The sequence below is a fragment of the Cobetia amphilecti genome, assembly GCF_020217465.1.
In the GTDB taxonomy this organism is placed as follows: Bacteria; Pseudomonadota; Gammaproteobacteria; order Pseudomonadales; family Halomonadaceae; genus Cobetia; species Cobetia amphilecti.
The window spans coordinates 3,625,228-3,682,898 of sequence record NZ_CP084115.1; the positions used below are offsets into that span (position 1 = coordinate 3,625,228).

44 protein-coding genes and 3 tRNA genes (2 of these 47 only partly in view) are annotated in these 57,671 nt (G+C 63.3%); 21 read left to right on the forward strand and 26 right to left on the reverse strand.

What is annotated here, in order from left to right:
- Nucleotides 1-313, reverse strand: partial view of a diacylglycerol kinase gene (locus LCW13_RS15100; protein ID WP_043334615.1) — the 5' portion only. The gene continues 59 nt to the left of window position 1, outside the view; the window shows 313 of its 372 coding nt (coding positions 1-313); it begins with the start codon at nt 311-313; its stop codon lies off the left edge, out of view.
- Between the two features lie 287 nt (nt 314-600).
- Here LCW13_RS15100 and nhaB point away from each other — a divergent pair, with 287 nt between their 5' ends.
- Nucleotides 601-2,133, forward strand: coding sequence for a sodium/proton antiporter NhaB (gene nhaB / locus LCW13_RS15105; RefSeq protein ID WP_225347319.1), 1,533 nt, complete (start codon nt 601-603; stop codon nt 2,131-2,133).
- Between the two features lie 197 nt (nt 2,134-2,330).
- Nucleotides 2,331-3,308, forward strand: coding sequence for an MDR family oxidoreductase (locus LCW13_RS15110; RefSeq protein WP_225347320.1), 978 nt, complete (start codon nt 2,331-2,333; stop codon nt 3,306-3,308).
- Between the two features lie 304 nt (nt 3,309-3,612).
- On the opposite strand, the gene dacB is transcribed toward LCW13_RS15110, so the two are convergent.
- The 3 genes from dacB to LCW13_RS15125 all read right to left on the reverse strand — a co-directional run bounded on the left by dacB (nt 3,613) and on the right by LCW13_RS15125 (nt 6,017).
- On the reverse strand, nt 3,613-5,166 hold the full coding sequence (gene dacB / locus LCW13_RS15115) for a D-alanyl-D-alanine carboxypeptidase/D-alanyl-D-alanine endopeptidase (RefSeq protein WP_225347321.1): 1,554 nt from the start codon (nt 5,164-5,166) through the stop codon (nt 3,613-3,615).
- Nucleotides 5,167-5,233: 67 nt separating this feature from the next.
- The gene (locus tag LCW13_RS15120; RefSeq protein WP_043334608.1) at nt 5,234-5,563 is read right to left on the reverse strand and encodes a DMT family transporter; all 330 of its coding nucleotides are present in this window, start codon (nt 5,561-5,563) and stop codon (nt 5,234-5,236) included.
- Nucleotides 5,564-5,567: 4 nt separating this feature from the next.
- Complete coding sequence (locus LCW13_RS15125) at nt 5,568-6,017, reverse strand: PACE efflux transporter (protein WP_225347322.1); 450 nt, start codon at nt 6,015-6,017, stop codon at nt 5,568-5,570.
- A 141-nt stretch (nt 6,018-6,158) separates the two neighbouring features.
- Here LCW13_RS15125 and LCW13_RS15130 point away from each other — a divergent pair, with 141 nt between their 5' ends.
- Entirely contained in the window at nt 6,159-7,085 is a 927-nt protein-coding gene (locus LCW13_RS15130) for a LysR family transcriptional regulator (RefSeq protein ID WP_192839139.1), read from the forward strand.
- A gap of 6 nt (nt 7,086-7,091) precedes the next feature.
- Here LCW13_RS15130 and trmB read toward each other — a convergent pair whose 3' ends face one another.
- Complete coding sequence (gene trmB / locus LCW13_RS15135) at nt 7,092-7,781, reverse strand: tRNA (guanine(46)-N(7))-methyltransferase TrmB (RefSeq protein ID WP_225347323.1); 690 nt, start codon at nt 7,779-7,781, stop codon at nt 7,092-7,094.
- 478 nt (nt 7,782-8,259) lie between these two features.
- On the opposite strand from trmB, the gene LCW13_RS15140 reads away from it, so the two are divergent.
- The 9 genes from LCW13_RS15140 (at nt 8,260) to LCW13_RS15180 (ending at nt 21,148) form a co-directional block, all read left to right on the forward strand.
- The gene (locus LCW13_RS15140; protein ID WP_225348178.1) at nt 8,260-10,134 is read left to right on the forward strand and encodes a beta-ketoacyl synthase; all 1,875 of its coding nucleotides are present in this window, start codon (nt 8,260-8,262) and stop codon (nt 10,132-10,134) included.
- Between the two features lie 209 nt (nt 10,135-10,343).
- Nucleotides 10,344-10,853, forward strand: coding sequence for a pantetheine-phosphate adenylyltransferase (gene coaD / locus LCW13_RS15145; RefSeq protein WP_043334599.1), 510 nt, complete (start codon nt 10,344-10,346; stop codon nt 10,851-10,853).
- Between the two features lie 10 nt (nt 10,854-10,863).
- Complete coding sequence (locus LCW13_RS15150) at nt 10,864-11,121, forward strand: YfhL family 4Fe-4S dicluster ferredoxin (protein WP_043334597.1); 258 nt, start codon at nt 10,864-10,866, stop codon at nt 11,119-11,121.
- A gap of 562 nt (nt 11,122-11,683) precedes the next feature.
- Nucleotides 11,684-14,614 (forward strand): sensor domain-containing diguanylate cyclase, encoded by a 2,931-nt coding sequence (locus tag LCW13_RS15155; RefSeq protein WP_225347324.1) that lies wholly within the window; start codon nt 11,684-11,686, stop codon nt 14,612-14,614.
- A gap of 716 nt (nt 14,615-15,330) precedes the next feature.
- The gene (locus LCW13_RS15160) at nt 15,331-15,924 is read left to right on the forward strand and encodes an outer membrane beta-barrel protein (RefSeq protein WP_192839141.1); all 594 of its coding nucleotides are present in this window, start codon (nt 15,331-15,333) and stop codon (nt 15,922-15,924) included.
- 156 nt (nt 15,925-16,080) lie between these two features.
- Entirely contained in the window at nt 16,081-17,427 is a 1,347-nt protein-coding gene (locus LCW13_RS15165; protein ID WP_404813633.1) for an MATE family efflux transporter, read from the forward strand.
- Nucleotides 17,428-17,601: 174 nt separating this feature from the next.
- A complete protein-coding gene (locus LCW13_RS15170) occupies nt 17,602-18,912 on the forward strand; it encodes a short-chain fatty acid transporter (protein WP_225347325.1) in 1,311 nt (436 codons plus the stop codon).
- Between the two features lie 271 nt (nt 18,913-19,183).
- A complete protein-coding gene (locus LCW13_RS15175; RefSeq protein ID WP_043332919.1) occupies nt 19,184-19,708 on the forward strand; it encodes an acyl-CoA thioesterase in 525 nt (174 codons plus the stop codon).
- 114 nt (nt 19,709-19,822) lie between these two features.
- Complete coding sequence (locus LCW13_RS15180) at nt 19,823-21,148, forward strand: methylated-DNA--[protein]-cysteine S-methyltransferase (protein WP_225347326.1); 1,326 nt, start codon at nt 19,823-19,825, stop codon at nt 21,146-21,148.
- Nucleotides 21,149-21,161: 13 nt separating this feature from the next.
- On the opposite strand, the gene LCW13_RS15185 is transcribed toward LCW13_RS15180, so the two are convergent.
- Nucleotides 21,162-22,613, reverse strand: coding sequence for an aminotransferase-like domain-containing protein (locus LCW13_RS15185; protein ID WP_225347327.1), 1,452 nt, complete (start codon nt 22,611-22,613; stop codon nt 21,162-21,164).
- 157 nt (nt 22,614-22,770) lie between these two features.
- Here LCW13_RS15185 and LCW13_RS15190 point away from each other — a divergent pair, with 157 nt between their 5' ends.
- The 6 genes from LCW13_RS15190 (at nt 22,771) to LCW13_RS15215 (ending at nt 26,821) form a co-directional block, all read left to right on the forward strand.
- On the forward strand, nt 22,771-23,373 hold the full coding sequence (locus LCW13_RS15190; protein WP_043332923.1) for a LysE family translocator: 603 nt from the start codon (nt 22,771-22,773) through the stop codon (nt 23,371-23,373).
- A 133-nt stretch (nt 23,374-23,506) separates the two neighbouring features.
- The gene (locus LCW13_RS15195) at nt 23,507-24,112 is read left to right on the forward strand and encodes a glutathione S-transferase family protein (RefSeq protein ID WP_225347328.1); all 606 of its coding nucleotides are present in this window, start codon (nt 23,507-23,509) and stop codon (nt 24,110-24,112) included.
- 44 nt (nt 24,113-24,156) lie between these two features.
- Nucleotides 24,157-24,600 (forward strand): GNAT family N-acetyltransferase, encoded by a 444-nt coding sequence (locus tag LCW13_RS15200; protein WP_107335943.1) that lies wholly within the window; start codon nt 24,157-24,159, stop codon nt 24,598-24,600.
- Nucleotides 24,601-24,666: 66 nt separating this feature from the next.
- The gene (locus tag LCW13_RS15205) at nt 24,667-25,071 is read left to right on the forward strand and encodes a DoxX family protein (RefSeq protein WP_043332928.1); all 405 of its coding nucleotides are present in this window, start codon (nt 24,667-24,669) and stop codon (nt 25,069-25,071) included.
- On the forward strand, nt 25,071-25,655 hold the full coding sequence (locus tag LCW13_RS15210; RefSeq protein WP_225347329.1) for a DNA-3-methyladenine glycosylase I: 585 nt from the start codon (nt 25,071-25,073) through the stop codon (nt 25,653-25,655). Before LCW13_RS15205 ends, LCW13_RS15210 begins: the two co-directional genes overlap by 1 nt.
- A 50-nt stretch (nt 25,656-25,705) precedes the next feature.
- On the forward strand, nt 25,706-26,821 hold the full coding sequence (locus LCW13_RS15215) for a metal-dependent hydrolase (protein ID WP_225347330.1): 1,116 nt from the start codon (nt 25,706-25,708) through the stop codon (nt 26,819-26,821).
- A gap of 85 nt (nt 26,822-26,906) precedes the next feature.
- Here the strand turns inward: LCW13_RS15215 and LCW13_RS15220 are convergent, their stop codons facing one another.
- The 3 genes from LCW13_RS15220 to LCW13_RS15230 form a co-directional block, all read right to left on the reverse strand.
- Entirely contained in the window at nt 26,907-28,226 is a 1,320-nt protein-coding gene (locus tag LCW13_RS15220) for a sodium ion-translocating decarboxylase subunit beta (RefSeq protein ID WP_192839147.1), read from the reverse strand.
- Nucleotides 28,227-28,296: 70 nt separating this feature from the next.
- Nucleotides 28,297-30,132 (reverse strand): sodium-extruding oxaloacetate decarboxylase subunit alpha, encoded by a 1,836-nt coding sequence (gene oadA, locus LCW13_RS15225; RefSeq protein ID WP_225347331.1) that lies wholly within the window; start codon nt 30,130-30,132, stop codon nt 28,297-28,299.
- A gap of 205 nt (nt 30,133-30,337) precedes the next feature.
- Nucleotides 30,338-30,604, reverse strand: a complete 267-nt coding sequence (locus tag LCW13_RS15230) for an OadG family protein (RefSeq protein WP_225347332.1) — start codon at nt 30,602-30,604, stop codon at nt 30,338-30,340.
- A 256-nt stretch (nt 30,605-30,860) separates the two neighbouring features.
- Here LCW13_RS15230 and LCW13_RS15235 point away from each other — a divergent pair, with 256 nt between their 5' ends.
- Nucleotides 30,861-31,937, forward strand: coding sequence for a tRNA dihydrouridine synthase (locus LCW13_RS15235; protein ID WP_225348180.1), 1,077 nt, complete (start codon nt 30,861-30,863; stop codon nt 31,935-31,937).
- A 307-nt stretch (nt 31,938-32,244) separates the two neighbouring features.
- On the opposite strand, the gene LCW13_RS15240 is transcribed toward LCW13_RS15235, so the two are convergent.
- From LCW13_RS15240 to LCW13_RS15280, 9 genes are all read right to left on the reverse strand, one after another.
- Nucleotides 32,245-32,321: transfer RNA gene (locus LCW13_RS15240), tRNA-Arg, on the reverse strand.
- 96 nt (nt 32,322-32,417) lie between these two features.
- Nucleotides 32,418-32,494 (reverse strand) — tRNA-Arg (locus tag LCW13_RS15245).
- Nucleotides 32,495-32,516: 22 nt separating this feature from the next.
- Nucleotides 32,517-32,609 (reverse strand) — tRNA-Ser (locus tag LCW13_RS15250).
- Between the two features lie 463 nt (nt 32,610-33,072).
- Nucleotides 33,073-33,264, reverse strand: coding sequence for a carbon storage regulator CsrA (gene csrA / locus LCW13_RS15255; RefSeq protein ID WP_043332937.1), 192 nt, complete (start codon nt 33,262-33,264; stop codon nt 33,073-33,075).
- Between the two features lie 358 nt (nt 33,265-33,622).
- Complete coding sequence (locus tag LCW13_RS15260; RefSeq protein WP_225347333.1) at nt 33,623-34,870, reverse strand: aspartate kinase; 1,248 nt, start codon at nt 34,868-34,870, stop codon at nt 33,623-33,625.
- Nucleotides 34,871-34,979: 109 nt separating this feature from the next.
- On the reverse strand, nt 34,980-37,583 hold the full coding sequence (gene alaS / locus LCW13_RS15265) for an alanine--tRNA ligase (RefSeq protein WP_153636586.1): 2,604 nt from the start codon (nt 37,581-37,583) through the stop codon (nt 34,980-34,982).
- 242 nt (nt 37,584-37,825) lie between these two features.
- Nucleotides 37,826-38,470 (reverse strand): regulatory protein RecX, encoded by a 645-nt coding sequence (locus tag LCW13_RS15270; RefSeq protein ID WP_378080276.1) that lies wholly within the window; start codon nt 38,468-38,470, stop codon nt 37,826-37,828.
- 172 nt (nt 38,471-38,642) lie between these two features.
- Complete coding sequence (gene recA / locus LCW13_RS15275; RefSeq protein WP_043332943.1) at nt 38,643-39,710, reverse strand: recombinase RecA; 1,068 nt, start codon at nt 39,708-39,710, stop codon at nt 38,643-38,645.
- Nucleotides 39,711-39,925: 215 nt separating this feature from the next.
- Nucleotides 39,926-40,462: a CinA family protein gene (locus LCW13_RS15280; protein ID WP_404813635.1), complete on the reverse strand. Its 537-nt coding sequence runs from the start codon at nt 40,460-40,462 to the stop codon at nt 39,926-39,928.
- Between the two features lie 166 nt (nt 40,463-40,628).
- Here LCW13_RS15280 and mutS point away from each other — a divergent pair, with 166 nt between their 5' ends.
- Complete coding sequence (gene mutS / locus LCW13_RS15285; protein ID WP_153636588.1) at nt 40,629-43,208, forward strand: DNA mismatch repair protein MutS; 2,580 nt, start codon at nt 40,629-40,631, stop codon at nt 43,206-43,208.
- 279 nt (nt 43,209-43,487) lie between these two features.
- Nucleotides 43,488-43,811 carry a ferredoxin FdxA gene (gene fdxA, locus LCW13_RS15290; RefSeq protein ID WP_043333067.1) on the forward strand — a complete coding sequence of 108 codons (324 nt, stop codon included), beginning with the start codon at nt 43,488-43,490 and terminating at the stop codon, nt 43,809-43,811.
- Between the two features lie 1,262 nt (nt 43,812-45,073).
- On the opposite strand, the gene eno is transcribed toward fdxA, so the two are convergent.
- From eno to LCW13_RS15330, 8 genes are all read right to left on the reverse strand, one after another.
- The gene (gene eno / locus LCW13_RS15295; RefSeq protein ID WP_043332946.1) at nt 45,074-46,363 is read right to left on the reverse strand and encodes a phosphopyruvate hydratase; all 1,290 of its coding nucleotides are present in this window, start codon (nt 46,361-46,363) and stop codon (nt 45,074-45,076) included.
- A 102-nt stretch (nt 46,364-46,465) separates the two neighbouring features.
- Nucleotides 46,466-47,317: a 3-deoxy-8-phosphooctulonate synthase gene (gene kdsA, locus LCW13_RS15300; protein ID WP_153636589.1), complete on the reverse strand. Its 852-nt coding sequence runs from the start codon at nt 47,315-47,317 to the stop codon at nt 46,466-46,468.
- A 131-nt stretch (nt 47,318-47,448) separates the two neighbouring features.
- Nucleotides 47,449-49,089 (reverse strand): CTP synthase, encoded by a 1,641-nt coding sequence (locus LCW13_RS15305; RefSeq protein ID WP_043332948.1) that lies wholly within the window; start codon nt 49,087-49,089, stop codon nt 47,449-47,451.
- Nucleotides 49,090-49,283: 194 nt separating this feature from the next.
- Nucleotides 49,284-50,699, reverse strand: coding sequence for an FAD-dependent oxidoreductase (locus LCW13_RS15310; RefSeq protein ID WP_043332950.1), 1,416 nt, complete (start codon nt 50,697-50,699; stop codon nt 49,284-49,286).
- Between the two features lie 77 nt (nt 50,700-50,776).
- A complete protein-coding gene (gltB, locus tag LCW13_RS15315) occupies nt 50,777-55,228 on the reverse strand; it encodes a glutamate synthase large subunit (protein ID WP_054556504.1) in 4,452 nt (1,483 codons plus the stop codon).
- Nucleotides 55,229-55,735: 507 nt separating this feature from the next.
- Nucleotides 55,736-56,842, reverse strand: coding sequence for a 3-dehydroquinate synthase (gene aroB, locus LCW13_RS15320; protein WP_054556505.1), 1,107 nt, complete (start codon nt 56,840-56,842; stop codon nt 55,736-55,738).
- A gap of 69 nt (nt 56,843-56,911) precedes the next feature.
- Nucleotides 56,912-57,454, reverse strand: coding sequence for a shikimate kinase AroK (aroK, locus tag LCW13_RS15325; RefSeq protein ID WP_054556506.1), 543 nt, complete (start codon nt 57,452-57,454; stop codon nt 56,912-56,914).
- On the reverse strand, nt 57,454-57,671 hold the final stretch of the coding sequence (locus LCW13_RS15330) for a type IV pilus secretin PilQ (protein WP_153636590.1). It continues 1,840 nt past the right edge of the window; only the last 218 of its 2,058 coding nucleotides appear in the window; the start codon falls outside the window, past its right edge; the stop codon is at nt 57,454-57,456. Before LCW13_RS15330 ends, aroK begins: the two co-directional genes overlap by 1 nt.

The following is a 57,671-nucleotide window of genomic DNA, read 5'->3' on the forward strand; positions in this document are numbered from 1 at the left end:
TGATCATCACCGCCGCCGAGCCCATGTCCTTGGCGCGCCCGGACAGTTCATGGAATTCCGGGCCGATGCGGTCAATCGCGGATTCCACCGCCGAGTTGAGCAGTTCGACCATCAGCACGATCAGCGTGGAGCCGACCAGCAGCAGCCACTCGACATGCGAGTCGCCGATCCACCAGGCAAACGGCAGCAGCAAGGCGCACAGCACGATCTCCTGGCGGAAGGCCTCTTCGTTGCTCCAGGCGGCCTTGAGGCCCTTGAGCGAGTAACGCGCGGAATGCTTGAGGTGGGTCAAGCCGGTATGCCGTGATTTCATCTTCGGGTCTCGTACAGAAGCAGCACGGAGGCTGCAAAGGCCGATCTTTCAATCGGACGACGTCTGCCAGCAACACGCCTCGGGAGAGCTCGCAGCACACCGGCCAGCGACAGCGCAGCGCTGCCTGCGCGATTTTCACGACCAAAGGCTACCCGAGACCTCATCGACGGGCGTGCTCTAATACCGCCAGGCGCTCGATGACGGCGGCGATGATAGCAAAGCACGCGCTGAAGCGGCATTGCCGATCCCGTCCTCCAACAACAACAAATCAACGCCGGGAACTGCCCATGCCTTCGCTATCACACGACACACGCCAGACGCTCAGCCGCGGACTGGCGCGCAACTTCCTCGGCCAGTCGCCACGCTGGTACAAGCAGTTGATGTGCCTGTTTCTGATCACCAATCCGCTGCTGCTGTGGTTCAGCGGTCCGCAAGGTGGCGTGATCGTCGGCTGGCTGCTGCTGGGGGAATTCATCTTCACGCTGGCGATGGCGCTCAAGTGCTATCCCCTCCAGCCGGGCGGCCTGCTGGCACTGGAGGCCGTCGTCATCGGCATGGCCTCGCCGGAGGCCATCATGCAGGAGATGGAGCGCAACCTGCCGGTGATCCTGCTGCTGATGTTCATGGTGGCCGGGATCTACTTCATGAAGCCGCTGCTGCTGTATGCCTTCACCAAGATCATCCTCGGCGTGCGCTCCAAGACCTGGCTGTCGCTGATGTTCTGTCTCTCCAGCGCCCTGCTGTCCGCCTTTCTCGATGCCTTGACGGTGACGGCGGTGATCATCGGCATCGCGGTGGGCTTCTACTCCGTCTATCACAAGGTGGCCTCGGGCAAGCATTTCGACACCCAGCATGACCATGCCAACGATGTCAGCGTCGAGGCCGTGCACAGTGAAGACCTCGAGGATTTCCGCGGCTTTCTGCGCTCGCTGTTGATGCATGGCGCGGTGGGAACCGCGCTGGGAGGCGTCAGCACCATGATCGGCGAGCCGCAGAATCTGGTGATCGCCAAGGCCGCCGAATGGGACTTCATCGACTTCTTCCTCGCCATGGCGCCGGTCACCGTGCCGACCTTCTTCGCCGGCCTCGCCCTGTGCGTGCTGCTGGAGCGTGGCCGCTGGTTCGGCTACGGCCAGCGCCTGCCCGCCAGCGTACGACGCATTCTCGAGGATTATGACCATCACCAGGGTTCACGGCGCACGCCGCGGGAACGCGCCGCGCTGATCGTGCAGGCCGTGGTGGCCGTGCTGCTGGTCCTGGCGCTGGCACTGCACATGGCAGAGGTCGGGCTGATCGGACTGGCGGTGATCATCCTGCTGACCGCCGGCAACGGCATCACCGATGAGCATCAGATCGGCCGCGCCTTCCAGGAATCGCTGCCCTTCACCTCGCTGCTGGTGGTGTTCTTCACCATCGTCGCGGTCATCCACGAGCAGCATCTGTTCCAGCCGTTCATCCAGTGGGTACTCAGTCTGCCCATCGAGGAACAGGCCGGTGCGCTATTCCTGGCCAACGGCCTGCTCTCGGCCATCTCGGACAATGTCTTCGTGGCCACGGTGTACATCACCCAGGTCAAGAATGAGTTCGTGGCCGGCAATATCAGCCGCGAGCACTTCCATGCGCTGGCGGTCGCGGTGAACACCGGCACCAACCTGCCCAGCGTTGCGACCCCCAACGGCCAGGCGGCGTTCCTGTTTCTGCTCACCTCCGCCATCGCGCCACTGGTCAGGCTCTCCTACGGGCGCATGGTGTGGATGGCGCTGCCCTACACGGTGCTGATGACGCTGGTCGGGCTGGCCACCGTGCGCAGCTTCATCTAGTCAGCGCCGCCTGTTACCGGGGCCAGCCGCACCTCCGGCTGGCCCCGGTTGCGTCAGTCTCATCCCAATGTCGATATCGCGAGACTTCCCCACAGCGTCGCTTGCAGGCACTGTGAGATGACGCGTCTCGATCAGACGCCGTGACACCTTCAAGCAGGAAGACCGCCAACACCAACGCCATCCACAAGGAGACAGCCATGTCCCGCGCACTGATGCTGCACGAAGAGACACCTCGCGCTCGAGTCGTCGACCTCTCCGATGATCAGCTACCTGACCTGCCTGTCACGGTGGCCATCGAGCGTTCCGGACTCAACTACAAGGACGCGCTGGCCATCACTGGCCGTGGCAAGATCGTTCGCGAGCTGCCCTTCGTGCCGGGCATCGATTTCGCGGGTCGCGTCGAGGCCTCCGACTCGCCGGATTATCAGCCGGGCGATGAGGTCCTTCTGACCGGCTGGGGCGTGGGCGAGCGCCATTGGGGTGGCCTGGCCGAGCGCATGCGCGTCAAACCCGAGTGGCTGGTCAAGCGTCCTGCCAATCTGAGCGCCGAGCAGGCCATGGCCTTCGGCACCGCCGGCCTGACCGCCATGCTGTGCGTGATGCGTCTCGAGGAGGCCGGCCTGACGCCCGAGCAGGGCCCGGTGATCGTCACCGGCGCCACCGGTGGGGTCGGCAGCTGGGCCGTGCAGATGCTGGCCGGGCAAGGCTTCGAGGTTCACGCGATCAGCGGCAAGGCCGAGCAGCGCGAATGGCTCGAGTCACTGGGCGCGAGCGAAGTCCATCTGCGCAGTGATTTCGAGGACAAGGGCCGTCCGCTGGAAAAGAGCCGCTGGGCAGGCGCCGTGGATACCGCCGGTGGCCAGGTGCTGGCCAATCTGCTGGCGCAGATGAATTACGATGGCAAGGTGGCGGCCGTGGGCCTCGCGGCGGGCGCCGACCTGCCCACCAGCGTGATGCCGTTCATCCTGCGCGGTGTCTCGTTGCTGGGCGTCGATAGCGTCATGATCAATGCCGAACGCCGTCAAAAGGTCTGGCAGCGTCTGGCCGACCTGCCGGACGAGATGCACGCCCAGATGCAGCTCGAGACGGTCGGCCTGGAAGGCCTCGCCGAACGCGCCGAGGCGATGATCGACGGACGCGTCAGCGGTCGCGTGCTGCTCGACCCGACGCGCTGAAGACACTCGACGCACGACCCGCGACGGAAAATTTGCCCTCGCAGCGCCAAAAACGCTTCAAGTCCTTGATTGTTGCGGTGCAATAGCGATTTTGGCGTTAGCCAACGCCGTCACACAACGCTATGCTCTTGTTATCTCGTTGCGCCCTGTCGAGCGTCCCGAGTGCCCTCCCCTCAGCCATGCCGGGCGTGTGGAGGACCACCCCGCCTTCGGGCGGGGTTTTTTGTGTCTGTCACTCAGGCCATGAACACGAAAGCCCCGCCGATTGGCGGGGCTTTCGTGTCATGCGCTCGCGATCAGGAGCTCAGTTGCGCTCGATCATCGCGGTCAGGTCCTCGGCGACCGGATCCAGCACCTGCGGCCAGGACAGATAAGGCACCGCCGCCCGGCCGTTGACCATCACCGCGAAGGCGCCCCAGCGGCCACTTTGCGTGCGGAAGTATCCCGAGATGGCGCGCACCGGCACCGGGTTGTTGAGGGTGCCCGTCTTGACCATCACGTGATTGCGGAAGGTCTCGCTGCCACGGCGGATGAAGCGCATCGGGCCATTGACCGGTGCCTGCAGGCCCGCCACGAAGGTGGGGAACAGCGCCGGGCGGTGATACATGCTGTCGAGCAACGCCACCAGCCCACTGACGCTGGTGCGGTTCTGGGAAGTCAGGCCGCTGCCGGAATACATCGTCAGCGGGCCGTGACCGGGAATCGCGCTGGCGAAGGTCTCGAGCTTGGCGCCGCCCTGGCGCAAGGTGGCCTGACTGCCGCCGACCAGCGCCAGCGTCAGCTGGTCCGCCATGAAGTTGTTGGAGTAGTTGAGCATGCGCGTCAGCAACTCCTGCATCGGCTTGCCTTCGACGCTACCGAGCTGCGCGGCGCTGGAGGGCGGCGCCGTCGAGGTGATGTCCACCCCGCCGGTCACCGTGATCCCGGCGCGCGCCAGGATGTCGCGCATCAGCTCACCGGTGTACAGCGCAGGATTGGAGACGGCGCGGTAGATGCTGCGCGGCTGGCTGTCGGCGGCGATGGTGCCGGTGACGACCAGCGTATCGCGACCATTGCTGGTGGTACGCCGGGCATTGATGGCGCTCTTGCCCCCCGCGCCGACCGTGGTGACCTGGTTGTCGAAGATCTCGGTGGGCTGGGTGGTGTCGCAGCTGGCCAGTCGCGCCGGCGCCTGACTGCCCGCACCCGGCATCACCTTCACGCACCAGCTGGCATAGTTGCTGGCCGCGGACGACAGCAGCGCATCATAGGCATTGCTGGAACGCCGCGAGGCATTGCAGCGATCGGTACTGATGCAGGGCACCGGCCCGAAACGCCACTGACTGATCAACAGGCGCCCTTCGACGCGGCGGATGCCCCGAAAGCGCAGCTCCTCGGTCAGCCGCCACAGCTCTTCACTGGTCAGCGCCGGGTCGCCGCTGCCCTCGAGCACCAGGTCACCGGTCAAGACGCCGCCGCTGATCGTGCCCGTGCTGCGCAGACGCGTGGAGAAACGGTACTGCGGGCCGAAACGGTCCAGCGCCGCACCGGCGATATAGAGCTTGGACAGCGAAGCCGGCGTCAGTTGCTGGTCGGGATTGACCGAGGCCAGCGTCTCGCCGGTATCGAGCATGCGCGCCTGGGCACTGACGATGAAGCCCTTGTCAGTCAGTCGCGTCAGGTTGTCAAAGCCCGCCGCCTGCGCCGGGCCCGCCACGACAAGCGTCGCACCGGCCGCCATGGCCAGTCGGCGCAGCGAGCGCGTGAAACGCAGCGACTTGCCCGCTGCTGCGGGGCGCGCCGCCGCCTTCAGCAAGGGCAACAGGGGAGACAGTCGGGAGGGTCGCGCAGAGGTCGGTGCAGTGCGAAATAGGGGCATGAGGCATCCAGTGACGTCGTCGGTGAGCATCCATGTCACAGCCGGGAGGCGCCGTGATGCCCCTAGCTTAATGAGGACTGGCGCTGGAAAACAGATGCAGGACAGCGACACCGCCCACGATCATCGCCAACCCCAGGATGGCCGGCAGGTCCGGCATCTCGCGATAGACCACCGCACCGAACACGGTGACCAGCACGATGCCGAGCCCGGACCACACCGCGTAGGTCACGCCCAGCGGCAGATCACGCAGTACCAGCGTCAGGAAATAGAAGGCGATGCCGTAGCCCACCACCACGATCACGCTGGGGCCGAGTCGCGAAAAGGACTCGGAGGCCTTGAGCGCGCTGGTCGCGATGACCTCTGCCAATATGGCCACTGCCAGGAAGACATAACTCATCGAATCACCTCGTGTTGTGGGGGGCCAGCTGCTGCTCACGCGCGGCCTTGCGCGCCAGCAGACGACTCATCACGGCATCGAACAGCGGATTGAAGATCATGGCCCAGACCAGGAAGAAGGCAACGAAGCCCAGATCCAGCAGCAATGCCTGCCACAGCCCCAGGTCGAGCCAGGCGGCCACGATGAAGACGGTCACCAATACCAGGCCGAGCTCGAAGCCGAGTGCCTGAGCGATGCGCTGGGTCGCGCTGCGCTGGCGGGTCGGCACCCAGCGATCGAACATCCAGTTCCAGACCGTACTCCAGATCACCGCCAGTGTGGACATCACCACCGCCAGGCTGCCCATGCTCGCCAGGTCATGCCCCGTGACCAGCGCCGACAGCGGCGCCACGAGCAGGATACCGCCCAATTCCAGCAATACTGCCTGAGCCAGACGTTCTTTCTTGGAACGCATGTCATACCTCCTCTCGATCACCGCGTGTGATGCCGGGTGGGCTGCACGACGCGGATGGAGGAGGCATTCTAGAGAGATACAAGATGGTTTAAAGTTGGTATCCATCTATTATTCAGATGGATCAAGGCACGAGGCGAGGCAATGAACTGGACACTGGAGCAACTGCAGACACTGCGCTGCGTGGCGGAGACGGGCTCGTTCTCGGCGGCGGCGCGGCGTCTGGGTCGCGCGCAATCCGCGGTCAGCACCGCCATCGCCAATCTGGAGCTGGACCTGGGCTGCGAGCTGTTCGATCGCCGCCCTCGTACGCCGGTGCTGACGCCCGCGGGCGAGGCCATGCTGCATGAAGCCAACAGCGTGCTGATGCAGTGCCAGCGCCTGGAGGCACGCGCCCGCACCCTCAGCCAGGGGCTGGAAGCCAGCCTGACGCTGGCGATCGATGAGGCGCTGGTAGAAATGCCGCCGGTGATGGCGGTGCTGGAAAAGATGGCGGTGCAATACCCGACGCTGACGCTGAATCTGCTCAATGGCGCGCAGGATGAGGTGGCCCGCTGGGTGGAGCAGCACCAGGCCAATCTCGGCATCCTGTTCTATCAGCCGCTGGGTGTCATGGCGCTGGAGCGCGAGGCGCTGGGGCGACTGGAGCAGGTGCTGATCGTGGCACGCGATCACCCGCTGGCGCAGCTCGAGAGCCCGACCCACAGTGATCTGGCCGATCACCGCCAGCTGATGATCGGCCAACGTCAGCAACTGGAACCCGGCCACGAGGGGCCACGCTCACAGCGCTTCTGGCAGCTCAACAGCTTTTATGCGATGGCAGAGCTGACGACACGCGGACTGGGCTGGGCGCAGGTTCCGCGCCATATCGCCCACTACCCGCCCTTCCAGCAGCGCCTGAAGATTCTGGACTTGAGCGCGCTGGGCGCCACCGCCGACATCGATATCGAACTGATCTCGCGCCGCGACAGCCCTCGTGGCCCCGCGGCCAGCTGGCTGCGCCAGTCCCTGCGCGACACCTTCCACAACAGCCACGCCGCTATCGCCAACCAGAACCTGCCACCGGCGTGATTCGCGTCAGACCTGCAGCGGGTAGCGCTCGGGCGTGTGTTCCAGCTGGCATTCGAGTCGCCACAGCGCCTGGCCAGACTCGTGATACTTGCGCTCGAAGTGCGTCAGATAATCGCCCTGCGGCTCGAAGGCGTGCGCCGTCACCTCGACACCGGTGGCATGCTCGATGGCCTGGGCGAATTCCCGGGCGTAGATCTCCCAGTTGGTGCGCAGCTCCAGCTGGCCGCCCAGCGCCATGATGATTGGAAACACCGGGTGGCCCTGCCAGCGCATCTTGAGATGGCGCGCCTTGGGATAAGGATTGGGGTACAGCAGGGTGTGATGCGCAGGTGCCCAGCCCGCGGCAAGCGCCAGGCGCCAGAAGTCGACGAGGTCCGCGCGCACCAGCAAGGCGTTGTCCGGCAGCTCGCCATGCTTGCGACTGAGGCGGTCTTCGCTGCGATCCACGCCGATGACGGCATGGTCCGGATGCGCCAGTGCCAGCTGACGGGTCGATCGCCCGACGCCGCAGCCACTGTCCAGCCACAGGGGCTTCGCCTGAGCCGACAACCACTGTTGCGCTTGCAGGAACGCTTCGCGGGTATGCTCCGCCACGGGTTTGCGCAGCGGATGCGCCATCGCACGGCGCACGCGACGCTCGATATCCTCGTGGGGGCCGGTCTGGGGAGAATCGATCTGGCGGGAGTTGGCGTACATCAGCAGTTCCGATAGCAACGGGCAGGAAAATCACGCGCGGAGTCTAGCAGATGCGCCTGCATCGGGCTGCGCCATATGGCGCACAGCCCATCCGGGGCTGGCGGCGCAGGAAGGCCTGGACACAAAAAAAGGCGCCTGCCTCGCGGCACGCGCCTACACCAACTCAAACAGCCACGACAGAATGGCAGCTTGCGATTCGAAAATCAAACAAACGTTTAATCACGATCATCCCGTGCCATGACGAGTGCAAAAACAGGCCAGTGGGACTCGCACTGAGCGCAGAGATATCGCACAGTGTTCGCAGCAAGCGCTCGCTGGCGCGCCCGCGTAGAGGCGGGGGTGCATGACGCCTGTATTGAGGGGGTGTTATCATCCGCCCATCATTTGGACGAATATCCGCAGAGGTATCGCCCAGACCAACGACTCACAGTATTTTTACGAGGAAAGCGGCTTGTCACACTTACCGGTGATCGTCGGCATGGGCGGCGTCAATGCCGCCGGCAGAACTTCGGGCCATCAGGCGTTCCGACGCACGGTGCTCGACTCCCTGCCGGAGACAGACCGTCAAGAGACCCTGCTGGGTCTCGCGTCGCTCATGAACCTCGCCCGCTGCGATGATCAGGGCCAGTGGTTCGATGCCGAAGGCCAGCCCGCCGAGGCTCAGGCGCTTGCGGAGCGTCTGGCAGACCAGGTGCTGTCCCACACCCTGATTCGTCGCATTGAAGACGAGCGCTTCAACGCGACCGGCATTCCTGCCAATCGTCAGTCAAAGCTGACGCTGGGCCAGGACTTGACCTTCACGCTGCGCAGCCGCCAGCTGCCGGAACAGCCGCCTGCTGACTGGCAGATCCGCGAGCTGGACAACCGTCATGTCGAAGTCACGGTACCGGCCGGCGAATTCGATGTCCTGCTGCCCGATCATCGTCAGGCGCTGGTGCGTGCCGCGGGTCAGCTGCCCAGCGGCTTCGCGCCGGAGCAGCTCTATCGCAGCGTGCATCACCCGCGCGGTCTGTCGATGACCATCTTCGGTGCCAGCGACTGCCTCGGCGACAGCGGCCTGGACTGGGATGCGCTGCGCGATAGCCTCGATCCGGACGATATTGCCGTCTACGCCGGCAACTCCATCGGCCAGATGGACGCCGAAGGCTGGGGCGGACTGATGAAGTCCTTCGTGGCCGGCGAGCGCGCCACCTCCAAGCAGATGCCGTTGGGCTATGCCCAGATGCCCGCCGACTTCCTCAATGCCTATGTGCTGGGCAATGTCGGTGGCGCCGGAGCCGCGATGGGCGCCTGCGCAAGCTTCCTCTACAACCTGAAGCTGGGCCTGAACGACATCCGCAGCGGCCGTCGCCGTGTGGTGATGGTCGGCACCGCCGATGCGCCGATCACGCCGGAAGTCATCGAGGGCTTCCGCAGCATGGGCGCCCTGGCCGATGACGAGAGCCTCAAGGCCCTCGACGCGCTGGAAGTGCTCACCGACAGCGATTACCAGAAGGCCTGTCGCCCGTTCGCGCGCAATTGTGGCTTCACCATCGCGGAAGCGACCCAGTTCGTGATTCTGATGGCGGATGATCTGGCGCTGGACACCGGCGCTCGCATCATCGGCAGCATGCCGGACGTGTTCGTCAATGCCGACGGCTGGAAGCGTTCCATCTCGGCGCCCGGCGTCGGCAACTACATCACCCTGAGCAAGGCGGTGGCGCTGGCGCGCGATATCGTCGGCGATGAAGGCGTGCGCCAGCGCAGCTTCGTCCACGCCCATGCCACCTCCACGCCGAAGAACCGCACCACCGAATCCCACGTGCTCAATGAAGTGGCTCGCGCCAACGACATCCAGGCCTGGCCTGTGGTGGCGGTAAAATCCTTCGTCGGCCACAGCCAGGGCAGTGCCGCGGGCGATCAGGCGGTGTCGGCGCTCGGCAGCATGGCGACCGGCATCCTGCCGGGTATCCCGACGCTGGATGCCATCGCCGATGACGTGCATCACAGCCACCTCGACATCCGCCGCGAGGCGCGCGAGTTCACCGCAGACGTCGCCTTCATCAATGCCAAGGGCTTCGGTGGCAACAACGCCAGTGGCGTGGTGCTGTCGGCAGACGTCACGCTGAAGTTGCTGGCGGCGCGGCATGGCGAGGAGGCACTGGCTGCCTGGCGTGAGCGCAGCGGTCTCTGCGAGCAGCGTCGCGCCGACTATCTGGACAAGGCACAGCGCGGCGAATTCACGCCGACCTATCGCTTCGGTGAAGGCGTGCTCGAAGGTCCGGAGCTGGAGATCACGGATCGCGAGATCCGTATCCCCGGCTATGCGAAGCCCGTCTCGCTCAAGGTCGACAACCCCTTCGGTTCGCTGTAAGCCAGGCTGGCTGCCCCCCGGGTAGCGCACTCGCTGACGAATCCCCTCCCGCGACTGGCAAGCCGCGCGAGGGGTTCTACACTCGGCGTACCGGGGGAGCCGGCGGCGCGACAGCCACTGCGTCCCGGCCTTCTGCGGCTCCTCATCCTTCGTCGTCCACTGCAGCCGGTCACCAGGCTGACCCGCTGCCGACAGAGCTCGAGTTCGTCATGCCCAAGAACATTGCCGTCTATCCCGGCACCTTCGACCCGATCACCAATGGCCATACCGACCTGATCGAGCGCGGCGCGCGCCTGTTCGACAAGGTGGTGGTCGCGGTGGCTTACAGCCCCAGCAAACGCCCCGCGCTGCCGCTGGAGATGCGCATCGATCTGGCACGCCGGATTCTGGCGCATCTCGACAATGTCGAGGTCATCGGTTTCAGCTGCCTGCTGACAGAGCTGCTTGAGCAGCAGAATGCGCGTATCATTCTGCGCGGCCTGCGTGCGGTCTCCGACTTCGAGTACGAACTGCAGCTGGCCAACATGAACCGGGCCCAGGCACCGCACGTCGATAGCCTGTTCCTGACCCCGGAATTACAGAACTCCTACATTTCATCGACCATCGTGCGCGAGATATCGCGTCATGGCGGTGATGTGTCGCGTCTGGTGCATCCGCTGGTGGCCGAGACCCTCGCCCGGCATTTCTCCGCTACCGACGACGACACCGCCACAAGCTGAGGACAGCATCATGGCCCTGATCATCACTGATGAGTGCATCAACTGCGACGTCTGCGAGCCGGAATGTCCCAATGGGGCCATCTCGCCGGGGGAAGAGATCTACGTCATCGACCCGGACCTGTGCACCGAATGCGTCGGACACTTCGATGAGCCGCAATGTCAGCAGGTCTGCCCTGTCGACTGCATCCCGCTCGACCCGGCCAACAAGGAAAGCCAGGAAGAGCTGATGGACAAGTACCACATCATCACGGCCGCACTCGGCAACTGATTGCCGCCTGCTCCGGCAGCCGTCATGGCGATGACATGGCCTGTACTGCGCCACATCCGTCGTGACGGCTGCTGCTTGCTTCTTGCCTGACACCTCCTGCTTTCTCCGCAAGCCCTCTCTATAAGCTCTTTCCTCAAGCCCTCTCCACAAGCCCTTTCCTCAGGCTCGGCCCTGACTGACGCTTCAGCGCCAGACTCGCCAACGCGGCGCCTCTTGCTGCAAGACACCAACGGGTAACGTAACCGACTGGCACTAACACCGACTGGCAAAGGCGCGACGGGCAAAGACGCCGGCTGGCGACACACTTCGTTGCGATCAAGACCTCCCCCCGGCGCGCTGCCCGTCCTGCCGGCCTCTCTAATGACCCCGCTGCTGGCCCCGCTGCTGACATGGCCAGACTGCATCGTGGCTCCCAGCCTGCTCTCGGCCCCTGCCTAAACGGCTACGCAATTAATACCAAACGCTACTCTAGGTTATTTTCTGTTAGGATAATGTAAACAATCTATTCTATCCTGTAGTTACGCAGTCACCGGTCATCCCCTTTCACGCGCACGGATTGCCCATGTCCTCTCGCTCTCTCTCTACCGTTCTCAAGCGCCCCTTCCTGGGGACACGCACACAGCTGCCCAATGCCGGCACGGCGATGTTGCTTGTCATGCTGGCGATCATGGTGGTCTTGATCGTGGTGCCGCGTCCGCAGCTGTTCAGCTCGGTCGGACATTACCTCGTCCCGCATTCACTGCTGGAAATGGGCGCGATACTGGTCGCACTGATGTCTGCCGTCTCCATCTTCCAGGGGCACCGTCGGACGCTGCCGACCAGCTTTCTGGTCATGGGATGCGCCTTCATGCTCTCCGCCTTCTTCGACATGGTGCATATCTTCAGCTACGACGGCATGCCCGACTTCGTCAGCGAAGCCTCCGTCAGCAAGGCCATCCACTTCTGGCTGGCAGGGCGGACCGCCTTCATCATCGCGCTGCTGGCCCCCTGCCTGCTGACAGCCCGCCCCGTGCCGCGTCGCTATCTGCCCGTGGCCTTTGGCTTGACGCTCGCCATCGGGCTGGCGGTGAGCTGGATAGGCCTCTTTCATCTCGACTTCCTGCCAGAGACCTTCATCGTCGGCAGCGGCCTGACCGCCTGGAAGATCGGCTACGAGTGGGCCCTGGCGCTGAGCGCTGTGCTGGCCGCGGTACTTCTGCTCGGCGCGCGCCGACTGCCTGAAGGCACCAATGCCGGCTGGCTGGCGGTCGCGGCGCTGGCCACGGGGATTTCCGAGCTGTGCTTCACGCTCTATGCCACTGCCTTCGATGTCTTCAATCTGCTCGGCCATCTGTACAAGGTGGTGGCCTACGCGATGATCTATCACGCCATCTATTCATCGCGCATGGTCTACCCCTATCAGCAGCTGCAGAAGATGAGTGACGCCCTGGGCGAGGCCGAACAACGCTGGCAGTTCGCGCTGGAAGGCTCAGGCGCCGGCGTCTGGGACTGGAAGCAGGATACCGATCACGTCTTCTACTCTCCGCAGTGGAAGGCGACGCTCGGCTTCCAGGAACACGAGATCGGCAGCAGCTTCGATGAGTGGAAATCACGCATCCACCCGGATGACATGCCGCGCACCCTCGACGACCTGAAACAGCACTTTGAAGGCCACAGCGCAGAATATCGCAACGAGCACCGCATGCTGACGCGCAACGGTGAATGGAAGTGGATCCTCGATCAGGGACGCGTGGTGGAGCGTGCCGAGGATGGCCGGCCCCTGCGCATGATCGGTACTCACAGCGATATCGACTGGATCAAGGAGCAGCAGCAACGCCTGATCAGCAGCCGTGCCCGCCTGCGCTCCATCTATCACTCCGCCCCGGTGGGCATCATCGTCGCCGACCGGGATGGCACCATCGCGGATGCCAACTCGGCCATGCATGCCCTGCTGGGCAAGAGTGATGCCGAGCTTTTCCAGCAATCGCTGTGGGGGCTGTTCTCACTGGATGAGATCAGTCGCATGAAACGTGCCTGGGGCCAGCTGCAGCGCGAAGGCGGCAGCTTCCAGGACGAATACCACATGCAGACCGACACGGGGCAGATGTTCTGGGCGGAAGTCACCCTCACACCGCTGGAGGGCGAGGAGCGCACCCTGGTATTGATCAACAATATCGAGGACCGCCGCCGCGCCATCGAGTTGCTCGAAGAGAACGCGACCCTGTATCAGGAAGTCTTCAGCACCGGCAACGCCATCAAGCTGCTGATCGACCCGGAGCTTGCCGAGATCATCGATGCCAACCCGGTCGCCGCCGACTTCTATGGCTACAGCATCGGCGAGATGTGCGGCATGCCACTGGGCCGTATCAACGTGCTGGCCAGCCAGTCGCTCTCCAAGCGCATCCGTGCGGTCGTCAACCGTACCGACAACCACTTCGAGGCCAGCCATCAGCTTGCCAACGGTGAATTGCGTGATGTCGAGATCTTTACCGGCCCGGTGGACCTGAACGGCCGCACCCTGCTGTTCTCCATCGTTCACGACATCACCGACCGCAAGCGTGCCCAGCGCGACCTGCAGGCCGCCAACCTCAAGCTGTCGCGACTCTCCGAGAGCCGCAGCCAGATCCATCACCTCGCAGAATGCCTGCTGACCTGCTCCCAGCTCGATGAGATCATCACCCAGCTCAATGTTCGTCTGCCCAGCCTGTTCGCCGGCTGCGAAGGCAACGTGACCCTGCATGACCCGAATGACATCAATCAGACGATGCATATCAACTGGGGGACACCACCCACCGATGCTCGTCACCTCAAGCAGACGCTGACGGTCGGGGATGGCCAGGTGGGGGAATTCGTGCTGCTGATCCCGCCGGAAGAGGACAGCCTGGAACGCCTGCAGCCCCTGGCGGAAGATGTCAGCCACCTGGTGATGCTGGCACTGGCCGACCTGCAGCTGAAGCGGGGTCTGGCACATGAGGCGCGCAAGGACACGCTGACGCGCCTCTTCAATCGCCGCCACCTCGATGAGGTGCTACCCCAGAAACTGGCCGAGGCCAGCATCGGCAACCCGCTGTCCCTGGTGGTGCTGGATCTCGACCACTTCAAGCAGGTCAACGATACCTACGGCCACGAGATGGGCGATCAGGTCCTCACGCGCCTGGCCAACCTGATACGTGAGTCGCTGCGCAGCTCCGATGAAGCCTGTCGCTACGGTGGCGAGGAGTTCGTGATCCTGATTCCCGGTGCCAGCGCAGCGGTGTCACGCGCACGTGTCGAAGCCATTCTCGAAGCCTTCCACGAAGAAGTCTTCGAGCATGAGACGCTGGGGCCGCTGACCGGCTTGAGCTTCTCCGCCGGGGTCGCCAACGCGCCGCATGACAGCCAGGCCACCGACGCGCTGTTCAACATGGCCGACAATGCGCTCTACCAGGCGAAACGCGCCGGACGCAAACGCGTGCTGTGCTTCAACTCACTGCCGCCCGCAGCCGATAGCCACGCCAGGCAACCCGCGCACTGACCGCCGCTCTCACCCCCCTTCAGACACGACAACGCCGACCCTCGAGGTCGGCGTTGTCGTGTCTGGATCATCGAGTCATAGCTCGTCTCACGTTTTCCATATTCCTTCAGGTCTTACATTTCATCAGCACGACGGCTCAACTCACACCCGAGGCAGCGACGGAATGTCGCTTCCGCGGGCGTCTTGACCAATGTCTCTGCCGTAGCATCCAGATTCCCTCCGAGAGCCGCGAAGGGGGCAGACACCAGGAAAACTGCCGTGCCAGCGACTGTCGTCAACAACAACAGGGGGCGCCCTATCAATGCATCGGCCACCATGGCGCCAGCTCCCGGCCCTGACTGCTCCGGTTCACCAGGCAGGTCCAGCGCCTGAGCGGGCATGGCCATGGCAAGAGCCATCGCCCCACCCACCATGAGCCCCAACCATCCTTCTCGTCTTGTTTTCATTCCCCTCACTCCCTGTAGGCTGCATGGATGCGCTCGCGTCCCTATCGGTATGACGGCCTGTTGGCGCACTGCTCCACCCAAGTGTATCAGGTGAACTCATTCCAGCTGGAGATAGTGCATGCCAAGTGATCAACGTAGAGGGTGCGTCGCATCAAGGATACTGTGTCGAGAAACCTCATAATACAATATGACGATATATTAAATCTGTGGTGATATTATATAACTCGTACGGAACCATCATAATCAACAACACACGCAAGGATATTGATCATGTTTGCAAGGATGCTGTTTACTGGCGCTATTCTCTTCTCTGCGGCACAGGCGCATGCCGCCAGCGACACCGCTCCTTCTGATAAATTCTATCTGGGCGGGGGTGCCGGGCAGGCTGTCTATCACAGTGACACTCTCGATGATATCGATGACTTCGAGGGCACCAATGTTGACGAAAAGGATGCCGCTTATACGCTGTTCGGCGGTTATCGATTCAACCCGAACTTCAGCATGGAAGTGGGCTACGTCAACCTGGGAGAGGCAACGGGCAAGATCAGCGGTGTTGGTCAGGTCGCGTCTTTTGAGATCGATGGTGTGTCGGCTGCACTGCTGGGTCGCTTGCCGATAGATGGTGGCTTGAGCGTGATCGGGCGCATCGGCGTAATCAAATGGGACTCTGAAGCCAAAGCATTTAACGAAAAGGAAAAGGATAACGGCACTGACCCTCTTTTCGGTGGCGGCCTTGAGTACAGCAATCAATCCCTTTTCGCCCGTGCTGAATACACACGTTATATGCTCGATGTGGATAGCGGCAGCTCCGATGAAGATGTCGACATCGATCTGTGGAGCCTGAGCGCTGGCATGTATTTCTAAAGAACGACTCTAGTTTCTCTTACTAAACGTCAAGAATCATCGCCTGTATTGATGCCCTGCAGAGTTTCTGCGGGGCATCATCACATCCGGGGCTCTTACAGGGCATTGACGACTTCCTGCGCAAGGGTAGGCTTGTAGCTCTTGAATGGAGCGCCAATGACCGATTCCCCACGCCAAACTGACATCTCCTCGCCACTCCCTCCTCGCGCCGATCGCCATATGTGGCGCCTGGCCTGGCCCATCATCCTTTCCAACATTTCCGTGCCGTTGCTGGGGCTGGTGGATACCGCCGTGGTCGGGCATCTCGAGGATGCGGTGTATCTGGGCGCGGTCACGCTGGGCGCGGTCCTCTTCAGCTTCCTGTACTGGGGCTTCGGGTTCCTGCGCATGGGCACGACCGGCATGACGGCACAGGCCCATGGCCGTGAAGACCACGATGGCCTGCGCACCTTGCTGGGCCAGGGCATCGGGCTGGCACTCGCCATCGGGCTGGTGTTGATCATCGCCGGCTCGCCGCTGATCACCCTGGGACTATCGCTGATGGAGGCCAGCGAGGCCACGCGTGCCCTGGCCCATGACTACGCCAGCATCCGGCTGTGGTCGGCACCGGCCGTGCTGATCAACTACGTGATTCTGGGCTGGTTCCTGGGGCTGGGGAATTCGCGTGTCACGCTCGGCATCCTCGTGCTGACCAATGGCGTCAACATCCTGCTCGACCTGGCCTTCGTGCCCGGCCTTGGCATGACCAGCGATGGCGTGGCGCTGGCCAGCGTGATCGCCGACTACTGTGCGCTGGCCACAGGCCTGTGGCTGGTCGCCCGCCAGCTCAGACGCATGCCGGGGGGCAGTGATCGCGCAGCGCTGCGGTCTCTCCCCGCCTGGGGCGCGCTGATCCGCGTCAATCAGCATCTGTTCGTACGCACCCTGTGCCTGCTGGGCGCGACGGCCTATTTCACCTCGCAGGGTGCCAGCTTCGGGGATGATGTTCTGGCGGCCAATGCGGTGCTGCTGCAGTTCGTGATGATGACGTCCTATGCACTGGATGGATTCGCCCAGGCGGCGGAATCAGAGGTCGGGCGAGCCGTCGGCCAGAACGACTGGCAACGCTTCGCGCGCAGCGTGGGAGCGGCAACCCGCTTCTCCTTGATCACCGCGACAGCGGCCAGCGGCCTGCTCTGGCTCTGCGGACCGGCGTTGATCCACCTGCTGACCGACATTCCCGAAGTCCGGGCCCTGGCCACCCTCTATCTGCCCTGGATGGTCGCCATGCCCCTGGTTGCGGTGTGGAGCTACCTGCTGGACGGCATCTTCATCGGTGCCACGGCGACGCGTGAAATGCGCAATACGCTGGTGGTATCCCTGCTGGCCTTCATCGGCCTGTGGCCGCTGCTCGAAGGCTTCGGCAATCATGGACTGTGGCTGGCCTTCCTGCTGTTCACCAGCGTGCGCTCTGCCGTGCTCGGCGGCTACTACCTGCATCATCGCCGCCATCATTGGCGCTGATGCCATGCCCGTTGAAGCCTCCAGCAGGTTGATGCAGCGCTGAAAGGCTTGCCGCTGGCATTGGCATTGGCATGCCACTCGACCATCGCGCGATATTCTCCTGATAGCGAATAGACTAATGTGAGCGTGCCAACCCGTTTCCCATACTGATAAAAAGCCAACAGGGACTCTCACATGCTGCAATCGCTATCACGGCCAGCCGTCAAGCTGGTTGAGCGCTATCTGCCTGACCCCTATATCTTCGTCTTGTTGCTGACCGTCGTTGCAGCGGCAGCCGCCATGCTCATCGAACAGCGCTCCCCCACCGAGGTGATGCGCTATTGGGGCGATGGCTTCTGGAATCTGCTGACCTTCTCGATGCAGATGTTGCTGGTGTTGATCTCGGGCTTCATGCTCGCCAACACCCCGCCGGTGAAGAAAGGCCTGGCCAGCATCGCCTCGCTGGCCAGAACGCCCGGCAGCGCCATCATGCTGGTCACCTTCGTGTCGCTGATCGCCAGCTGGATCAACTGGGGCTTCGGACTGGTCATCGGGGCACTGTTCGCCAAGCAGCTGGCCAAGATGATCAAGGTCGATTACCGCCTGCTGATCGCCAGTGCCTACTCCGGTTTCGTGATCTGGCATGCGGGCATCTCGGGCTCGATTCCGCTGACCATCGCCACCGCGGGCCACTTCACCGAGGACAGCATCGGCATCGTGCCCACCTCGGACACCATCTTAGCCTTCTTCAATATCGCCATCGTCGCGGCGCTCTTGATCATCATGCCGCTGGTCAATCGCGCCATGATGCCCTTCGAGAAGGAAAGCGTGTACGTGGACCCGGCCCTGCTCGAGGAGAAGCACACCGAGATCAGCGACCAGCCTCGTCCCGCCGAGCGTCTCGAGAACTCGCCGATTCTCGCCTGGGTCGTCGGGCTGTTCGGCCTCGCCTGGCTGGTGGATCACTTCGTGATTCGTGGCGGCGGACTGAACCTGAACGTGATCAACTTCAGCTTCCTGTTCCTGGCCATCGTGCTGCATGGCACGCCGCGCAAGCTGCTGGACAGCCTGAATGAAGCCATCAAGGGCGGCGCAGGCATCGTCATCCAGTTCCCCTTCTACGCCGGCATCATGGCGATCATGGTGCAGTCGGGGCTGGCCGCCACGCTGTCCGAAGGCTTCGTGTCGATTGCCACCGCCGACAGCCTGCCGTTCTGGTCCTTCATCAGTGCCGGTATCGTCAATCTGTTCGTGCCCTCCGGTGGCGGCCAGTGGGCCGTGCAGGCACCGGTCATGATTCCCGCCGCCCAGGCATTGGGTGCCGACCTGCCGCGCGTCGCCATGGCCGTCGCCTGGGGCGATGCCTGGACCAACATGCTGCAGCCCTTCTGGGCATTGCCGGTGCTCGCCATCGCCGGCCTCAAGGCCAAGGACATCATGGGCTTCTGCCTGGTGCAGCTGCTGGTGACCGGCATCATCATCTCGCTGGGTCTGACACTGCTTTGACACCCACCTGACGGAGGCGTCAGCTAACCTTTTAGCCAGCCATTCAGATAGCCTTACCGATAACCCCGCAAGCTCCTTGCCCCCACAGGCGACTGTGGGGGCAAGGTCGTTTATAGATAGCTGATATGCCGCTCACGGGGTGCCAAGACGTCACGAATCCCGCAGACTAGCCATTATCCCTCTCTGCGCGGCATGCCAGAGCCATTGCTTCACCTGAGAGCCCCTGACAGCTCCCACTCACCTGACAGGCCCGTGCCTGAAGGACGCCCCAATGAGCGAGAACCAGCCAGAACAGACCGCCCTCAACGAAGCTCTGCCCGGCCAGCATCAGTTGATCATGACCGAGCTGATGACCCCCGACATGGCCAACTTCAGTGGCAAGGTGCACGGTGGCGCCATCCTCAAGAAGCTGGATGAAGTCGCCTACGCCTGTGCCAGTCGTTACAGCGGCAGCTACGTCGTCACCCTCTCGGTCGACCAGGTGCGCTTCAAGCAGCCGATCCACGTCGGCGAGCTGGTGACCTTCCTGGCCTCGGTCAATCACGTCGGCCGCTCCTCGATGGAGATCGGCATCAAGGTGGTCGCCGAATCCATCCAGGGTCGCCTGATTCGTCATACCAACAGCTGCTATCTGACCATGGTCGCGGTCGACTCCAACGGCCAGCCGGTGCCGGTGCCGCCACTCAACCTGGAAACCCAGGAACAGAAGCTGCGCTTCCACAAGGCCGCCATCCGCAAGAAGCTGCGCAAGCAGGCCGAAGAAGAAGAGAAGCGCCAGGAATCCATCGAGTTCTGAGCGACTCCCGGCAAATGCTGCGAGCGCAATCCTGACAGTCAGCACAAGATACGGAGTGCACAGCCCCGAGCGGATGGCGATACTGATCGTGAACCTTGCACAGCGAGATGAACGATGACATCAGTGTCCGGCGAAAAGACAGCGGCAGGCATGACGGCACCACCTGCCGCTGGCGACGCTCAAGGGTGCGATGAGGCCATCTGGCAGCGTCTGCTGGCGCGCCACCCGATCGCCGGGGAGGCACTGCGCTACGGCGTGATCACCACTGGCATCTTCTGTCGCATCGGCTGCCCATCCCCGGCGCCACGCCGCGACAACCTGCGCCTGTTTGCCGATGCCCACGCGGCGCGAGCCGCAGGCATGCGCGCCTGTCGGCGCTGTCATCCTGAGCAGTCCGACAAGCCTGATCGCCCTCACGCCGACAAGCAGACTCGCCGTCCCGTCAGGGCCACGCCTGGAGCACCGATGATGCCGGAATCGAACGCCCTACTTTCACGCGCCTCCACTGCCGCCCGCTCGACACCTGTAGATGCTGCCTCAGCCCCCGCCTCGCCCTGGCCGCTGGCGGTATGCCGGCAGCTGGAGCGGGCCGTCGCCGCAGGCGAGCCCACCCCGACACTCGCAAGCCTGGCGGCGGAGCACGGGATAAGCGCCTCGCATCTTCAGCGCCGCTTCACGACACTGCTGGGCCTGTCTCCTTCCGAGTACTCGGCGGGTCTGCGTCAGATGCAGTTCCATGCGCTGCTGGAGGAAGGCCATGGCGTGACCGAGGCGATCATCGCCGCCGGCTATCGCTCCAGCAGCCGCGCCTATGCACGCAGGGACGGCATCACGCCCAGCGCCCGCCGCTCCGGCGGCCAGGGAGAAGACCTGCTGGCATTGCATTGGCCGTGTCGCTTCGGGATACCGGAACAGTCCTGCTGGCTGAGCGCAGGACTCAGCGCGCGTGGCGTGGCCGTCATCCAGCTCAGCGACAGTCGTGAGGCGGGCCAGCAGGCGCTGGAAGCACGTCTGCCCAAAGCCAATTGGCAGCAGATGGAGGCAGACGAGCAGGACGGCAGCGGTCACGCGGCCAGTCGCCTGCTGCATGCCTCACTGGGGGCACGGTTGCTCGCGCTGTGTGAGCAACCGGAGACCAGCCATGCGCTGCTGCTCGAACTGCCGCTGGATGTGCGTGGCACCGCCTTTCAATTGAGCGTCTGGCAGCAGCTCAACGCCACCATGAGTGGCGATACCCTGACCTACCGCCAGCTGGCCGAGGCGCTCGAGCGGCCGACCGCCAGCCGCGCCGTCGCCAATGCCTGTGGTGCCAACCCGCTGGCTCTGCTGACGCCTTGCCATCGTGTGGTACGCGGCGATGGCGGGCTCGGCGGCTATCGCTGGGGGGTGCCGCTCAAGCAGGCCAGATTGGCGCAGGAGTCCGGCACCCGCCGGGAGTGAGAGCGGCGATGTGCTAGAGCGTCATGGGGCGCAGTGTAGGCGGCGCCTGCAGCTGCTCGCGCACGATTTCCAGCGCGTGGGTCAGCGCCTCACGGCTCTCGGCAGCGCTCAGGCACAGCCGGATGGCCTGCGGTGGCGGCTCATTGCCGACACAGAAGGGCTCGGCGCTGGTGACGTGCACCCCCCGCTCGGCCAATGACGCGACCATCGCCTGACTGCGCTGCCCTTCGGGCAACTCGAGCCACAGATCGAATGAGGACGGCCGCGCCGCCGGCGACCACTCCGCCAGCAGCGTGCGGGCCAGTCGCTGGCGCGCGCGCATCTCCTCCATCTGCCACGCCACCAGCTGTGTCGCGTTGCCGCTGGTCAGCCAGGCACAGACCGTCTCCATCAACAGCGGCGCCACCATCCAGCTGTGGCTGCGCAGCACTGCGCCGATGCGGGTCAGTACCTCCACCGGCGCCCGCAATACGCCCAGGCGCAGGCCGCCGGCCAGCAATTTGGAGGTACTGAAGACATACAGGGTGCGCTCCGGCGCCATCTGATAGAGACGGGTGCCGCACTCCTCGTCAGGCAGATATTGCACCCCATCTTCCAGAATCCAGAAGTCATGCTGACGCGCGAGCGCAACCAGGGCCTCGCGCCGTGCATGAGACAACTGCGCCGCGCCCGGATTGTTCTGCTCGGCCATCACATAGACCATTCTGGGCGCCTGCTGACGACACAGCCGCGCCAGCGCCTCGACATCCATGCCGTCCTTGTCCAGCGGCACCCGCAACAGCTTGAGGCCACGTTCGGCGCTGGCGACGATCAGCCCGGGATAGGTCAGTGCGCCGGTGACCACGGCATCCCCGGGTGCCAGTAGTGCCGACAACGCCAGCGTGATGCCATTCTGGCCGCCCTGGGTCAGCATCAGCTCCTCGGGGTCAACCGGCATGCCGAGCTCGCCCATCCAGCTCGCCAGCAATTGACGGTGGCTGCCGTCGCCGAATTCATTCTGGTACTCGACACTGCGCAGCAAGGCCTCGGGTGACTGGCTGATCGCGGCCAGCGCCGCCGCCATACCCTGCTGCCGCGCGGGGTGAGGCGGTGGCAGGCTCATGGTGAGATCGATCACGCCGGACGCTGCTGGCAGCGCGCCCTCCTGCTCTGGCGCCAATCCGTAAGCCTTGCTGGCACGCAGAGCATGCCCGAAGCTGCTGAAGGATCCATGCGCGCTCCGGGTGGCGCCGTTGATGTAGGTGCCGCTCCCGACACGCGCCGACACCAGGCCACTCCGCTCGGCCTCGGCGTAGCCTCGCGTCACCGTGCCGATGGTCACGCCCAGCGCATCCGCCAGCCGCCGTTGAGGCGGCAGTCGCTCGCCTTCCTTGAGTTGGCCCGCGGCGATATCGAGACGGATGGCCTCCGCCAGCGCACGGTAACGCGGCATGGCGGGGTCCAGGGTCGGAATCCACATTGTCATGGTGACAAAAAACCTGTTGACGGTAATTGTCATCAGATTATGCTCAAAACATGCCGCCAACAAGCCACAAAACACGGGAATGTGCCGGCATCCACAAATTGAACCCATACAATCAGACACGCCTCTTCGACAACGCCCACCACGCTGAAGGACACCCATGGAATCCCTCGCCTTTCTGGCCCCCGCCACGCTTTTCATGCTGTCGATGACCCTGACACCCGGCCCCAACAACGTGATGCTGACGGCCTCGGGGGCCAACTATGGTTACTGGCGCACCCTGCCGCATATCTTCGGCATCCTGATCGGCTGCCTGGTGCTGTTCATCGCCATCGCGCTGGGGCTGGGGCTGGTCTTCGAGCGTTATCCCATCGTGCAGACGCTGCTGAAGGTGCTGGGCAGTGCCTACCTGCTCTACCTGGCCTGGAAGATCGCCACCGCCCCGCCCCCAGACTTCGCCAGCCAGCAGGATGCGCGTCCGATGACCTTCCTCGCGGCGTGCCTGTTCCAGTTCGCCAACCCCAAGGCCTGGGTGATGGGCATGGCGCTGATGGCAAGCTTTCTGCCCGAGGAAGGCCCGGCACTGCTCAACGCCGTATTGCTGGCAGGCTTCGCGGAACTGGTCGCGCTGCCGTGCATCTCGCTGTGGGCGGGCTTCGGGACCGCCATCGGGCGCCTGTTGAATACCGAGCGCGCCTGGAAGATCTTCAACCGCGTGATGGGCGTACTGACCGCTTCCTGCGTGGTGATGATCCTCGGCTGACCCTCAGCCTGAATCTGGAGTACGCGAATGACACCGGATCGTCGAACACTGTTCGAATAATCACTGTTCATGCAGGCGAGGTTGGTTAGACTGTCGAGACGCCAATTCCACGCTCGCACAGGACGCTCCCTGCATGCTGACACTCTACGGTGATCGCCGCTCCGGCAACTGCTACAAGGTCGAGCTGCTGCTGCACCTGCTCGAACGCCATCATCACTACATCGAGGTCGACATTCTGGCCGGCGACACCCGTACGCCGGAATTCCTGACCCGCAACGTCAATGGCAAGATCCCGCTGCTGGAGCTGCATCGCGGCGAGACGCTGTCAGAGTCGAATGCCATCCTGAATTACCTCGCCGATGGCAGTGACTATCTGCCGCGTGACCCCTTCCTGCGCGCCAAGGTGCTGCAGTGGCAGTTCTTCGAGCAGTACAGCCATGAGCCGTACATCGCCACCGCCCGCTTCATCAATCGCTACCTTGGCCTTCCCGACGAGCGCCGCGCCGAGTACGCCGCCAAGCAGGATGGTGGCAAGCGTGCCCTGCGCGTGATGGAGCACCATCTCGCCGAGCATGACTGGCTGGTCGGGGACCGATTCACGATCGCCGACATTTCCCTTTATGCTTATACGCATGTTGCCGATGAAGGCGGCTTCGCGCTGGATGACTATCCCGCCATTCAGGCGTGGCTGGCACGTGTCGCGGCGCAGCCGGGGCATTTCGATATCCCGCGGGACTGATAGGATATGGCATCCCCGACGACCGCCGTTTGCCAGGACACACGATGCCAACCTTGACCTATCGCCCAATGACACCGGAAGACCACCCTGCCTTCATCGCCATGATGGAGGCGACCCCGGGAGTGGTCATCCGCGATGCCGACCGCCATGCCCCTGTCGCCCGCTATCTGGCGCGCAACCCCGGCATGAGCCACCTGGCCTTTCTCGATGAGCGCCTGGTCGGCTGCGCCATGGCGGGCCATGACGGCAAGCGCGGCTATCTTCAGCATGTGATGACGGCGCCGGACATGCGTGGCCAGGGCATCGCCAGCACGCTGGTCGACCGCTGTCTGGCAGCCTTGGCCAGCGAAGGCATCGACAAGGTGCATCTGGATACCCTGCACGACAACCATGACGCTCATCGCTTCTGGGAGCGTCTTGGCTGGTCCAACCGCAATGCCGAGATCGTGCGCTTCTCGCGCATTCTGGTGGACAACCCCAACGCCTGAGACAGCCGCCTTCTATCCGGACGACCACTGAGCAAGCCCGATGACCGCTGAGCAAGGAGCTCTACCGTGCAATTTCTCGAAAATGACGACCTCGGCAAGCTGATACTGCGCCTGATGCTGGGCCTGCTGTTGCTGTTTCATGGCCTCTCGAAATTGCTCGGCGATGGCGGCACGCTGAGCTGGATCGCCGGCGAGCTCGAGAATCTGGGCATCCCGGGCGTGGTGGCCTATGGCGTCTACATCGGCGAGATCATCGCGCCCATCATGCTGGTGCTCGGCGTGCACTCGCGCATCGCCGGACTGATCGTGGTCGCCAACATGCTGTTCGCCTTTGCCGTGGCGCACATGGGCCAGCTGTTGAGCCTGTCGCCCTCCGGCGGCTGGGCGCTGGAGCTGCAAGGCTTCTTCCTCGCCAGCGCCCTGGCCATCGTCTTTCTCGGCAGCGGCCGCTTCGCGGTACAGGAGGACTGATGGCCGACGTCGTCACCGCCAGCACCTATTGCGAGAATGCTCCTCAGCACCCGATTCATGGCCCATATCATGATCATGAATACGGCTTTCCGGTCAGCGATGACCGGGTGCTGTTCGAACGCTTCGTGCTGGAGATCAATCAGGCCGGCCTCTCCTGGCTGACGGTACTCAAGAAGCGCGCGGCCTTCCGCGAGGCCTTCGAGGATTACGATATCGCGCGCATCGCCGCCTACGGGGACGAGGATCGCGCGCGCCTGCTCAGCAATGCCGGCATCATTCGCAACCGGCTCAAGATCAATGCCGTGATCCACAACGCAGGCGTGGTGATGCAGCTCAAGGACTCCCACGGCAGCTTCAGTGCCTGGCTGGATGCCCACCATCCACAACCGCTGTCAGCCTGGGTCAAGCTGTTCAAGAAGACCTTCCGCTTCACCGGCCCCGAGATCGTCAACGAGCTGCTGATGAGCTGCGGCTATCTGCCCGGCTGTCATCGTGATGATTGTCCGGTGCAGGCACGCGTGCTGGATGCCGGCCCGCGTTGGGCCGAGCCGGGCGCCCTGGCGGCGATCCGTGCAGATGACTGACGCCTGCTCCCACGCCTCCCGCTCTCTTCTTCCTCACAGGTAGCCCACGCATGGACTCCCTTACCCAGATCTGCCTCGGAGCCGTCGTTGGCGGCGCCGTCATGGCGCCGGCCATTCGCCGCCTGCCCGGCCCGAAACGCGGCGCGGCCATCCGCTATGCGCTGCTCGGCGGCGCGGCGCTCGGCACCCTGCCCGACCTCGACGTGATGATCGACTACGGTGACGCGGTCGCCAATTACACCCATCACCGCGGCTTCAGCCATTCCCTGCCGGTATTGGCGCTTTTGGGCATCGCGCTCGGCTGGCTGCTGGCGCGCCTGCCAAGGCTGGCGAGTCTCGGCCGTGGGCGGCTGATCGCCTACTGCGTGCTGTGCCTGGTCACCCACCCGCTGCTGGACAGCTTTACCACCTACGGCACCCAGCTGCTGTGGCCGTGGCCCAGCCGTCCCATCAGTCTGGCCAGCGTCTTCATCATCGACCCGCTCTACACCCTGCCGCTGCTGATCACCGGCCTGTGGGTGGCGATTCGTGGTCGCGCCGGGCGCCTTCTGACCGCGGGCCTCATGCTCTCGAGCCTCTATCTGGGCTGGGGGCTGGCCGCCAAGAGCTGGGTCGAACATCGCGTGGCGCCGCTGCTGGCCAGCCAGGGCTTCGCCGACGCCCCGCGCATGGTGCAGCCGACTCCCTTCAACAGCCTGCTGTGGCGTGTCAGCGCAACCACGCCGCAGGCGGATCACGAATGGATGGTCAGCGTGTTCGACTCCGACGCGCAGCTGGCGTCTCTCGCACGCCGTGATTTTCCGCGCCATCCGACGCTGGATGTCGAGGTCGCGAAGCTGGAGGACGGCCAGCGTCTGCGCTGGTTCGCGGCGCCCTATCTGCGCGCGAGCCGCGAGCGGACCCCGGAAGGCGAGACGCTGCTGGCAGTGACCGATACACGCCTGGGCTCACCCGGCTATCACCCCTTCCGCTTTGCCCTCGCACGCCAGAACGCCCAAGGGGAATGGCAAGGGCTCGAGGACAGCCAGCGCCTGCCCAGCCAGCCTGTCGATCGCGCCGCCCTGCTAAGCCTCTGGCAGGCCGTCCACGACCCGCAGACGCGCATGCAGCCGAATCAGCGCACCGTCTCTGCCACGCCCTCAAATCCCTCGGCCGAGACAAGATAAAGCGCCGCTGATGAAGGCCCGAGATACGACAACGCCCGCCATGGTAGCCATGGCGGGCGTTGTCGTATCAGTGCTGTGGTGACGATCAGCCGAGGTACTTGATCATCACCCCCGCGGCAACCGCCGAGCCGATCACGCCGGCCACGTTCGGCCCCATGGCATGCATCAGCAGGAAGTTGTGCGGGTTGTACTCGAGCCCGACCTTGTTGGAAACACGTGCCGCCATCGGCACCGCCGAGACACCGGCCGACCCGATCAGCGGATTGATCGGTGTCTTGGAGACCTTGTTCATCAGCTTGGCCATCAGTACCCCGCAGGCCGTGCCGATACCGAAGGCGACCACGCCGAGGGCCAGAATGCCCAGCGTCTCCACCGCCAGGAACTTGTCGGCCTGCAGCTTGGAGCCCACCGACAGCCCCAGGAAGATGGTGGTGATGTTGATCAGTGCGTTCTGGGCGGTATCCGACAGACGCTCCACCACGCCACACTCGCGCATCAGGTTACCGAAGCAGAACATGCCCAGCAGCGGTGCGGCGTCCGGCAGCAGCATCGCCACCATGATCAACAGCACCAGCGGGAAGAGGATCTTCTCGGTCTTGGACACCGGGCGCAGCTGGGTCATGACCAGGCTGCGTTCCTTGGCGGTGGTCAGCGCGCGCATGATCGGCGGCTGGATCATCGGCACCAGAGCCATGTAGGAGTAGGACGCCACGGCGATCGCGCCCAGCAGCTCCGGCGCCAGCAGGCTGGCGACGTAGATGGAGGTCGGGCCGTCCGCACCGCCGATGATGCCGATGGCCGCCGACTGCTGCAGGCTGAAGTCCATCAGGCCCATCGAGGTCAACGCCACCGCGCCCAGCAGGGTCGCGAAGATGCCGAACTGCGCCGCCGCACCGAGGAACAGGGTCTTGGGATTGGCCAGCAGCGGGCCGAAGTCCGTCATCGCGCCCACGCCCATGAAGATCACCAGCGGCGCGATGCCGGAGGCGATCGCCACGCTGTAGAAGCTGTAGAGCATGCCGTTGGAGAAGCCGCCATCCAGCGCCATGTTGCTGGCCTGCTGCTTGAGCGCGGCGGGAATCTCGCCATGCAGCGCCTGCTCCACCGCGTGGCGCGCCTCATCCAGCGGCAGGCTGGCGATGTTGACGTTGAGCAGATTGGCCATCGAAGCCAGCAGCTCCGGCTTGCCGAGATGGGCCGCCTGCTCGGCGGCAGACAGCGCCAGCCCGGCTTCCGGGATGTTGGCCAGAATGCCGCCGAAGCCGATCGGCACCAGCAGCAGGGGTTCGAAGTTCTTGCGGATCGCCAGATAAAGCAGGCCAAGGCCGATGACGATCATCGCCAGCTGGCCGAAGCTCATGTTGTAGAGCCCCGAGCCGTGCCAGAGGTTGAGTATCTTGTCCATGTCGTGTCGCCTTGCAGAGGAGCATCACCGACCGGCCCGCCGTGCATGACGACGGGCCGGACACACCGGCTCAGAGGGTGATCAGAACGTCGCCGACACTGACACTGTCGCCTTCCTTGACCTTCACCGCGGAGACGGTACCGGCCTGGTGGGCACGGATCTCGGTCTCCATCTTCATCGCCTCGAGGATGATGACCACATCCCCTTCGGCCACGCTGTCACCGACACTGACATTGACCTTGAAGATGTTGCCCGCCAGCGGCGCACTCACCGGCTCACCGGAGGCGGCCTGTGCGGCAGGTGCCGCCGCTGCGGCTGCCGGAGCAGGCGCCGCTGGCGCGCTGGCCTGCACCTGGGTGATGTCTCCGCCTTCGGCGACCTCGACCACATACTGCTTGCCGTTGACGTTCAGGGTGTAGGTCTGCGGACCGCTCGACGCGGTTTGAGTACTGACGGCCGGCGCTGCGGCGTCCGGCGCACTTGCAGACTTGGACGCCTTGTCATCGACAGCCTGCGGGGCGGGCTCGAAGGCATCCGGGTTGCCACGATTGCGCAGGAACTTGAGGCCGATCTGCGGGAACAGCGCGTAGGTCAGCACGTCATCGGTCTCGCGCTCGCCGCCTTCCAGCGTGATGCCCTCTTCACTGGCCTTGCCCTTGAGCTCCTCACGCAGACGCTCCATCTCCGGCGTCAGGTTGTCGGCCGGGCGGCAGGTGATCGGCTCGCCGCCTTCCAGCACGCGGGACTGAAGCTCGCTGTCGAAGGGCGCCGGTGCCGCACCATATTCACCCTTGAGCAGCGCCTGCACTTCCTTGGAGATCGACTTGTAGCGCTCACCCATCATCACGTTCATCACCGACTGGGTGCCGACGATCTGTGAGGTCGGGGTCACCAGCGGGATATAGCCCAGGTCCTTGCGCACACGCGGAATCTCGGCGAGCACGTCATCCAGCTTGTCACCGGCGCCCTGCTCCTTGAGCTGGCTTTCCATGTTGGTGAGCATGCCACCCGGCACCTGCGCGACCAGGATGCGCGAGTCGATACCGCGCAGGCTGCCTTCGAAAGCCGCGTATTTCTTGCGCACTTCGCGGAAATAGCCGGCGATATCCTCGAGTTTCTCGAGATCGAGCCCGGTATCGCGCTCGGTTCCCGCCAGCATCGCGACCACGGATTCCGTCGGGCTATGGCCGTAGGTCATCGACATGGAAGAGATGGAGGTGTCGACGTTGTCGATGCCCGCCTCGATGGCCTTGAGGGCCGTGGCGGTGGAAAGCCCGGTGGTGGCGTGGCACTGCATGTGGATCGGGATCGACAGGCTCGCCTTGAGGCGCGAGACCAGTTCAAAGGCGGTGTACGGCGTCAGCAGGCCTGCCATGTCCTTGATCGCCAGTGACTGGGCCCCCATGGACTCGATCTTCTGTGCCAGCTCGACCCACATCTCCAGGGTGTGCACGGGGCTCACGGTGTAGGAGATGGTGCCCTGGGCATGCTTGCCCTGATCCAGTACCGCCTTGAGCGGACGCTCGAGGTTGCGCGGGTCATTCATGGCATCGAAGACACGGAAGACATCGACACCGCTGGTCGCGGCACGCTTGACGAAGGTATCCACCACATCATCGGCGTAATGACGATAGCCGAGCAGGTTCTGGGCGCGCAGCAGCATCTGCTGTTGGGTCTTGGGCATCGCTTCCTTCAAGGCACGAATGCGCGCCCAGGGGTCTTCACCCAGGTAGCGAATACAGGCGTCGAAGGTCGCGCCGCCCCAGCTCTCCAGCGACCAGAAGCCGATGTCGTCCAGCTTGGCGGCGATCGGCAGCATGTCATCGAGGCGCATGCGCGTGGCCAACAGTGACTGATGCGCGTCGCGCAGTACCACATCCGTGATGCCCAGCGGTTGCTTGTCCATGAGTGATCCCTTGTTCTTTATATTGTGGATATCGAGTTCTGCGCGCGCTGCAGGCAGCCTGTTGCGTCGGCCTGCAACACAGAATATTGCACTCGGGGGGAGGTCTACCCACCGTACTGCTCGTGATAGAATCGCCGCCTGCTATTCTCGGCAGTGGTCAGACGCTCGGCAGAGCCCAGACGCTATAGGCGAAGCTGCGAAAGCGTCAGTGCTTGTGCTGGTCCTGCCGGAAGCGGTGAATCGCCGCGGCCATGACGGCCGTCAGTTCGCTGTCGTCCTCTGCCGCAGGAGCCGGGGCAGCCGGTCCCCGCGCAGCACCTGGCGCAGCGGGCACTGGTGCAGGCGCGAAGCGATCCACCAGCCTGGCCATCGCCATCATGGCGACCACCAGCAGACTTAGAAACACGAACACGAACCCCATCCCGAACACCATCAGGTTCAAGCCTTCACCGAGCAGATCATTCTCTTGCATGCCAGTGTCCTCGAGTCTTTCTCGTTATCGAGCCGCACTACGGCGCAGCGCCTGCGCTGAACGCCAATGTCTTCGGTCACGCCGGACACGGCACGACGGATAGGCTCCGCCGCCGATAGCCTCTGTCGGTATGCCCATGCAGCTGCATTCAATGCTTGTTGGTCGCTCTAAAGTGCCTGATTCCACGGCAATTGCAATGACACCATCGTTGACCCCACAGGCCCTCGCGCGGGCCGGCCGCATCGGCATCGCGCCGATGGAAGGCGTGATAGATGACATCACGCGCGAATGTCTCACCGGCCTTGGCGGCTACGACTGGTGCGTGACGGAATTCGTGCGCGTGACCCACGTCAAGTTACCGCCGCGCGTCTTCAAGCGCATCTGTCCGGAGCTGCTCGACGCCTCCCCGACACAGACGACCCGTACACGACACGGGACCCCGGTCGCCCTGCAGCTGCTGGGAGCCGACCCCGAGGCACTGGGCATCAATGCCCGCGTCGCCGCGCGTCTGGGTGCGCCAAGCGTCGATATCAATTTCGGCTGCCCAGCCAAGACCGTCAACCGACATGATGGTGGCGCGGCACTGCTACGCTCGCCGGAACGCGTCTTCCGCGCGGTGGAAGGCGTGCGCAAGGCACTCGAGGGGACGGGCGTACCGGTCACCGCCAAGATTCGTCTCGGCTTCAATGATCGGCGCCTGGCGCTGGCCTGCGCTCAGGCGGCAGAGGCAGGCGGTGCGACCCAGCTGGTGGTGCATGGGCGAACCAAACAGGAAGGCTATCGCCCACCGGCGCACTGGGAATGGATCGGCAAGATCACCTCCGAGCTCTCCATTCCGGTGGTCGCCAATGGCGATATCTGGGATATGCACTGCTACTGGCGGGCGCGCTCCCTGTCCGGCTGTCGCGATGTCATGCTGGGGCGGGCCGCCCTGGCCGACCCCTTCCTGGCGGCGCGCATCAAGCATTGGCAAGCGACCGGCGAGCTGCTGCCCGAGACGGACTGGACACAGCGTGCGCAGGTGCTGCTCTCCCATGCTGAGCGCTGCGCCCACCTCCCCGACAAGGTGATGGTGCCGCTGCTCAAGCAGTGGATGAACATGATGCGCCAGAGCGGCAACGCGGAAGCCGAAAGCCGTTTCCAGGCCATCAAGCGCCACAAGGGGCGCGCCGAGTTCTTCACCGGCCTGGTGGCCGGCACTGCGCTGGAGCTGGCGCCAAGCCTTCTGACGTCGGTGACTCGCATGCCGGAACCGACTCAGACATCGGAATCGCCTCAGGCATCAGAATCGCCCCAGGCATCGGAAACGGAAGCCGCGACCACCCCGGCCTGAGCCTGAACCTGAACATCAGCACCGACCAACACCCGATCCGTTCGCTGCCCCGATCAGTGAACCAAAAAAAGGGCGCCCCTCGCGAAAAGGGCGCCCTGGCGATCGTCCGCCCGAAGGCGTGACATCACAGTCAAGGAAAGCGGTAGAACACTCAGGTCATCAGCAATGTGGGGATCGGGGCCGTGCAGGCGGCGATCACTCGGCGCTGATCTTGCCTCATAGCCTGGCTCAATAGCCTGGCTTCTTTCATTGCCTGACTTTTCTTCAGACGAAGAAAAACCCGCTTCAGTGAAGCGGGTTTTTCAATTGGCGCGCCCTGGAGGATTCGAACCTCCGACCGCCTGATTCGTAGTCAGGTACTCTATCCAGCTGAGCTAAGGGCGCATAAACCTTGAAATCTGTGGCCTGAGCATTTCAAATGACTTCAGGACTTTATCGTGCGAGTACTGCGTCTTTCCAACTTCATGTCTTGCGTTGCAGTGGCGCGCCCTGGAGGATTCGAACCTCCGACCGCCTGATTCGTAGTCAGGTACTCTATCCAGCTGAGCTAAGGGCGCATCTTACTGCATTTGTACCTAATGGCGGAGAGAGAGGGATTCGAACCCTCGATAGGGCTATAAACCCTATACTCCCTTAGCAGGGGAGCGCCTTCAGCCACTCGGCCACCTCTCCTCATCAGGTACGGCGCATATCTTACTCATTTGATTGGGCTTTGTCCAGCCCCTGTGTCGATTTTTTGGCTTCGATGCTGAACATCTCATCACCACTCGACAACAGGCTCGAGGCTGCGCGCCCCCAAGCAATCTCCCCGCATGAACCAGAACATGACGATGGCTAGCCTGTCGTCGCGTCTCGTTCGAGGGAGCGGGCATATTACCGAACCAGAATCGGCTTGTCTCCCCCTTTTTGAGAAAAAAGCCAAATTTTTCCCTTACGGAACACAGACTTGAACAAGCCACCCTCTCATCACCCCGCATGAGCCGCTGCTCATGGAGGTAAGTACGCCGTTGTTCATGAGCTAGGCGGACCGCCCTCGCCTGCGCCAGGCCCACACACGCGAACGCCAGCCATGGGGACAATGGCTGGCGTTCATCGGGTCGTGCAGGGTCGTGCGACGTGCAGGCGCAGCATGCCGTCAGGCGATGGCGTCGCCATTGTCTTCTTTCTCACGCTGGATGCGCTGATAGATCTCTTCTCGATGGACGGCAACGTCCTTGGGCGCGTTCACACCGATACGCACCTGATTACCTTTCACTCCGAGAACGGTGACAGTGATGTCGTCTCCGATCATCAGAGTTTCACCCACTCTACGGGTCAGGATGAGCATGACTGATCTCCTTGTCAGAAATTCAAAACAGCTGGGACTTCAACGGGATGTGGAGGCGGCGATCGACCGGGACAAGTCGACCACCCTGATGCATGAAGCTCGAATTATGCGCTATGCATGCTCCGACGGCCAATGCCATACCTTCATCACACCCGATAGACACGTTGAATGAAAGCGCCCGATGCACAGACTGACATTCAGAAGAATGACAGAAAATGCATCGGGCGCTATCGACTTCACGTGCCGCACGTCTGCCAGACCAATATCCGCGGCCTGGGCACCGACGCTTCACGACTTGGGCAAGTCATTGATTGTCGGTGTCTTTACGACTTCCTTGCTGCACGCTCCGTGGTGAGACTCAGGCAGTCTCGTCGCTGACCGCTTCTGCATCCAGGCCGAAAGCGGTGTGCAGGGAGCGAACCGCCAGCTCCATGAATTTCTCGTCGATCAGGACGGAAATCTTGATCTCTGAAGTGGAGACCATGCGGATATTGATGCCTTCTTCCGCCAGTACGCGGAACATCTTGGAGGCGACACCGGCGTGAGAACGCATGCCGACACCGACCAGCGAGACCTTGGCGATGTTGTCATCACCGCGCATCTCACCACCACCGACGGACGGAATCACCGTCTCGGTCAGGATGCGCTGGGTCGCCTTGAAGTCGGTCTTGGCGACGGTGAAGGAGAAGTCAGTGGTATTGCCGTCCGGAGAGACGTTCTGGACGATCATGTCGATTTCGATGTTGGAATCGGCGATCGGGCCCAGAATCTTGGAAGCGACACCCGGGATATCCGGCGTGTTGAGCAGAGTCAGCTTGGCTTCGTTGACATTGAAGGCGATGCCGGAGATCAGCGGTTCTTCCATGTTGTCTTCTTCCTCAGCGACGATCAGGGTACCCGGGCCATCCTCGAAGGAAGACAGCACACGCAGGGGAACATTGTACTTGCCGGCGAATTCCACCGAACGGATCTGCAGGATCTTGGAGCCCAGGCTCGCCATTTCCAGCATTTCCTCGACGGTCACCGTTTCCAGACGACGTGCCTTGGAGCACACGCGCGGGTCAGTGGTATAGACACCATCGACATCGGTATAGATCTGGCACTCATCCGCCTTCAGTGCGGCAGCCAGCGCGACACCGGTGGTGTCAGAGCCACCACGACCCAGCGTCGTGATGTTGCCCTCTTCATCGACACCCTGGAAGCCTGCCACCACGACCACCTTGCCATCGTCGAGGTCTTCACGCAGGTCATCGGTATCGATGTGCTGGATACGCGCCTTGGTGTGCGCGCTATCGGTGCGGATTCCCACCTGCGCCCCTGTGTAGGAGGTCGCGTCGACGCCGATCTTCTGCAGCGCCATGGCCAGCAGGGAAATGGTGACCTGCTCGCCAGTGGAGACCAGCATGTCCATCTCGCGCGGTGTCGGGTCATCATTGATCTCGCTGGCGAGACCGATCAGTCGGTTGGTCTCGCCACTCATGGCAGAGACGACCACGACAATCTGATGGCCTTCATCGCGGAATCGCTTGACCTTCTCGGCGACGGCCTTGATCCGCTCCACCGAGCCGACCGAAGTGCCTCCGAACTTCTGAACGTATAGCGCCATGTGCGTTTCCGTTATCCGTGTCCGTTTGCGTTGTCCCCACATGAAGCTCATGTGAGCCCAAAAAGAGGCCGGGTCTCCCCAAGAGGAGCCCGGCCTTCATCTTGTACTGTCAGCCCAGCTGGGCGTCTACCCATGATGGCACACCGGCCAGTGCGCCCGGAAGCGAGGCGGCGTCACTGCCACCGGCCTGGGCCATGTCAGCACGACCGCCACCCTTGCCACCGACCTGCTCGGCCACGTGGCGCACCAGATCCCCCGCCTTGACGCGCGAGGTCAGGTCGTCGGTGACACCGGCGATCAGGCTGACCTTGTCACCGTCCGCGACGCCGAGCACCAGGATGCCGGAGCCGAGCTTGGACTTGAGGTCATCCATCAGGCCGCGCAGCTCCTTGCCGGAGACGCCTTCGACCTGCTTGGCCAGCACCTTGATGCCCTGGACATTCGCGATGTCGCTGAGCATGTCGCTGGCCGAAGCGGACGCCAGCTTGGCCTTGAGGCGCTCAAGCTCCTTCTCGAGGCCGCGGTTGCGCTCCAGCAGGCTGCCGACACGCTCCTCGACCTGCTCCGGCTTGGCCTTGAGGCGCTCACCGAGGCGAGCCAGAGTCGCTTCCTGCGCGAGCAGGAAGTCACGTGCGGCGCGACCGGTGATGGCCTCGATACGACGCACGCCGGACGCGATGCCGGTCTCGGCGAGAATGTGCATCTGGCCGATGTCGCCGCTGCGCTTGACGTGAGTCCCGCCGCACAGCTCGATGGAGAAGGCATCCTGACCGATGGTCAGCACGCGGACTTCCTCACCATACTTGGCATCGAAGAGTGCCGCTGCGCCGCGCGCCTTGGCCTCATCGAGGCTCATGAACTCGATGGTGGTCTCGGCGTTGGCCAGGATCTGCGCGTTGACGATGCGCTCGACCTCGGACAGCTGCTCGGCCGTCATCGCCTCAAAGTGGCTGAAGTCGAAGCGCAGACGCTCGGCCGTGACCAGCGAGCCCTTCTGCTGAACGTGCTCACCCAGCACCAGACGCAGCGCTTCGTGCAGCAGGTGCGTGGCGGAGTGGTTGCGAACGGAAGCCGCGCGCAGCTCGGCATCGACCTGCGGACGCACCTTGTCACCGACCTTGAGAGCGCCTTCGATCAGCACACCGTGGTGCAGGTGATGGCCGGTCTGCTTCTGGGTATCGCTGACCTGGAAGCGGCCGCCATCCAGATGCAGATAACCGGTGTCACCGGCCTGGCCGCCTGACTCGCCGTAGAACGGGGTGGTATCGAGCACCACGATGCCCTTGGTGTCCACCTCGAGCTGCTCGACGGCATTGCCTTCGGCGTCGAACAGCGAGGTGACGGTGGCTTCCCCTTCCAGCTGGTCGTAACCGGTGAAGACGGTCTCGCCTTCCAGCACCAGGTTGGCGGAGTAGTCACCGCCGAAGTTGCTGGCCGCACGGGCGCGATCACGCTGTGCTTCCAGGGCCGCCTGGAAACCTGCCTCATCAAGGATCAGCTCGCGCTCGCGGCAGATGTCGGCGGTCAGGTCATAGGGGAAGCCGTAGGTGTCGTAGAGCTTGAAGATGGTCTCGCCGTCGAGGGTATTGCCCTCGAGGTCAGCGATGGCTTCTTCCAGAAGCTTCATGCCATGTTCCAGCGTACGCGCGAACTGCTCTTCTTCCTTGAGCAGCACACGTTCGATCTGCTCGCGTGCGGCGCGCAGTTCCGGATAGGCATCGCCCATCTCGCTGTCGAGAGCCGCGACCAGCTTGTAGAAGAAGCTGCCACGCGCCCCCAGCTTGTGACCGTGACGCACGGCGCGACGGATGATGCGACGCAGCACGTAGCCACGGCCTTCGTTGGAGGGCAGCACGCCATCGGCGATCAGGAAGGCACACGAGCGGATGTGGTCAGCCACCACGCGCAGTGACGGCGTGGCGATGTTGTCGTGACCGATGATCTCGGCCGCGGCGGCCAGCAGATTCTGGAACAGATCGATCTCGTAGTTGGAGTGCACGCCCTGCATCACGGCCGCGACACGCTCCAGGCCCATGCCGGTATCGATGGACGGCTTGGGCAGCGGGTGCAGCGTGCCCTCGGCGTCACGGTCGAACTGCATGAAGACCAGGTTCCAGATCTCGATGTAGCGATCGCCATCCTCGTCCGGGCTGCCCGGCGGGCCACCGGCGACATCTTCGCCGTGGTCATAGAAGATCTCGGAGGACGGGCCGCACGGGCCGGTGTCGCCCATCTGCCAGAAGTTGTCCTCGTCGAGACGCGAGAAGCGGTTCTGATCGATGCCGACCTCGTTGAACCAGATGTCACGGGCTTCATCATCGCTGACGTGCACGGTGACCCACAGCTTCTCCTTCGGCAGGCCGAGTTCTTCGGTCAGAAACTTCCAGGCAAACTGGATGGCTTCGCGCTTGAAGTAGTCGCCGAAGCTGAAGTTGCCCAGCATCTCGAAGAAGGTGTGGTGACGGGCGGTATAGCCGACGTTGTCCAGGTCATTGTGCTTGCCACCGGCGCGCACGCAGCGCTGCGCAGAGGTCGCACGGCTGTAGCCACGCGGATCACGGCCCAGGAAGACATCCTTGAAGGGCACCATGCCGGCGTTGGTGAACAGCAGGGTCGGGTCGTTGTTCGGCACCAGGGAGCTGGTGGGAACGATGGTATGGCCCTGCTTCTCGAAATAGGTCAGGAAGGCGTTTCTGATTTCTGCGCTTTTCATAGAGGTTCCGTAGCGATGTGCGTAAAGACGCTCCGGGGGTCTTCTGCATGACTTCCGCATGGTTTCTGCATATTCATCCATGTGGGTATGCATGGAGGTGCAATGAAAAGCATGAAAGAAGGCGCCTGCCCCGTGCCGTCGCAAGACGACCTAGTATAACGCCTGTTCGCGCAAGCTAAAGGGGGGGAAATGTCCTGAAGCGCCGGTTTGCGCGTCATGAGAGCCAAACAGTCGCCCGCCAGCTAGCCTTCCTCCCCCTCATCACTCCAGGCGGACTCCATGGCATAGCGCAGCTGCTCATAGTCGAAGCCGCGCTGGAGCAGAAAGCGCTCGCGCCGTGCGCGCTCCTTGTGCCCCTCGCCGGGGCCGGAGAAGCGCCTGGCCAGCGTCTCGCGCGCCAGCTCGAAGAAATCCACCGCCTCGACATGACCGAAGGCATCCGGCGTCGGGTCACTGGCGGCACGCATCACGGCATTGAGCGTCTCGCTATCGATACCACGCTGGCGCAGCTCCTGCTGGATACGCCTCGGCCCCTGCCCGCGCAGCACTCGCGTCCGCAGGAAGCTGGCGGCAAAGCGCTCATCGGATTGCAGGCCCTCCTCGGCCATGCGCTCCAGCACCTCCTCGATCAGCAGCTCGACCTCATCGCGACTCAAGGCCGCCTGTGCGCCCTCCTCGCCAGCGGCTTGCCGCTCTGCCAACTCGTCATCGCTGACCGCCCGCAGGTAGTCACGCTCCTTGAGATAGTCGTGCAGCTCGCGGCGGCTATGTTCGCGGCGCGCCAGACGCGCGATGGCATCATTGCGCGCACGCCGTTGCGGCGTCATCGCGCCTGAGTCGAGCGGTTGATACTCAGGCCCACCCATTTCAGCGCTGTCATCGTGCATGGTCATGCTCCCCGGGGTTGAGCAGAAGGACATCGATGGACGTGAACGCAAGGCGCCCGCCTCCGAGTCATCGGGGCGGGCGCCTTGGGGTCATCTCACCGGGTCGGAAACGACACGGTGCGATGACGCCAGCCTGGCGGCTGGCGCTCTTGCTCTTTCTTCTGGACGAACCTCAGTCGAGATCGATATCCAGGTCGTCTTCACTCTCGGCGGCCGCGGTCTCTTTCGGCTCTTCCTTGGCTTCCGGCGCTGCCAGCAACTGGGCACGGATCTGGGTTTCAATCTCCTCCATGATGGCGGGATTGTCTTCCAGGTACTGGGCGGAATTGGCCTTGCCCTGACCGATCTTGCTGCCCTGATAGCTGTACCAGGCGCCTGACTTGCCGACCAGACCACACTGCACGCCCAGATCGATCACCTCACCGGCGTGATAGATGCCCTTGCCGTAGAGAATCTGGAACTCGGCCTGACGGAACGGCGGCGCGACCTTGTTCTTGACGACCTTGACGCGGGTCTCGTTACCGGTGACTTCATCACCGGACTTCACGGAACCGGTGCGACGGATATCCAGACGCACACTGGAGTAGAACTTCAGTGCGTTACCGCCAGTCGTGGTTTCGGGGCTACCGAACATCACGCCGATCTTCATGCGGATCTGGTTGATGAACACCACCATGCAGTTGGCGTTCTTGATGTGACCGGTCACCTTGCGCAGCGCCTGGGACATCAGACGCGCCTGCAGGCCGACGTGGGAGTCGCCCATCTCGCCTTCGATCTCGGCACGCGGCGTCAGTGCCGCCACGGAGTCGACGATGATGACGTCAACGCCGCCGGAGCGTACCAGCATGTCGACGATCTCGAGCGCCTGCTCACCGGTGTCCGGCTGGGAGACCAGCATCTCGTCCAGATTGACGCCCAGCTTCTCGGCGTAGGACGGATCCAGTGCGTGCTCGGCATCGATGAAGGCACAGACCTTGCCCTGCTTCTGCGCCTGGGCGATGACCGAGAGGGTCAGTGTCGTCTTGCCCGAGGATTCCGGGCCATAGATCTCGACCACGCGCCCGAAGGGCAGGCCGCCGATGCCGAGTGCGATATCCAGCCCCAGAGAACCGGTGGAAACCGACGGGATGGCCACACGCGGGGCATCGCCCATGCGCATGACGGCGCCCTTGCCGAACTGGCGCTCGATCTGGGACAGCGCCGCGTTCAGCGCCTTGGTACGATTGTCGTCCTTTGCCATGTGGCCTCCTGTCGAACGGCGGAGCCACACGGGCTGCCACCTGGAATAGAGAATTCTATCACTGAGAGCTGAGCAGACACCGTCAGACTAGCGGCTGAGGTGTCGTGGCAAAACCCTGTATACATGGACAGTATAATGCCGCAAGTTGCGTCACTCTGCCAGTCCGGTGATGCGCTTTTTCAGGCAGCACCCTCAACGCGGGGCTTGCATCGGGCTCATGCGTCTTCGGTGCCGATCTGCAAGGCCTCCACGCGCTCGATCAAGCCCTGCAATGCCTCCCGCACCGCGGCGTCGCGCACGGCCTGCCGGTCGCCGGGAAAGTGACAGCAGCGTGCCTGCTGGCGCGCCTCGCTCCCCCACGCCAGCCATACGGTGCCGACGGGCTTCTCGTCACTTCCCCCGCCGGGGCCGGCCACACCGCTGATCGCCACCCCCAGCTCAGCGCCACTTTCGCGACAGGCGCCCCGCACCATCTCGCACACGACCGCCTCTGAGACGGCACCGAATGTTTCAAGCGATGTCTCACTGACCCCCAGCAGGCGCTGCTTGGTGGCATTGGAATAGGTCACGTAGCCCGCATCGAAATAGCTGGAGCTACCGGCAATCGCCGTGATCGCCGCACTCACCCCGCCCCCGGTGCACGACTCGGCGGTGGTGATGCGCACGCCGCGCGCGACTGCCAACGCCTGCAACTGCTCAGCCAGGGCATTCGCGCACGCAGCCTCGGGGGTCGTACCAGTCAATCGGCTCACGAACTTTCTCCTTGTGGAGGTCATCGGGTGAAAAGGGCAGCGAGCATGAGACATCACAGGCATTGGAGCCGGCCGCGCCAGTCCGTAGAATATCGCGCATCCCGCATGCCGTGCTCTCGCATGTGTGCTTTTTCCCATTGCAGTGCAGTCAAGGAAGTCCATGGCCATGGCCAAGAACAGCGCGCCCCAGATGACGCCGATGATGACGCAGTACATGAAGATCAAACGCGAGCACCCCGGCGTGCTGCTGTTCTATCGCATGGGCGACTTCTATGAACTGTTTCATGAGGACGCCAAGCGCGCAGCACAACTGCTCGATATCACGCTGACGGCGCGCGGCAGCTCCGGCGGTTCCCCGATCCCCATGGCAGGGGTGCCCTACCACAGCGCCGAAGGCTATCTGGCACGCCTGGTCAAGATGGGCGAATCGGTAGCCATCTGTGAGCAGATCGGTGACCCGGCGACCAGCAAGGGGCCTGTCGAGCGCAAGGTGGTACGTATCGTCACCCCGGGAACGCTGCATGATGAGGCGCTGCTGGATGCCAGCCGCGACAACCTGCTGGTGGCGCTGCATCGTGATGGCGAGACCTGGGGCCTGGCCGCTCTCGAGCTCTCCTCCGGTCGCTTCAGCGTGCTCGAGGTCAATGGTGATGACGAGCTGCTGGCCGAGATCCAGCGTCTGTCGCCTGCCGAAGTCATGGTCGGCGAAAGCCGTACCCTCCCCGCCAGCCTGGCCTCGCGCCCGGGCCTGACCCGCCAGAGCGATTGGCACTTCGATCACGAGACTGCCTTGCGCCTGCTGTGCGATCAGTTCGGCGTCCAGGACCTCAACGGCTTCGGCTGCAGCCACCTGACGCGCGCCGTCACGGCAGCCGGTGCCCTGCTCGACTACGCTCGCGACACCCAGCGTACCGGCCTGCCCCACGTGACCGCGCTGGCCGTCGAGAGCCGCGATGACTCGGTGGTGATCGATGCCGCCAGCCGTCGCAACCTCGAGATCGACACCAACCTGGGCGGCACCAGCGACAACACGCTGGCCAGCGTGCTGGACGTCACCGCGACCGCGATGGGTTCACGCCTGCTCAAGCGCTGGCTCAACCGCCCGCTGCGCGATCAGCTCCAGATCGGCCAGCGTCAGGCGGCGGTGCAACGTCTGCTGGATGGCGACTACCCCTTCGAGCTGCAAGGCCTGCTCAAGCGCATCGGCGATGTGGAGCGTATCCTCGCCCGTGTCGCGCTGCGCAGCGCACGCCCCCGTGACATGGCACGCCTGCGCGATGGCCTCAACACTCTGCCCGAGCTGCGCGCCGTGCTCGCCAGCGTCGAAAAAGGCAGCGCCATCGATGACCTGCGCGATGCCATCCGCCTGTTCCCGGCACTTTCCGCGATGCTCAGCGAGGCGCTGGTCGAGAATCCGCCGGTGGTGCTGCGCGATGGTGGCGTGATCGCCGATGGCTACGACGATGAGCTGGACGAGTATCGCGGCCTGTCCGAGAACGCCGGCCAGTATCTGGTCGCACTCGAGACCCGCGAGCGCGAGCGCACCGGCCTGAGCAACCTCAAGGTCGGCTACAACCGCGTGCATGGCTACTTCATCGAGCTGCCGCGCTCGCAATCGGCCGAGGCCCCGCCGGAATACATCCGTCGCCAGACCCTCAAGAATGCCGAGCGCTTCATCATCCCCGAGCTCAAGGAGTTCGAGGACAAGGCGCTGTCTGCCAAGTCCAAGTCACTGGCGCGCGAGAAGCTGCTGTACGAGCACCTGCTGGATGACCTGAATACCGAACTGGATGGCCTGCAGCAGACGGCCCGCGCACTGGCGTCACTGGATGTGCTGACCGCCTTCGCCGATCGCGCTGCCTCGCTCGATTTCGTGCGCCCCGAACTCAGCGAGACCCCGGGCATCGATATCGAAGGCGGACGCCACCCGGTGGTCGAGCATGTCAGCGATCATCCCTTCGTTCCCAACGATGTGCGCTTCGATGATGCGCGGCGCATGCTGGTGATCACCGGCCCCAACATGGGCGGTAAATCCACCTACATGCGCCAGACGGCACTGATCGCTCTGCTCGCGCATACCGGCAGCTTCGTGCCGGCGTCGCGCGCCTGCATCGGCCCGCTGGACCGCATCTTCACGCGCATCGGCTCCTCGGATGACCTGGCCGGCGGCCGCTCGACCTTCATGGTCGAGATGACCGAGACCGCCAGCATCCTGCATAACGCCACTGATGAGAGCCTGGTGTTGATGGATGAAATCGGCCGCGGCACCTCGACCTTCGATGGCCTGTCACTGGCATGGGCCAGCGCCGAGCATCTGGCGCGCACGCGTGCCTTCACCCTGTTCGCGACCCATTACTTCGAGATGACGGCGCTGCCCGAGCATGCCGATGCCGTCGCCAACGTGCACCTGACGGCCGCTGAGCACGGCGATGGCATCGTCTTCATGCACCGTGTCGAGGAAGGCCCTGCCAGCCAGAGCTATGGCCTGCAGGTGGCCCAGCTGGCCGGGGTGCCGCAGAGCGTCATCCTGCGCGCGCGCGAGAAGCTGACCAGCCTGGAGCAGCAGGAAGTCGATCGTCCGCAGGTGGCGCGCGAGGATGCGCTGGGCCAGCCGGTACCGCAGCAGAATGACCTGTTCGCGGCACCGCCGCATCCGGTTGTCGAGGCCCTCAATGGCCTAGACCCGGATGATCTGAGCCCCAAGCGAGCGCTGGAGCTGATCTACGAATGGCACCGTCAGCGCTGAGCGCCGTCACACCGAGCCAGCGTTGGCGTGCCCGGCCCGAGAATGAGTGGCAAGGCCCGAGAATGCGCGGCAAGGCTCGACAGCAACCTTCGGGCATAGCACCATTCCAAAACGATCCGCCCCTGCTGATTGCGGGGGCGGCAGAGCGCCACTAGAATAACGCCTTATAACATCTGCGCCGCTTATAACCTGAAGACCATGATGTCGCCGAGATGACACATGGTGGGCGCCTGGACCACGACCTACGAGAGAGACGCCAATCCGCGTCAGGAGACCTGCATGGCATTCATCGTCACCGAGAACTGCATTCGCTGCAAATACACCGACTGCGTGGAAGTCTGCCCGGTGGATTGCTTCTACGAAGGCCCGAACTTCCTGGTGATCAACCCGGATGAGTGCATTGACTGCGCGCTGTGTGAGCCGGAATGCCCCGCCGAAGCCATCTTCTCCGAAGATGAAGTGCCGGAGAACCAGAAGGAATTCATCGAGCTGAATGCCGATCTGGCCGAAGTCTGGCCGAACATCAGCGAGAAGAAGGACGCCATGGAAGACGCCGAGAAGTGGGATGGTGTCGATGGCAAGCTTGAGTATCTGGAGCAGTAAGCCCCTCAAGCAACCCGCATCTCACGTGGCAAGCGGCTTGCCCGCCCTGACCGGGCAAGCCCGGGTCTCACGACAGAAACGGCAGCGATTCCCTCGGGAGCCGCTGCCGTTTCTGTCTCTGATGCTTGAAGTCGGTGCCTGAAGTCGGAGACTCAAGCTCATGTCAGGAGCTCAGCCCCCTGACATCCGGGCATAAAAAAGGGCGACCCCGTAAGGTCGCCCGCTCCAAGCGTGTCCCTGTCGATCCATCCTGGATCGCACTCCTGAGTGCTGTCCCTGCCCTTCACGACATCCTGTCATTCGGGGCGCACCGTCACGCGTGGCGGGCATTGCAGCACTGCTCGCGCAGCTGTCCCACCGCAATGCCCGTTAGTGCAGATATTTGCCTGTCCTGCTGTCCTGCCCATGCATTGCCCGGCGTCCTGCCTGTACCGCTCCCTGCCTGTGCAGCTGACAGCCTCACGACATTCCTTGTCCGACCATCCTTGTCGTGGCTTCCTGCCACTTGATGCTGCCGCTTTCTGCCCCATCATTCCTGACGCGGATGATGTCCCGTCATCCGTCACTTCCTGTGAAGGGCAAGCTTCCTGACTGCATATCAGAGCCTGGGGCTCTTCGACACTCCGTGTCGTTATCGTGCTTCCTGCCTGTGTGGCGCTTCCCATCGCCGACGGATCATCCTGATCCTGACACACTCCGGTGTCATGCCCGCTATCCTTGCTTCCCTAGCATTTCTCGCCTGACTCCTTCAAGCGAAGATATGCAGCTCTCTGCTACCGACGTCCATGTCAGGTCCTTTTCCGCCGAGCGTCCTGCTCAGCGGGGCGAAACGTCCTGTCTCGCCATCAAGTCTTTTCTGATCATCCCGTTGGCATCCTGCCGAGACTGCGGTGTCCCGCCGCACCCTCACGTCCATGCAGCCATTCTGGGCAGCATTCGCCGGCGAGGCAACTAGCCAAACCGCTTAACCCGCTATATCTGAACAGGCCGTCAAAGAAAATATCATCAATAAAATCAAATAGATATTGAAGAACATACGTTCATGTCCGCAGGCGACTCGCAGCCAGTGTCTCGATTGTCCTGCGGGATTTGTAAGAGATGGCTTACACGAAATCAGTGCCTGAAAACGGCCTGTTTCCTGCATCCCCCTCAAACGCACTCAATCATCGCCTGCAATGCACAACGGGGCCGTGCCAGAAGGCACGACCCCGTTGCAAGTTACCTCTGCGATGCTGGGCGCTGAGCCCTCACATCACAGGCGATTACTGACCCTTGATCTCTTTCAGGCCGTTGTAAGCCACGTCACCCAGCTGCTGCTCGATCACCAGCAGACGGTTGTACTTGGCGACACGGTCAGAGCGGCACAGAGAGCCGGTCTTGATCTGGCCAGCACAGGTACCGACGGCGAGGTCGGCGATGGTGGTGTCTTCGGTCTCGCCACTGCGGTGGGAGATGACCGCGGTGAAGCCGGCGGCCTGCGCCATCTTGATCGCATCCAGGGTCTCGGACAGTGAGCCGATCTGGTTGAACTTGATCAGGATGGAGTTGCCGATGCCTTCATCGATACCACGGCTCAGGATGCGCGTATTGGTGACGAACAGATCGTCGCCGACCAGCTGCACCTTGTCGCCCAACTCGTCGGTCAGCATCTTCCAGCCTTCCCAGTCGGACTCATCCATGCCGTCTTCGATGGAGACGATCGGATATTCCGCGGCCAGGCCGGCCAGATAGTCGACGAAACCACGTGCGTCGAAGCTCTTGCCTTCGCCGGACAGGTTGTACTGACCGTCCTTGTAGAACTCGGAAGACGCGCAATCCAGCGCCAGGGTCACATCGGTGCCCAGGGTGTAGCCTGCATCGCTGACGGCCTGCTTGATGACGGCCAGTGCTTCGGAGTTGGACGCCAGGTTCGGTGCAAAGCCACCTTCATCACCCACGGAGGTGCTCAGCTCGCGACCCTGCAGCACCTTCTTCAGCGCGTGGAAGATCTCGGCGCCGGTGCGCAGTGCTTCACGGAAGGTCGGCGCGCCGACCGGCTGGACCATGAACTCCTGGATGTCGACATTGTTGTCGGCATGTTCACCGCCGTTGATGATGTTCATCATCGGCACCGGCATGGAGTACTGGCCTGGCTGGCCGTAAAGCTCAGCGATGTGAGCGTAGAGCTCGATGCCCTTGGCCTGCGCTGCCGCCTTGGCAGCCGCCAGAGAGACGGCAAGAATCGCGTTGGCACCCAGCGATTCCTTGTTCTCGGTACCGTCCAGCGCCAGCATGGCATCGTCCAGCGCGCGCTGGTCGAGTGCATCCATGCCCACGAGGCGCTCGCGGATCGCGCCATTGACGGCTTCGACTGCCTTCAGCACGCCCTTGCCCAGATAACGGCTCTTGTCGCCATCACGCAATTCCAGCGCTTCACGCGAACCGGTGGAGGCACCGGAAGGAGCGCAGGCACTGGCGCGTTGGCCACCCTCCAGCACGACCTCGGCCTGTACGGTCGGGTTACCACGGGAATCGAGCACCTCAAGGGCGCGGATTTCGACGATATTGGCCATCTTGTGTCGTCCTCTACACGGGGGATTGAAACACCACGACGGGCATCTTGCCCATAGTGCAAAAAGGCCGCTCACACAGGGGTGAACGGCCAGTAGTCCTGCTCAACGAATGTCCAGCGGCGCGAAGCCCTTGACCAGTGCATCCAGCGATTGCAGCTGGCGCAGGAAGGGTTCGAGCTGATCCAGCGGCAAGGCGCAGGGGCCGTCACACTTGGCGTTGTCCGGGTCCGGATGCGCTTCGAGGAACAGACCCGCCAGCCCCAATGCGACACCGGAGCGTGCCAGATCGAAGACCTGCTCACGACGCCCGCCAGCGGAATCGGCTCGCCCGCCCGGGCGCTGCAGCGAGTGGGTGACATCGAACAATACCGGCAGGCCGCTATCCTTCATCTCGGCCATGCCGAGCATGTCGACCACCAGGTTGTTGTAACCGAAGCTGGAGCCACGCTCGCACAGCAGAATCCGGTCATTGCCCGCTTCACCGCACTTGGCGACGACATGGCGCATCTCGTGCGGCGCGAGGAACTGCGGCTTCTTGACGTTGATGACGGCGCCGGTGCGCGCCATGGCCACGACCAGGTCCGTCTGCCGCGCCAGGAAGGCCGGCAGCTGGATGACATCGGCCACTTCCGCCACGGCTGCCGCCTGATGCGGCTCATGCACGTCCGTGATGATCGGCACACCGAAGCGCGACTTGATCTCGGCCAGAATCTCGAGCCCCTTCTCCATCCCGGGACCACGGTAGGAGTGCATGGAGCTGCGATTGGCCTTGTCGAAGCTGGCCTTGAAGACGTACGGCATGCCCAGGCGTGTCGTCACTTCGACATACTGCTCGGCGACTTCCAGCGCCAGCTCCCGCGATTCGAGCACGTTCATGCCACCGAAAAGCGTCATCGGACGATCGTTGGCGACTTGCAGACCCGCAAATTCGATCATGCGTTGTTCGTTGCTCATCTCTGCACCGTCCATCAAATCGTTGTCCATCGGCAGTCTGCCTGATGATGCTCTGGCGAACATCAAGACATGCAACCACCGCGGAGAAGACCTACGGGCGCCACCCGAGGTGGCGCCCGCTCAACACCCTATCACTCGCCGCGAGTACGCGCCGCCTTGTGATTGAGCGCGGCATTCACGAAGCCGGTGAACAGCGGATGGCCATCACGCGGCGTGGAGGTGAATTCCGGGTGGAACTGACATGCCACGAACCACGGGTGATCCGGCAGCTCGACCATCTCGACCAGAGAGTTGTCGACGCTGCGACCGGAGAAGATCAGGCCCGCTTCTTCAAGGGCCGGCACGAACTGGTCGTTGACCTCATAGCGGTGACGGTGACGCTCGACGATCTCGTCGCTGCCATAGGCCTGATGCGCCTTGGAGCCGTTGAGCAGGCTGCAGGCCTGGCCGCCGAGGCGCATAGTGCCGCCCAGATCAGACGCCGCGTCGCGGGTCTCGATCTTGCCTTCCGGCGTCAGCCACTCGGTGATCAGACCGACCACCGGGTGCTGGGTGTCATGGGTGAACTCGGTGGAGTTGGCATCGCTCCAGCCTGCCACGTTACGCGCGAACTCGATGACGGCAACCTGCATGCCCAGGCAGATGCCCAGATACGGCACCTTGTTCTCACGCGCGAAGCGCGCAGTGGCGATCTTGCCTTCCACGCCACGCTCGCCGAAGCCGCCCGGTACCAGCACCGCGTCCTTGCCGATCAGACGGTCGGTGCCGTTGCGCTCGATTTCCTCGGAGTCGATGAAGTCGACGTTGACCTTCACACGCCCCTGGATACCGGCGTGGATCAGCGCCTCGTTCAGCGACTTGTAGGCGTCGAGCAGCTCCATGTACTTGCCGACCATCGCGATGTTGATGGTCTTGAGCGGGTTGAGCTTGGCGTCGAGCACCGCGACCCACTCGGACATGTCGGCCTCTTTGGCCTCCAGGCGGAACTTGTCGCAGACGATCTCGTCGAGGCCGGCTTCGTGGAGCATCAACGGAATGCGATAGATGGTGTCGGCATCCTGCAGGGAGACGACGGCACGCTCTTCGACGTTGGTGAACAGCGAGATCTTGCGACGCTCGCTTTCCTCGATCTCGACTTCGCTGCGGCAGATCAGGATATCCGGCTGGATACCGATGGAGCGCAGCTCCTTGACGCTGTGCTGGGTCGGCTTGGTCTTGGTCTCGCCGGCCGTCTTGATGTACGGCACCAGCGTCAGGTGCATGAAGAGTGCACGCTCGCCACCCAGCTGCGCACGCAGCTGACGGATGGACTCCAGGAACGGCAGCGACTCGATGTCACCCACGGTACCGCCGATCTCGACCAGTGCGACGTCATAGCCTTCACCGCCGGCGATCACGCGACGCTTGATCTCGTCGGTGATGTGCGGGATGACCTGCACTGTTCCGCCGAGGTAGTCACCGCGGCGCTCCTTGCGCAGCACGTGCTCGTAGACGCGACCGGTAGTGAAGTTGTTGCCCTGGGTCATGCGCGAGCGGATGAAACGCTCGTAGTGACCGAGGTCGAGGTCGGTTTCCGCGCCATCTTCGGTGACAAAGACTTCGCCGTGCTGGAACGGGCTCATGGTGCCCGGATCGACGTTGATGTACGGATCCAGCTTGAGGATGGTGACCTTGAGGCCACGGGCCTCGAGAATAGCCGCCAGCGAAGCGGATGCGATGCCCTTGCCAAGCGAGGACACAACGCCGCCCGTCACGAAGATAAATCGTGTCATGGAAACCTGCCGAAAACGTGAGCTGTAGGAGAGATCCGGGGGAACGGATCAGGATGGGTCGCCAGTCTAGCGGAAAGGCTGCTCCGGCTCAATTTGAATGCCACCACCTGCCCATCTCGCGTCGCCATCCGATGCACCCGCCATAACGCATCAGACCCGCCGTGGCGGGCCTGATGCGTGACGTCACATGACCCTTACACTTCCAGGAAATCAAGAATCCCTTCAGCGGCACGGCGACCTTCATCGATGGCGGTCACCACCAGATCGGAGCCGCGCACCATGTCACCGCCAGCGAACACCTTGGCATTGGTGGTCTGGAAGGCATGACGCTCGGCGCTGGTCGCGATGCGGCCACGCTCATCGACGGCGATGTCGAAGTCGGCGAACCACGGCGCAGGGCTTGCCTGGAAGCCGAAGGCCACGACCACGGCATCCGCCGGCAGAATCTCTTCGGAACCCGGCACCACTTCCGGACGCTGACGACCATTGGCATCCGGCTCACCCAGGCGGGTGCGCACGACCTTGACGCCTTCGACCTTGCCATCGCCGACCACTGCCACCGGCTGACGGTTGAAGAGGAAATCGACGCCCTCTTCGCGGGCATTGGTCACCTCACGACGTGAGCCCGGCATGTTGGCCTCGTCACGACGGTAGGCACAGGTCACGCTTTCCGCGCCCTGGCGGATGGAGGTGCGGTTGCAGTCCATCGCGGTATCACCGCCGCCGAGCACCACGACCTTCTTGCCTTCCATGGAGACGTAATCCGCCGGGTCCTTCTCGAAGCCCAGGCAGTGATTGACGTTGGCGATCAGGAAGTCGAGCGCCTTGTGCACGCCCGGCAGATCCTCGCCCGGGAAGCCGCCACTCATGGCGTTGTAGGTACCCATACCGAGGAAGACGGCATCGTATTCCTCGAGCAGCGCATCGAAGGTCACATCACGCCCGACCTCGACGTTGAGACGGAACTCCATGCCCATCTCTTCGAAGATCTCGCGGCGGCGCGTCATCACGCCCTTCTCGAGCTTGAACTCCGGGATACCGAAGGTCAGCAGACCGCCGATTTCCGGATGGCGATCATAAATCACCGGACGCACGCCATTGCGCACCAGGATATCGGCGGCACCGAGACCCGCCGGGCCTGCACCGATGATGGCGACGCGCTTGTCGGTCCAGCTGACCTTGGACATGTCGGGGCGCCAGCCCATCGCGAAGGCGGTGTCGGTGATGTACTTCTCCACCGAGCCGATGGTGACGGCACCGAAGCCGTCATTCAGGGTGCAGTCGCCCTCGCAGAGACGGTCCTGCGGGCAGACGCGACCACAGACTTCCGGCAGCGAGTTGGTCTGGTGCGAAAGCTCGGCGGCTTCAAGGATATTGCCCTCGGAGACCAGCTTCAGCCAGTTGGGAATGTAGTTGTGTACCGGGCACTTCCACTCACAGTAGGGGTTGCCACAGCCCAGGCAGCGATGTGCCTGGCTGGCGGCTTCTACCGGCTTGAACTCGGCATAGATCTCGTTGAACTCACGTGCGCGCACGCGAGCATCTTTCTTCTGCGGGTCCTGACGACCCACATCGATGAACTGGAAGTCGTTGGCGAGCTGATTGGCCATGATGAATCCTCCTTCAAAATCCGGGCACCGTCGCGGTGCGGGCCCTCACCCGAGGCATGCTGGGGTGAGGGGTGCGATCACTCCGGCTGACGCCGTGACTGGTCCAGCAGGCCGTTGAGGCTTGCCGCCTTCGGCTTGACCAACCAGAAGTGACGCACGAAGTCAGGGAAATCACGCAGGATGTCGCGCCCGCGCTCGGAGCCGGTCTCGGCCACATATTCCTCGATGACTTCGCGCAGATGGCGACGATAGGCCTCCATGGCTTCGGTATTGATGCGGTGGATTTCCACCAGCTCGTGGTTGTACTTGTCGACGAAGTCGCGATTCTCGTCCAGCACGTAGGCGAAGCCGCCGGTCATGCCCGCACCGAAGTTGACGCCTGTCTCGCCCAGCACGCACACCAGACCGCCGGTCATGTACTCACAGCAGTGATCACCCGCGCCTTCGATCACGGCGTGCGCACCGGAGTTACGCACCCCGAAGCGCTCGCCGGCGGTGCCCGCGGCATACAGCCGCCCGCCGGTCGCGCCGTACAGGCAGGTGTTGCCGATGATGGCAGTCTTGTGGCTCTCGAAGCGCGAACCACGCGGCGGCACGATGGTCAGCTTGCCGCCGTTCATGCCCTTGCCGACATAGTCGTTGGCGTCGCCTTCCAGATGCATCTCGAGTCCGTGCGCGTTCCAGACACCGAAGCTCTGGCCTGCCACACCGGTCAGGCTGACCTTGAGCGGCGAGCCCGCCAATCCGGCCTCGCCATAGCGCTTGGCGATTTCACCCGAGACACGCGCGCCCACCGAGCGATCGCAGTTGGTGACATGGAAGCTGAACTCGCCACCGCTGCGGCTGTCGATCGCAGATTCCATCGCGGCCAGCATCTCGAGGTTCTTGGCACCGGGATCATGCGGCTCGTTGCGGCTGACCTGGCAGAACTGCGGCGCGTCCTTGGGCACGAAGTCATTGCCCAGCAACGGCGTGAGGTCGAGACGACGCTGCGCGTTGGTCTCACCTTCCAGCACTTCGAGCAGATCGGTACGACCGATCAGGTCGGTGATCTGACGCACGCCCAGCAGTGCCATCAGCTCGCGCACTTCCTCGGCGATGAAGCGGAAGTAGTGCTTGACCATCTCGACGGTGCCGCGGAAATGCTCGTCACGCAGCGCCTGGTGCTGGGTCGCGACACCGGTGGCACAGTTGTTCAGGTGACAGATACGCAGGTACTTGCAGCCCAGTGCGACCATCGGCGCGGTACCGAAGCCGAAGCTCTCGGCGCCCAGGATCGCGGCCTTGACCACGTCCAGGCCGGTCTTGAGGCCACCATCCGTCTGCAGACGAATCTTGTGCCGCAGCTGGTTGATGCGCAGCGCCTGATGCACCTCGGGCAGCCCCAGTTCCCACGGGGAACCGGCGTGCTTGATCGAGGTGATCGGGCTGGCCGCGGTGCCACCGTCATAGCCGGAGACGGTAATCAGGTCGGCGTACGCCTTGGCGACACCGGTGGCGATGGTGCCGATCCCCGGCTCGGAGACCAGCTTGACCGAGACCTGCGCCGACGGATTGACCTGCTTGAGATCGAAGATCAGCTGCGCCAGATCCTCGATGGAATAGATATCGTGGTGCGGCGGCGGCGAGATCAGTGTCACCCCCGGCACGGCGTAGCGCAGACGTGCGATCAGGTCGTTGACCTTGCCGCCCGGCAGCTGACCGCCCTCACCGGGCTTGGCGCCCTGTGCGACCTTGATCTGCAGTACCTCGGCATTGACCAGGTACGCCGGCGTGACACCGAAGCGACCGGAGGCGATCTGCTTGATCTTGGAGGAGCGCACGGTGCCGTAACGCGCCGGGTCCTCACCGCCCTCACCGGAGTTGGAGCGCCCACCGGCCTCGTTCATGGCCTGGGCCAGCGCTTCATGTGCCTCGGGAGACAGTGCACCAAGCGACATGCCGGCGCTGTCGAAGCGCGGCAGCAGTGACTCGACGGACTCGACCTCCTCGATCGGCAGCGGCTCGGCGACCGGCTTGAGGGTCAGCAGATCACGAATGGTCGCCACCGGACGCTCGTTGACCAGGCGCGCGAATTCCTTCCACTTGCCGTAGTCACCCTGCTGCACGGCCTGCTGCAGCTTCACCACCACATCCGGGTTGTAGGCGTGGTATTCGCCACCATGCACGTACTTGACCAGTCCGCCCTGCTTGATGCGCTTGCGCGGCAGCCAGGCTTCACGGGCCAGCAGTTCCTGCTGGAACTGCAGCTCGGCAAAGCCGGCGCCTTCGATGCGCGAGGCCATGCCGGTAAAGCACATGTCCATGACTTCACTGTTGAGACCGACCGCCTCGAACAGCTGCGAGCCACGGTAGGAGCCGATGTGCGAGATGCCCATCTTGGACAGGATCTTGTAGAGGCCCTTCTGCATGCCCTTGCGATAGTTCTCGCGGGCATCTGCCGGGTTGCCGGACAGCTCGCCGGTGCGATGCATGTCAGCCATCACCTGATAGGCAAGGTACGGGTAGACCGCCGTGGCGCCCACCCCGAACAGCACTGCCATCTGGTGCGCGTCACGCGCATAGCCGGTCTCGATCACCAGGTTGACGCGCGGGCGCAGGGCCAGCGCACCGAGGTGATGATGGATGGCGCCGGTCGCCAGTGCGGCGTGGATCGGCAGCTGCCCCTTCTTCAAGCCACAGTCGCTGAGTACCAGGATCACCTTGCCATTGCGCGCCGCTTCCTCGGCCTGCTGACAGAGGCCCTTGAGCGCCTGCTTGAGGGAGTCCTGCGCCGGATCGTAGTGCAGCTTGAGCGTCTGCGAGGTGAAGGCCGGATCTTCGTGATTGACCAGCGCATTGAACTTGCGCGGTGACAGCACCGGCGTGGTCAGGATCAGGCGATGCGCGTGCTCCGGCGTCGCGTCGAAGATGTTGAGCTCGGCGCCACAGCAGGTCTCCAGCGACATCACAATCGCTTCGCGCAGCGGATCGATCGGCGGGTTGGTGACCTGGGCAAACTTCTGACGGAAGTAGTCGGTCAGCACGCGGTTCTGGCGCGACAGCACGGCCATCGGCGTGTCATCGCCCATCGAGCCGACCGCCTCCTGACCGCTCTCGGCCAGCGGGCGCAGCAGCTGATCGCGCTCCTCGAAGCTGACCTGGAACATCTTCTGGTAGACGTCCAGCTGATCGGCATCCATCGGCTGGAAACGCGCCAGCTCGGTCAGTGCCGACTCGAGATAGTTGGCGTTCTCACGCAGCCAGCGCTTGTAGGGATGCGCGCCCTTGAGGCGCTCACTGACCTGATCGGTGTGCAGCACTTCACCGGTCTCGGTATCGACACCCAGCACCTGACCCGGCCCGACGCGCCCCTTGGCGACGACATCTTCCGGCTTGTAATCGTAGGTGCCGATCTCGGAGGCCAGGGTGATGAAACCATTGCGCGTGATGACCCAACGCGCCGGACGCAGGCCGTTGCGGTCCAGCATGCACACGGCGTGGCGACCGTCGGTGAGCACGATGCCCGCCGGGCCGTCCCAGGCCTCCATGTGCATGGAGTTGTATTCATAGAAGGCACGCAGATCGGAGTCCATCTGCTCGACGTTCTGCCACGCCGGCGGCACCATCATGCGGATGGCGCGATAGATATCCATGCCACCGGTCAGCAGGACTTCCAGCATGTTGTCCATGCTGGAGGAATCGGAGCCGACAGTGTTGACGATCTCGTCCAGCTCGGCGATCTCGGGCAGCTGCTCGGAGACGAAGTTCTCCTTGCGCGCGTTGGCCCAGCCGCGGTTGGCCTCGATGGTGTTGATCTCGCCATTGTGGGCGAGGAAGCGGAACGGCTGGGCCAGCGGCCAGCGCGGCGCGGTGTTGGTCGAGAAGCGCTGGTGGAAGACACAGATCGCGGTCTCGAGGCGCGGGTCGCCCAGGTCCTTGTAGAAGCGCGGAAGGTCTTCCGGCATCACCAGACCCTTGAAGGAGATGACCTTGCCGGAAAGCGAGCAGACGTAGAAGTCCTCTTCACTCTTCAGCGCCTGCTCGGCATAACGGCGCGCCATGAACAGATCGACATTGAAGGCGATGTCGGTGCGCTCGTCGGCGGCACCGACGAAGACCTGACGGATGCGCGGCAGGCAGTCGCGGGCCATCGGGCCGCACACGCTGTCATCCACCGGCATGTCGCGCCAGCCCAGCACCTCGAGATTGCGCGCGCTCAGCGCCGACTCGAAGGCGTCACGCGCGGACTGTTCACGCGCGTCATCATCGGGCAGGAAAAGCGTGCCGACGGCATAGCGAGCGCCCAGTTCCAGCCCGAGGGTTTCTCGAGCGATCTGGCGCATGAAGCCGTCCGGCATCTTGAGCAGCAGGCCACAGCCATCGCCGGTCTTGCCGTCAGCGGCAATCCCGCCACGGTGGGTCATGCAGGTCAGGGATTCAATGGCGGTCTGCAGCAATTCGTGGCTCGCCTGCCCTTCCATATGGGCGATCAGACCGAAGCCGCAGTTGTCGCGGAACTCTCCCGGATGGTGGAGACCTTTGTTCATGGGGCGTGCCTCACGGAGAAATCATGTGTCCAGATGCTTTTTTTCAAGCATTTTCCCGGTTATAGTTATCGGTTATCTTTATTTTTATACCTGCCGATAGTGGCGCCATCAGTGTCGCTACACGACGCCAGATTTCCCTCGAGCATATCCCCCAGCTTCCCGCCTGCGCAATTCTCCACAGGTCGCCCATCGACCAAAAAAACCTGACAAAACCGAAGGTTAGAAGAACCTTCAACCAAAAAACCCTGTAGGCTCAAGCGCTTAGCGGGTAGACATGCCCCATGAATTTCGCCTTGCAACTTTAGTATTGGTTAAATAAAAAACAGCGTTTTTATTCGATTTACCCCATACCGATTACGCATACGGCATACCAATTCAGGAATCACGCTCCACCAATGACTCCGTCACGGCGCGCTGACACCCGCCAAAAGAAAAGCCGCCACCCAGAGGGTGACGGCTTGCGTGGTCGTGCAGCGCCCATGAACCAGCCGTTGGCTGGCCGGGATGTCAGCGAGAGCTGCGCGGCCAGTGCTCCAGCATGTCGGCCAGCACACCGGCTGGCGCCTCTTCGGTAATCACCGCTCGGCCGATACGCTCAAGCAGGATCAGGCGCAGACGGCCATCGACATTCTTCTTGTCCAGCTGCATGTGCTTGAGGAAGTCCTCGACGCCCATGTCTTCCGGAGCCGCCAGCGGCAAGCCTGCCTTGGCGATGATGTGCGAGACACGCTCCACATCCGCACTCGACAGCCAGCCCATGCGCGCCGAAAGCTCAGCCGCCATCAGCATGCCGGTGCCGACGGCTTCGCCGTGCAGCCAGACGCCATAGCCCTGGTCCGTCTCGATGGCATGCCCGAAGGTGTGCCCCAGATTGAGCAGCGCACGCACGCCCTGCTCGGTCTCGTCCTGCGCCACGACATCCGCCTTGATGGCACAGCTGCGGCGAATGGCTTCACCGAGCAGGGTCTCATCCAGCGCCATCAAGGCCGTCATGTTGTCTTCCAGCCAGCTCAGGAAGCTTTCATCCCACAGCAGACCATACTTGATGACCTCGGCCATGCCCGCTGACAGCTCACGCTGTGGCAATGTCTTGAGACTTGCGGTATCGATCAGCACCAGACGCGGCTGCCAGAAGGCGCCCAGCATGTTCTTGCCACGCGGATGGTTGACGCCGGTCTTGCCGCCCACCGAGGAATCCACCTGCGACAGCAGCGTGGTCGGCACCTGAATGAAGGCCGCGCCCCGCTGATAGCAGGCCGCCGCGAAGCCGGTCATGTCACCGATCACGCCACCACCGAGGGCGATCAAGGTGCAGCGGCGATTGAAGCCGGCCTCGAGCAGGGCATCCCAGATCAGGCCGATGCTGGCCATGTGCTTGGTCTGCTCACCGTCGTCGAGAATGACCTCGCGGATATCGAGCCCCTCGCCCAACGAGGCCTTCAGTGCGTCCAGATACAGCGGTGCCACCACGGTGTTGGTGACGATCATCACCTGACGCCCCGCAAGGTGCTCACGAATCAGATCACCACGTGCGGTCAGGCCCGGCCCGATATGAATGGGGTAACTACGCTCGCCGAGCGCGACATCAAGACGATGAGCAGGTGCCAGGGACATCAGAATTCTCCTTGGGCGAAACAGATGACAGCGACTGATGCCCGCCAGGGCCACCAGGCGCTGATGAGACTAGCCAGGGGCGTGCAACGGGTCCGCCAGCGCCTTGATGCGGCGACGGATCTCGTTGGTGACCGCCCGAGGACTGCGCCGATCGGTACGCACGATGATATCGGCCGTCTCGCGGTAGAGCGGGTCACGCAACTCGAACAGGCGCTTGAGCACCCGCCCGGGGTCATCCTGCTGCAACAGCGGACGATTGCGATCACGGCCGGCTCGCTTGAGCTGCTGTTCGACAGGCGCGTAGAGATACACGACAGTGCCGCGTTCGCGCAGTACGCGCCGATTGGCCTCCGCCATGATGGCGCCGCCACCGGTGGCCATCACGACTTCCCTGAGCGAGGTCAGCTCATCGATGACAGCCTGCTCACGCTCACGAAAGCCGGACTCGCCCTCGACGTCGAAAATCCACGGAATGCTGGCTCCGCAGCGGTCTTCAATCACATGGTCGCTATCGCAAAATTCACGATGCAAGTCGGCCGCCAGCAGGCGGCCGATAGTGCTCTTGCCGGCCCCCATGGGGCCGACAAGGAATACGTTGGGAATCACATGCATCAGCGCACCGCCAGGCCGTCCTCGATGATCTTCGGGGTAATGAATACCAGCAATTCTACCTTCTCGTTGGACTCTTCGGTATAGCGGAACAGATTCCCGATCACCGGCAGGTCCCCGAGGAAGGGCGTCTTGAAGACGCTGCGAATCTGCTCGGAGGTCAGAATGCCACCCAGCACCACGGTTTCGCCATCATTGACCAGCACCTGCGTCTCGATTT

Coding starts and splice junctions, on each gene's coding strand:
- LCW13_RS15220 (WP_192839147.1), bottom strand. CDS start 28,226: ATGGACAAGATACTCAACCTCTGGCACGGCTCGGGGCTCTACAACATG.
- gltB (WP_054556504.1), bottom strand. CDS start 55,228: ATGAACAAAGGTCTCCACCATCCGGGAGAGTTCCGCGACAACTGCGGC.
- aroB (WP_054556505.1), bottom strand. CDS start 56,842: ATGTCCCTGGCACCTGCTCATCGTCTTGATGTCGCGCTCGGCGAGCGT.
- eno (WP_043332946.1), bottom strand. CDS start 46,363: ATGGCCAATATCGTCGAAATCCGCGCCCTTGAGGTGCTCGATTCCCGT.
- LCW13_RS15125 (WP_225347322.1), bottom strand. CDS start 6,017: ATGCGTTCCAAGAAAGAACGTCTGGCTCAGGCAGTATTGCTGGAATTG.
- LCW13_RS15190 (WP_043332923.1), top strand. CDS start 22,771: ATGGAATCCCTCGCCTTTCTGGCCCCCGCCACGCTTTTCATGCTGTCG.
- LCW13_RS15155 (WP_225347324.1), top strand. CDS start 11,684: ATGTCCTCTCGCTCTCTCTCTACCGTTCTCAAGCGCCCCTTCCTGGGG.
- coaD (WP_043334599.1), top strand. CDS start 10,344: ATGCCCAAGAACATTGCCGTCTATCCCGGCACCTTCGACCCGATCACC.
- LCW13_RS15160 (WP_192839141.1), top strand. CDS start 15,331: ATGTTTGCAAGGATGCTGTTTACTGGCGCTATTCTCTTCTCTGCGGCA.
- LCW13_RS15195 (WP_225347328.1), top strand. CDS start 23,507: ATGCTGACACTCTACGGTGATCGCCGCTCCGGCAACTGCTACAAGGTC.
- fdxA (WP_043333067.1), top strand. CDS start 43,488: ATGGCATTCATCGTCACCGAGAACTGCATTCGCTGCAAATACACCGAC.
- LCW13_RS15110 (WP_225347320.1), top strand. CDS start 2,331: ATGTCCCGCGCACTGATGCTGCACGAAGAGACACCTCGCGCTCGAGTC.
- aroK (WP_054556506.1), bottom strand. CDS start 57,454: ATGCATGTGATTCCCAACGTATTCCTTGTCGGCCCCATGGGGGCCGGC.
- LCW13_RS15215 (WP_225347330.1), top strand. CDS start 25,706: ATGGACTCCCTTACCCAGATCTGCCTCGGAGCCGTCGTTGGCGGCGCC.
- mutS (WP_153636588.1), top strand. CDS start 40,629: ATGGCCAAGAACAGCGCGCCCCAGATGACGCCGATGATGACGCAGTAC.
- LCW13_RS15200 (WP_107335943.1), top strand. CDS start 24,157: ATGCCAACCTTGACCTATCGCCCAATGACACCGGAAGACCACCCTGCC.
- LCW13_RS15150 (WP_043334597.1), top strand. CDS start 10,864: ATGGCCCTGATCATCACTGATGAGTGCATCAACTGCGACGTCTGCGAG.
- LCW13_RS15140 (WP_225348178.1), top strand. CDS start 8,260: ATGGGCGGCGTCAATGCCGCCGGCAGAACTTCGGGCCATCAGGCGTTC.
- LCW13_RS15175 (WP_043332919.1), top strand. CDS start 19,184: ATGAGCGAGAACCAGCCAGAACAGACCGCCCTCAACGAAGCTCTGCCC.
- LCW13_RS15230 (WP_225347332.1), bottom strand. CDS start 30,604: ATGCAAGAGAATGATCTGCTCGGTGAAGGCTTGAACCTGATGGTGTTC.
- LCW13_RS15165 (WP_404813633.1), top strand. CDS start 16,081: ATGACCGATTCCCCACGCCAAACTGACATCTCCTCGCCACTCCCTCCT.
- alaS (WP_153636586.1), bottom strand. CDS start 37,583: ATGAAAAGCGCAGAAATCAGAAACGCCTTCCTGACCTATTTCGAGAAG.
- nhaB (WP_225347319.1), top strand. CDS start 601: ATGCCTTCGCTATCACACGACACACGCCAGACGCTCAGCCGCGGACTG.
- dacB (WP_225347321.1), bottom strand. CDS start 5,166: ATGCCCCTATTTCGCACTGCACCGACCTCTGCGCGACCCTCCCGACTG.
- kdsA (WP_153636589.1), bottom strand. CDS start 47,317: ATGAGCAACGAACAACGCATGATCGAATTTGCGGGTCTGCAAGTCGCC.
- oadA (WP_225347331.1), bottom strand. CDS start 30,132: ATGGACAAGCAACCGCTGGGCATCACGGATGTGGTACTGCGCGACGCG.
- LCW13_RS15170 (WP_225347325.1), top strand. CDS start 17,602: ATGCTGCAATCGCTATCACGGCCAGCCGTCAAGCTGGTTGAGCGCTAT.
- recA (WP_043332943.1), bottom strand. CDS start 39,710: ATGGCAAAGGACGACAATCGTACCAAGGCGCTGAACGCGGCGCTGTCC.
- LCW13_RS15270 (WP_378080276.1), bottom strand. CDS start 38,470: ATGCACGATGACAGCGCTGAAATGGGTGGGCCTGAGTATCAACCGCTC.
- LCW13_RS15120 (WP_043334608.1), bottom strand. CDS start 5,563: ATGAGTTATGTCTTCCTGGCAGTGGCCATATTGGCAGAGGTCATCGCG.
- LCW13_RS15210 (WP_225347329.1), top strand. CDS start 25,071: ATGGCCGACGTCGTCACCGCCAGCACCTATTGCGAGAATGCTCCTCAG.
- LCW13_RS15180 (WP_225347326.1), top strand. CDS start 19,823: ATGACATCAGTGTCCGGCGAAAAGACAGCGGCAGGCATGACGGCACCA.
- LCW13_RS15260 (WP_225347333.1), bottom strand. CDS start 34,870: ATGGCGCTATACGTTCAGAAGTTCGGAGGCACTTCGGTCGGCTCGGTG.
- csrA (WP_043332937.1), bottom strand. CDS start 33,264: ATGCTCATCCTGACCCGTAGAGTGGGTGAAACTCTGATGATCGGAGAC.
- LCW13_RS15305 (WP_043332948.1), bottom strand. CDS start 49,089: ATGACACGATTTATCTTCGTGACGGGCGGCGTTGTGTCCTCGCTTGGC.
- LCW13_RS15130 (WP_192839139.1), top strand. CDS start 6,159: ATGAACTGGACACTGGAGCAACTGCAGACACTGCGCTGCGTGGCGGAG.
- trmB (WP_225347323.1), bottom strand. CDS start 7,781: ATGTACGCCAACTCCCGCCAGATCGATTCTCCCCAGACCGGCCCCCAC.
- LCW13_RS15235 (WP_225348180.1), top strand. CDS start 30,861: ATGGAAGGCGTGATAGATGACATCACGCGCGAATGTCTCACCGGCCTT.
- LCW13_RS15185 (WP_225347327.1), bottom strand. CDS start 22,613: ATGACAATGTGGATTCCGACCCTGGACCCCGCCATGCCGCGTTACCGT.
- LCW13_RS15310 (WP_043332950.1), bottom strand. CDS start 50,699: ATGGCCAATCAGCTCGCCAACGACTTCCAGTTCATCGATGTGGGTCGT.